Genomic DNA, 42,114 nt, shown 5'->3' on the forward strand with positions numbered 1-42,114 from the left:
CCGGTTCAAGCCGGTCAACGATCTCTACGGCCACGCAGCCGGAAACGCCGTCCTGTGCGCCGTGGCGGAGCGTCTCCAGCAACTCGTGCCGTCGGGCGGCTTGGCGGCCCGGCTAGGCGGCGACGAGTTCGCCATGCTGGTGCCGCTGCGCTACGAAAGCGAGGCGCTGACACGCCTCGCCCAGGCGGTCATCGCCCGTATCGCCGAGCCGGTGACCTGGAACCAGAACGACCTCAAGGTCGGTGCGACGGTCGGCGTCGCCGCGGTGTCGGCCGAACACGGGGATGCCGACGCGATCCTCCACGCAGCCGACCTCGCGATGTACCAGGGCAAGAAGGACGGGCGCGGCAACTTCCGGTTCTTTCGCAGCACCATGGATGCGGAGCTGCGCGCCCGCGCCCGCATGGAGACGGAACTCCGCACCGCCATCGAGACGGGAGCGATCGAACCCTTCTACCAGCCGGTCGTGTCGTTGCCCGAGAAGGAGATCGTCGGCGTCGAGGTGCTGGCACGCTGGCGCCATCCGACGCGCGGACTGGTCGGCCCCAGCGAGTTCATCCCGGTGGCCGAGGAGACGGGGATGATCGCCGATCTCAGCTACAACCTGATCCGTCGCGCCTGCCTGGATGCGCGGGCCTGGCCGCCGCACCTGATCCTCGCGGTGAACATCGCGCCGCAGCAGTTCCAGGACGCCTGGCTCGCCCAGCGGATCCTGGCGATCCTGACCGAGACCGGCTTCCCGCCGCGGCGCCTCGAGGTTGAGATCACCGAGAGCGCGCTGATCCAGGATCTGGAGGCGACACGGATGACGCTGCTGTCGCTGCGCGAACTCGGCGTGCGCATCGCGCTCGACGATTTCGGCACCGGTTATTCAAGCTTGTACCACCTGCGCGAACTCAAGTTCGACAAGCTGAAGATCGACCGCAGCTACGTCGACGCGATCACGATGAACGATGAGCGCGCCAAGCTGGTCGACGCCATCATCAAGCTCGGGGCGAGCCTCGGCCTCTCCACCACGGCCGAGGGGATCGAGACCGATGCGAGCCTCGACTGGCTGTCCGACCAGGGCTGCCATTTCGGCCAGGGCTATCTGTTCGGTCACGCCATGCCGAAGGCCGAGATGGATGACGTCCTGGCCGCCACTCAACCCGTGCCGCCGCTCCAGGATCTCGCGCGCGCCTCGTAGGCGCGGGATGGACCCGCCGCCCGGAGCCGTGACGGTCAGCGCGGCGCCTGGTAGGCGGAGCCGTCCGCCGCGCCGAGCGGGTGGTCGACGAAACGTCCCTGCTCAGGCACCGCGACCCGATCGAAATCCTCCGCCAGGGCGTCGAGGGCGCGGCGCATCTCAGGCCCCTGGAGCGGGCGTCCGTGCCCGGTGATGACCCGCTCCGGCTCCAGCGCCGCGAGGGCGCGCACCGACGTGCGGGCCGCAGGCCAGTCGATCGTCAGATACATCGGAGGCCCGTGCAATTCCGGCGCCTGCGTGGCGACCGCGTAGGCGGATTCCTGCGCCGTCGTGATGAAGGCGTCGCCCGCGATCAGCGTCCGGTCGGCCTCGCGCCAGAGCGAGACGTGGCCGGGCGCGTGGCCCGGCGTGTGGATCCAGCGCCAGCCGGGCAGGGGCGGCACGGTCCCATCCTCGGGCAGGATGTGCAGCCGCGCGGAGACGTCGACGGGCTGGGTCGGGAACAGGGGCGAGAGGCGGCCCAGGAGACCGCCGCCAACGCTCGGGTCCGGCATCGGGTAGGCGGCGCTGCCGTCGAGATAGGGCCGCTCCAGCGCGTGCGCGTAGACCGGGACGTCCCATTGCGCGGCGAGATCCTCCAGAACGCCGACGTGATCGAAGTGGCCATGCGTCAGGACGATCGCGGCCGGCCGCGCATCCGTGCCGAAACGCGCCGCGGCGGCCGCCTCGATTCCACGCTTGGAGCCCATCACGCCGGCATCGATCAGGACCCAACCCCGATCGCCCGCCCCGGGAGGGCCCACGAACACGACATTGACCAGGACGTGGCGCTGATAGGCCACGTCGTCGACGATCGCATGGGTGGCGTCGTCCCGCTCGGCGTCGCGCCGGGGATCGTCGGCCCGGGCCTGCGGGTCGACGGGGATCTGCTGGGCCATCTGGTAGACACTCCCGTATCCGGTCGCGGAGGGGACGGTCGGGCGCGTCCCGGCCGAGGCCGCGGGAAGCGGGGCCCCGTCGCAGCCGCGGGGGTCTCGGCGCCGGATGGCGAGACTGCCCGTATCCTGGCCAACCGGGCTTCCCCGGGCGTGTTCCTGCCGCCGCGCGGCGCGGCGCGGCATCGCGCCGGTCGACACGAACCCCATATTGGCGGCATCGATGCGCCGTCGCAGGTCACAGCATGGCACCGAGCCCCCTCGCACTCATCGCTTCCGCCGCCCTCGTGGCCGTCATCGCCGGCGGCACCGGGGCGATCGTCCTCCAGCAGGGCTCGCGGTTCAGCCATACCCGGAAGGTCGGCGGCCCGTTCACGATGGCGGATCTCGACGGTCACCCGGTGACCGAGGCTGACCTCCGCGGCAAGCCGGCCGTGCTGTTCTTCGGCTTCACCCACTGCCCGGATGTCTGCCCGACGACGCTCGCCACCCTGGCGACCGCCCTCGGCCGGATGGGCCGCGACGCCGACCGCCTCACCGTGGTCTTCGTCACCCTGGATCCGGAGCGCGACACGCCCGCCACCCTGCGGGACTACCTCGCCTCCTTCGACCCGCGGATCCGCGGCTTCGTCGGCACGACCGAGCAGGTCGCCCGCATGGCCGACGCCTACCACGTCGCCTTCAAGCGCGTGCCGACCAAGGATGGCGACTACACGATGGAGCATTCCGCCACCGTGGCGCTGTTCGACAAGACCGGCCGCATGGTCGGCGAGATCGGGTACGGCGAGGACGAGGCCCGCACCTTCGCCAAGCTGATCACGCTGGCGCTGCCTGGCCAGTGCCCGCCGGGGGGCAGCGCCAATCTCTGGGCCACCGACGGCAGCACGGGCAGCTGCGGCCCGCGGAGCTGAGCTGCGGCCCGGGAAATTGCGTCCTGGCGCCAGCGTGGCTAGAGGGCGGCGCGGGCCGCGAGGCCCGGCCGCATCCGGGGGATCCCAGTTGATCACGCGCCGCGTCCTGACCGCCATCGGGCTTCTCGCCCTCGCGCCGCTCCCGGGCCTCGCCCAGGCCGCCACCGGGGGCCCGCGCCTCGCGCCGCCCGAGCCCATGGATCTCGAGCGGCTGAAGGATCTCGCCCGGAGGCTGCGGGACCAGCCCTACGCGCCGCCCGAGGCTCCGGCCTCGGCCGCCCTCGAGGCCCTGACCTACGGGCCGCTCCAGGAGATCCGCTACCCGCCGGGCCACGCGTTGTACGCCGAGAGCCCGTATCCGGTGACCTTCTTCCACCTCGGCAACTTCTTCCGCCACCCCGTGAAGGTCTACGCCCTGGAAGGCGGCCAGGCCCGCGAGGTGCTCTACGCCCACGACCTGTTCACCTATCCCACCGGCAACCCGGCCAAGGACGTGCCGGACGGGGCGGGCTTCGCGGGTTTCCGGTTCCAGAAGGCACCCGCCGGCCAGCCGGGCGACGACGGCGATTGGCTGGCTTTCCTCGGCGCGTCCTACTTCCGCGCCGCCGGGGACGGCGCGCAATACGGCGCCTCGGCCCGGGGCATCGCCATCGACACTGCGCCGGGGCCGGGCAAGACCGAGGAATTCCCGGTCTTCACCCGGTTCTACGTCAGCCCGGCCGCGGATGGCGCCGTCACCGTGCTGGCGCTCCTCGAAGGTCAGAGCCTCACCGGCGCCTACCGCTTCGTCGCCCGGAAGGAGCCGCACGTCGTCATCGACGTCGCCTGCACGCTCTACATGCGCAAATCGGTGGAGCGGTTCGGCATGGCGCCCCTGACCTCGATGCTCTGGTACTCGGAGGGCATGAGCCGCTTCCTCGCGAGCGACTGGCGCCCGGAGGTGCACGATTCCGACGGTCTGCTGATGCAGACCGGGGCCGGCGAGCTGATCTGGCGCCCGCTCAACAACCCGCCCCGCCTCAGCGTCAGCGCCTTCGCGGACCGCTCGCCCAAGGGGTTCGGCCTGCTGCAGCGCGACCGCGCCTACGAGACCTACATCGACGACGGCTTCGAGGAGAACCGGCCCGATATCTGGGTCGAGCCGCAGGGCGATTGGGGCCGCGGCAGCGTCCAGCTCGTGGAGATCCCGACCCACCAGGAGACCGACGACAACATCGTCGCCCTGTGGGTGCCGGACGACGCGCCGCAGGCCGGATCCGACCGCAGCTTCGCCTACCGTCTGCGCTGGACCGTGAAGGAACCGGTCGGCACCGATCTCGCCCGCTGCGTCGCGACCCGCGCCACCAAGGCCGCGTGGCTCGCGGATGCGGAGAGGCGCCCGGGCCGCGCCAACCTCGTGCGGCAATTCGTTCTGGAATTCGCGGGTGCGGCCCTGTCAGGCCTCGATCCCGAGAAGGCCACGGTCGCGCTCACCCTGTCGCGCGGCAGCGCCGAGGAGGTCGCCGCCACCTGGGCTCCCTATGGCAAGCCAAGCCCGTGGCGAGTTTTCCTCAAGGTCTATGCCGAGGGCCCGGATCCGGTGGAGATGCGTCTCCAGTTGAAAGCGGGCGACCGGCTGCTGTCCGAGACATGGGCGTACCAATATTACCCGCAGGCGCCCGGCACGGTGCTGTGAATGGCTGGCGGACCGACGGCAGCAGCGAACCGGCCGGGCCCGCGGACGGACGGACAGCCGCACCGCTCCCGCCGCGGGCGGGTTGGACCGGTGTAAGCCCATCCTCGCATCCGAGGCCGTCATGACCGGTGAGACACCGCCCGGCCCGAGTCTTCCGGAGGCGCTGACGCGCCTCCTCAAGGCCCCGAGAGCGGCGATCTGGCCGACACCGGAGGATCGACACCGCCTGCGTCTCGGCCGGCCGCAACCGCGCCAGCCGAGCCGGGCCGTGCTGGGTGTCTGGATCTGGGCGATCCTCTACAACGTCTTCGGCTTCGCGATCCTCGCGGGCCTGTGGTGGACGATGCGCTGACCCGATGAGCCGACACGCCCTGATCACCCGCCAAGCGGCCCTCGCCGCGGCGCTGCTGCTCGGCCTTGCCGTCCGCCCCTGTGCGGCGCAGAGCCCGGGCGACGCGCTGAATGCCGATGATGGCACCGGGGCCGTCAAGGTCTGCTCGCCGGTGGCGACGCCGCGCTGGCGGTCCATGACCCCGGTTCCCAAGACCTGGACCTTCCTGGATTGTATGGGCTTCGCGGGCGAGATGGGGGCGACGCATTTCCAGCTCGGCTGCCTGTTCGCCAACGTCACGCCCCACGCCCAGAAATACGCCTGGGGCGCGATGGTGCCGATCGAGAAATCAGCGATGGCCAAGGCACAGCCGCCGGTCCCGAATTGCGGCTGGTAGAGCGAGCGCTCAGCTGTCGGTGTCCCGCCAATCCAGGTTGAGGGTGAGGCGGGCGCGAAAGACCGTGCTTCCGGCCGCGTCCCGGACTTGCGCCTCCAGGATCAGGCCGTCATCCCCGGGGAGCGGCCGGTCCGCCCGGACGCGGAGCCGGTCATGCGCGGCCTCGATCAGCGCTTCCGTCGCCGAGAGACACGCCTCGTGACGATGAGCGAAGTGCAGTCCCTCCTCGTCCCGGGACAGACCCTGATCGTCGGTGAAATCGGTGAAGTAGCGCACGGCGCAGGACCTCACGGCCAGATGAGGAACCTGGGCCGCCGCAGGAGCGATGTCGTTAACCTGTGTGTGGACGCCGGCCTCGCCTCGTGCGACAGGGTCGCCGATTTCTCCAAGCCGCGGCGTCCGCGCAGAGAACGCGATCCCCGCGCGAGTGATCCCTAGCCTGCCGCAAAAATGTATGGTTTCGCACAGAAACTTGATCGATCGCTCCCGGCCGAGGCGATGGGCCTCGGCATGGAGGGTGTGCCCGGCGTGCGGGAAGCGTCGTGACAACGCGCGATGCCGGCTTCGTCGGCGCCGAAGGCTCCTAAGCCAGCGCGCTCTGCGTCCGCCGCAGCGGGCCGATCAGCCGCTCGTACTCGGCTTCGGCCGGCCCATAGGTCTGCCCGGCGGCCTCCTCCAAACGGCTGCGGCTCAGGACCCGGATCCGGCCGCGCCGGGCGCGGATCAGGCCGGCGCCCTCCAGGGTGTGGATCGCGACCGTGACGGTCGGTCGGCGCACGCCGAGCATGATCGACAGGAATTCGTGTGTCACGGAGAGATCGTCGCCGTCCTGCCGGTCGTGGTACATCAGGAGCCACCGCGCGAGCCGCTCCTCGGCGGGTGCCCCGGCATTGGCGATGGCGGTCTGGGCGACCTGCACCAGGAAGGTCTGGACGTAGCGCAGGAGCAGGTTCCGCAGCGACGGGCTGGACGTCAAGGCGTCGCGCAGCGCCGGCACGGAGATGCGTTGCCCGCGACCTGCGACCTGCATGAAGACCTGGTACGGGATCGTATCGGTTCCCAGCAGCAGCGCCGGTGCCGCCATGCCGTCACGACCGAACAGGCCGACCTCGATGCGGCCGCCCTCGGCGAGGGTCGAGACCATGGAACACAGGCCGGTGTCGATGAAGACAGCGTGCGGAATCGCGGTGGCCGGCTCGACGAGCACCTTGCCGAGGGGAAGGTCGACCGCCTCGAGATGTGGCCCGAGCAGCGCGCCATCCGCCTCGGATAGGGCAGCCAGAAGGCGGTTCTGATGCGGCATCGTCGAACGCGTACGCAGAAGTAGACATACGCGCTCCGGCTCAAGTCCGCGAACCGGAACGCGCCTCCGTGGCATGCTCGGATCACCACGCAATAGCGAGCGGATATTGCATCCAGCGTCCGAACCGTCCGCGAACAGACAAAGCAATGTGCGGCTTCATCGGACATCTCGGCCATGACGTGCGGACGAATGCGCAAAGCTTCCTTTAAGATCTGACGTCACACTGCCGGCGGACCGGCGCTGTGGCCGCCATGCCACGCGCTCGGCACCAGGACGCACTTGCCAACATGTGCATGCACGGACGCGCTTTGACGCGCGGTTCGGATCGAGCTAGAGAAAGCCCAACGGAGCAAGCAAGAACCATGCCGTGAGCAGCGTGGCTCCGGCTGGCGAACTGCGCCGGAAGGGCATCGGGGCCTCGCATGAGTTTGGTGCAACGGCTGGAAGTGCGTCAGGGCCAGGCCCTGGTGATGACGCCGCAGCTCCTGCAAGCGATCAAGCTCCTGCAATTGTCGCAGCTCGATCTCGCGGCTTATGTCGAGGCCGAGCTGGAGCGCAATCCGCTGCTGGAACGCGCGGAGCCCGAGTTGCCGGGCGCCGGCGAATCCCCCGAAATGGGCGGCCACGCGGAGGAGGCGGGTTCGGACGGATTCGAGGGGGCGGAACCCGAATCGTGGCTGTCCGCAGACCTCAATCCGGATCGCAGCGAGATCGAGAGCGATTTCGACACCCGGCTCGACAACGTCTTCCCGGACGAGGTGCCGGTTCAGGCGCGCGAAGCGGGTGGGGGCGACATGCTCTCGCTGACGCCGCCGCCCTATGGCAGCACCGGCGGCAGCTTCGATGCCGAGGCGCCGGATTTCGAGGCGACCCTCACGGCGGAGACCTCGCTGCGCGATCACCTCGCGGGCCAGCTCGACCTCGCGACCCGGAATCCCGCGGAGCGGCTGATCGGCGGCTTCCTGATCGACGCCGTCGACGAGGCCGGCTACCTCCGCGAGACCGTGGAGGGCGTGGCCGAGCGGCTCGGCGCCGACCCGTCCCTCGTCGGCCGGATGCTGGCGCTGATTCAGACCTTCGATCCGCCGGGGATCGCAGCCCGCGATCTCGCGGAATGCCTCGCGATCCAGCTGCGCGAGCGCGACCGGTTCGACCCGGCGATGCAAGCGCTGGTCTCGCGCCTCGACCTCGTGGCCAAGCGCGATTTCGCGGCGCTGCGCCGGCTCTGCGGCGTCGACGACGAGGACCTCGTCGACATGCTGGGCGAGATCCGCCGGCTCGATCCCAAGCCGGGCCGCGCCTTCGGATCGAGCGCCGTCGAGGTTCTGATCCCGGATGTGTTCGTGCGCGCCGCGCCGGACGGCTCCTGGCTGGTCGAGCTGAACAGCGAGGCGCTGCCGCGGGTTCTGGTGAACCAGAGCTATTACGCCCGCGTGTCGCGCAACGCCGCCGCGGAGGGCGACAAGGCCTTCCTGTCGGAGGCGCTCCAGAACGCCAACTGGCTGACCCGCTCGCTGGAGCAGCGGGCCCGCACCATTCTCAAGGTCGCCACCGAGATCGTCCGCCAGCAGGACGGGTTCTTCGTCCACGGGGTCAGCCACCTGCGTCCGCTGAATCTCAAGACCGTGGCCGAGGCGATCGGCATGCACGAATCCACCGTCTCGCGGGTCACCTCCAACAAGGCCATCGGCACGAGCCGCGGCACCCTGGAGATGAAGTATTTCTTCACCGCGGCGATCCCCGGTGCAGCCGGCGCCGCCGCCCATTCCTCCGAGGCCGTGCGCCACCGCATCAAGCAGCTCGTCGACGGCGAGACCCGGGACGACGTGCTGTCCGACGACGCGCTGGTGCAGAAGCTGCGCGGGGAGGGCGTCGACATCGCCCGGCGCACGGTGGCGAAGTACCGGGAATCGCTGCGGATCCCGAGCTCGATCGAGCGCCGCCGCGAGCATTTCGCCCACGGCTCGGGCCAGCACGCCGCCCTGGCTCTGCGCTGATCACCCGGATGGGCTTGCGCCCGGCTTCCGTCCGGCCCATCCGTCCTGCCGTTTGATCGACGCCTGGACCCGCGATGACCCCGACCGGAACGCCCCCGCGCAGCCTCACCGCCATCGTGCTCGCAGCCGGGAAGGGCACGCGCATGCGCTCGGACCTGCCGAAGGTGCTGCACCGGATCGCCGGGCGCAGCATGCTCGGCCACGTCCTGGCCGCCGTGCAGGCGGCGGGCGCGGGCCGGATCGCCGTGGTGGCCGAGCCCGGCCGCGACGACGTCGCCGCCGAGATCGCGAAGGCGGCGCCCGGTGCGCAGGTCTTTCCGCAGGTCGAGCGGCTGGGCACCGCCCACGCGGTCCTGGCTGCGCGGGAGATCCTGGCCGAGCCGGACGACGACGTGGTGATCGCCTTCGGCGACACGCCTCTGGTCACGGCCGAGACGTTCCTGCGCCTGCGCGCGCCCCTCGCCGACGGCGCCGCGGTGGCTGTGCTGGCTTTCGAGACCGCGACGCCGACCGGCTATGGTCGGGTGCTGACAGAGGGCGACCGCGTCCTGGCGATCCGCGAGGAGAAGGATGCGAGCGCGGCCGAGCGGGCCGTGACCCTGTGCAATGCCGGTCTGATGGCGCTTGCCGGGCGGCACGCCCTGGCGCTGCTCGCCCGTATCGGCAACGACAACGCCGCGGGTGAGTACTACCTGCCCGACGCGGTGGCGCTGGCTGTCGCCGACGGGCTGCCCGTCACGGTCGTGCCGGTGGACGAGGCCGAGGCGCAGGGCGTCAACGACCGGGTGCAGCTCAGCGTCGCGGAAGCGGCGATCCAGGCCCAGCTGCGCCGCACCGCGATGCTGGGCGGCGCCACCCTGATCGCGCCGGAGACGGTGTTCCTCAGCCACGACACGATGCTGGGGCGCGACGTGATCGTGGAGCCCAACGTCGTGTTCGGTCCGGGCGTGCGCGTGGCGGATGGCTGTACCGTGCGGTCCTTCGCGCATCTCACCGAGACCAACCTGGAGGCGGGCGTCCGGATCGGGCCGTTCGTGCGGCTGCGCGGCCACGCCGTGCTGGAGGCCGGTGCGGAACTCGGCAATTTCGTCGAGCTGAAGAACGCCCGGATGGGCGCGGGCGCGAAAGCCGCGCACCTGACCTATCTCGGCGATGCGGAGGTCGGCGCGAAAGCCAATATCGGCGCCGGCACGATCACCTGCAATTACGACGGCGTGCTCAAGCACCGGACGACGATCGGCGCGGGTGCCTTCATCGGCTCGAACTCGGCGCTGGTCGCCCCGGTCACCGTCGGGGAGGGGGCCTACGTGGCCTCGGGCTCGGTGATCACCGACGACGTGCCGGCCGACGCCATGGCGGTCGCCCGCGGCCGGCAGGCGATGAAGCCGGGCTGGGCGAAGGAGAAGCGTGCGGCGCTGCAGGCCGAGAAGGCGCGGCGCGGGACGGGCTCCTGAGACCGCTTCGGCCGGCCGAGCACGACCGGGGCTGGCCCTGCGCCACCCCGATCCGGTAGAAGTCACGCTTGGACCCGCGCTGAGCGGGGCGGCCCGGACTCTGCGCAGCGCCTCGGCGCGGCCAGCCGGGCGTCGAAGCGAGAGACAGTTTCATGTGCGGCATCGTCGGCATCGTCGGACGCGACGCGGTGGCGGGGCAGGTGATCGAGGCCCTGCGCCGACTCGAATACCGCGGCTACGATTCCGCCGGCATCGCCACCCTGGAGCATGGCCGCCTGGCGCGGCGCCGCGCCTCCGGCAAGCTCGTCAACCTGGAGGCCAAGCTCGCGCAGGAGCCGCTCACCGGCACGATCGGCATCGGGCACACCCGCTGGGCGACCCATGGCCGGCCGAACGAGACCAACGCCCACCCGCACGCCACCAAGCGGCTGGCGGTCGTCCACAACGGCATCATCGAGAATTTCCGCGAGCTGAAGCAGGAGCTGGAGGCTGACGGCGTCGTCTTCGAGACCGAGACCGACACCGAGGTCGTCGCCCAGCTCGTCAGCCGCAACATGGACCGGCAGATGGGTCCCGTGGAGGCGGTGGCGGCGGCCCTGCCGCGGCTGCGCGGCGCCTTCGCGCTGGGCTTCCTGTTCTCCGGCGAGGAGAACCTGCTGATCGGGGCCCGTCACGGCGCGCCGCTGGCGATCGGTTTCGGCCAGGGCGAGACCTACCTGGGCTCCGATGCCCTGGCACTCGCCCCGTTCACCGACGCGATCACCTATCTCGACGAGGGCGACTGGGCGATCCTGACCCGGACCGGCGCCGAGATCCGGGACGCGTCGGGCGCCACGGTCGAGCGGGCGCGCCAGAGGATCGCCACGCAGGCCTACCGGATCGACAAGGGCGAGTACCGCCACTTCATGGCCAAGGAGATCCACGAACAGCCCGAAGTGGTGGGCCGCACGCTCGCCCATTACGTCGACATGGCGCAGGGTCGCGTGATGCTGCCGGAGGCGCTGCCCTTCGACTTCGCCAAGCTCAGCCGGGTCTACATCACCGCCTGCGGCACGGCCTTCTACGCCGGCCTCGTCGCCCGCTACTGGTTCGAGCAGGTGGCGCGCCTGCCCGTGGAGATCGATGTCGCCTCCGAGGCCCGCTACCGCGAGGCCCCGCTGGAGAAGGATGGGCTGACGCTGGTCATCTCGCAATCCGGCGAGACCGCCGACACCCTTGCCTCCCTGCGTTACGCCAAGAGCCAGGGCCAGCACACGCTGAGCGTGGTCAACGTGCCGACCTCGACCATCGCGCGGGAATCCTCCGTGGTGATGCCGACGCTGGCCGGGCCGGAGATCGGCGTGGCTTCCACCAAGGCGTTCTCGTGTCAGCTCACGGTTCTGCTGTGCCTCGCCATCGCGGCCGGCCGCGCCCGCGGGACGCTCGACGCGGCCGGCGAGCGGCGGCTGGTCGACGCGCTGATCAAGGCGCCGGGCCTGATGGCCGAGGCGCTGACGCATGAAACGGCGATCGAGGCTCTGGCGCGGGAGGTCGCGAAGGCGCGGGACGTCCTCTATCTCGGCCGCGGCACCAGCTACCCGATGGCGCTGGAGGGCGCGCTGAAGCTGAAGGAGATCAGCTACATCCACGCCGAGGGTTACGCGGCGGGCGAGCTGAAGCACGGGCCGATCGCGCTGATCGACGAGAGCGTGCCGGTGATCGTCATCGCGCCGCATGACGGGGTGTTCGAGAAGACGGTGTCGAACATGCAGGAGGTGGCCGCGCGCGGCGGGCGGATCGTGCTGATCGGCGACGCGAAGGGCGCGGCCGAGCACGGCCTCGACACGCTGGCGACCTTCACCATGCCGGCGGTCAACGCCACCGTGGCCCCGATCGTGTACGCGGTGCCGATCCAGCTGCTCGCCTACCACACGGCGGTGTTCATGGGGAAAGACGTCGACCAGCCCAGGAACCTCGCCAAGTCGGTCACTGTCGAATAGGCGGTCGCTCCCTGACGCCCGTCGTGAGCGTCGCATGAGCGTCGCGCCGATCCTGTCAGCCCAGCGGATTGCAGCGACTCTCGATCTGGCTTGAGCGCGACACGGCCCAATCCCTCGCCGGCCGCGGGCGATGGTCATTGAGCAAGCTTGTCCGAGCCTCCGGCCCCTCTCAGGCAATATCGGCAGGGTAAGCTCGGCCTGACGAATCCGCGCCTTGCGCGTGTCGGCACCGACTTTGCGTGCGCGGCGAAGCAGTCTTTGCCACGCTCCGTCGCGAGAGGTTGCGCAAACCTGGATTGCCTCGCTTTGCTCGCGCAGCCGGTTCGACGTACGGTTCATCGATCCCGGTACGAGGAACCTCATGATGGCAGGTGATGCCGTTCGCTGGCTCGAAGATCAGGAGGGTGCGATGCTATCGCTCCTCGAAGAGCTGGTGAATATCGATTCCGGCTCCTACGACAAGCCGGGCGTCGATGCTGTCGGCCTTCGCATCGCGGAGTTTCTCGCCGGCCACGGCATCCCGGTCACGACGATCCCGGTGGAGGGTTACGGCGATGCCCTGAAGGCTGAGGTGGCCGGGTCGGGCGGCGGCAACCGGCCGGTCGTCCTCATGGGCCACCGCGACACCGTCTTCCCGAAGGGGGAGCCGTCCCGGCGGCCGTTCCGGATCGCCGAGGGCCGCGCCCACGGGCCCGGCGTCGCCGACATGAAGGCGGGCCTGGTGATGAACGCCTTCGTGCTTGCGGCCTACCACCGGGCCGGCGGCGCGCCGGTGCCGCTCGTCGGCCTGTTCACCAGCGACGAGGAGATCGGCTCGCCGGCCTGCCGCCCGATCATCGAGGAGACCGCGCGCGGCGCCCGCGCGGTGCTGAATTCCGAGCCCGGCCGGCCGACCGGCAACGTGGTCACCGGCCGCAAGGGTGGCGTCTTCATGCACCTGGAGGTGCTCGGCAAGGCAGCCCATTCCGGCGGCAACTACGCCGACGGGCGCAGCGCCATCCTGGAACTCGCCCACAAGACCGTCGCATTCCACGCGATCACCGATCTCGACCGCGGCACCACGGTGAATGTCGGGCTGATCGCGGGCGGCCAGTCGGTGAACACCGTGGCGCCCCGCGCGACCTGCGAGATCGACCTGCGCTACGTGACACCGCCCGATCGCGAGGCGGCCATGGACCGGATCGCCGCGATCGTGGCGCAGTCCACGGTTCCCGGCACGACCGCGCGCCTGACCATCAAGGGCGAGTTCCTGCCGCTGGTGCAGGATGAGGCCTCGCGGACCCTGTTCGAGACCTACGCGCGGGTCAGCGCGCAACAGGGCACGCCGGTGGCGGGCGAGTTCGCCGGTGGCTGCGCCGATTCCGGTTTCACCGCCAGCGTCGGCTGCCCGACCCTCTGCGCCGTCGGCCCCGTCGGCGGAAAGGCCCATTCCCCGGAGGAATATCTGGAGGTCGGAAGCCTCGTTCCGCGGGCGCGCGCGATGGCCGAGACCATCGCGGCCTTGGCAGCGGCCTGACGGTCGGAGATCGACCATCGCCAGCGATGCGTCGCCGTTGCGCGGTGCGCGACCGGTCTCCTGCGGCATCGCGCGGTCGATGGCCTGACGATCCGCCTCAGACAGCACGAGGTCGGCCGCAGCCGCGGTCTCCTCAAGCCGCCGGATCCTGCGCGTATCGGGGATCAGGACGTTGGCGTCGCCGCGATGCGGGACCCAGGCGAAGGCGCGCCGGAACGGCAAGGGTGAAGGCCGATTGCGGCGCGCGCGATCCTCGAGCCGTCCCCCTCCGCAGCCGGACGGACCGTGATGTCTACGAGCGCGCCCCTGGCCCCGTCGCGGCTGCGAGGCGCAGCAGGAAGCCGTCGAGGGCGGCCTTGTCGATCCAGCGGAGGATTGCGACGAGGTCGCGTTCCGGATCACACCAGATCACGTTGTTGCCCGCCCCGAGCGCGCTGAAGGCGGAGGCGGGAAGCTGCGGCTTGGCGGCGGCACCCCGGTTCAGCCACCAGAGATAGCCGTAGTTGTCGAGGGTGGGGGAGGGGGACAGCATCGCGCGGATCCATCGCTCGGACAGAAGCCGACGGCCATTCCAGGTACCGCCGCGGGCGATCAGGAGACCGAAGCGTGCATGGTCGTCGGCTCCGATGAACAGGCCGCCGCCCCAATGGCCGCCGCCGGGGACCGACTGAATCCGGCGGCCGTCGATTTCGACCCAGGCCGTGTCGTAGCCGCGCCATTCCCAGTCCCGGGAGGCGCCGATCGGGTCCATGATCCGCTCGCGCAGCACCTCCGGCAGGGCGCGGCCGAAGCGGCACATCAGACAATAGGACAGCAGGTTCACCCGCACGTCGTTGTACTCGTAGTAGGAGCCCGGCGGGCGCGGGAGCCGCTTTTCCCCCTTCCGGCTGTTGTCGGCGCCCGGACCGATCTGCCGGAAATGGTCGACCTGATCGGACTTGCCGAACAGCGTGCCCTGCCACTCGCTCGATTGCTGCAGCAGGTGGCGCCACGTGATCGCGCCATTATGCGGGCCGTCGAGTAGCGGATCGGGAACGCTCTCCCGCACCGGCGCATCGACGTCGGGGATCAGCCCGTCGTCGGAAGCGAGGCCGGCCAGCACCGCGAGGTAGCTCTTCGCGATCGAGAAGGTCATGTCCGGCCGGCGCGTGTCGCCCCAGGCGGCGACGCGACGACCGCCCTTCAGGATCACGCCGGCGGGGCCGCCCCGCGGGCGGACCGGACCGGCAATGTCGCTCCATGGCCCGCGCTCGTTCCACTCGACGATCCCGACATAGCGGCCATCGGGATAGTACAGGCTGCGCGGCCATTGGCTTTCGTGGGCCGCGGCGAAGGCGACCGCCTCCGCCAGCCGCTCGGCGTCGAGTCCCGCCGAACCCGGGTCCTGTTCCGCCCAGACTTCCGTCGGCCAGTACGGCTCGGTTCCTTGGGTCACGCGCGATCTCCTGAGGGACTTCCCCCGTCGCTGCGCATGCAGGGGCTGCGCCGTGGGGCTCCGGGCAGGTAGGGCGGTGCCGCCGAGCCCGCAGGGCTCAGGCCGTACGATGTCGGGGCCGCATCGGTCGTCGCGATCGGTCTTGCGCGGCATGGGCTCCGCGGGCGCCATCCGCATGGCCTGATCAGAGCTTTCCGGTGAAGCGCACGGCGCAACCCGGATGGGCCGCGACGAGATGCGCGCCGCGCGCGCGCCCCAGGACCATGCAGGCGGTCGACAGCCCGTCGGCGAGCAATCCCGTCGGCGCCGTCACGGTCACGGACGAGAGGGCGCGCGGGGATCGGCCCGTCGTCGGATCGAAGATGTGGTGATCGGCGCGATCATCCGAGAAGCACATGTTGTAGTCGCCCGACGTCGCCGCGAAGCCGGTGAACGGAGCGATGACGGCGGCGACGGTGGCGGGGTCGCGGGGATCGGCGAGGCCCAGCCGCCAGGGCGTACCGTCGGGATGCGTGCCGGACGCACCGAATTCGCCGGTATCCACGAAGGCATCGGCGATGCCGCGCATCCGCAGCGCGGCCATCACCTGATCGGCGGCATAGCCCTGGATCAGGGCGTTCAGGGTCAGCGCCGTTCCGGGCTCCAGGACGATGCGGTCCGGCCCGATCTGCACGCGCCGCCAGCCGACCTGAGCCAGGGCCGCGCGGAGGGCCTCCGCACCCGGTCGCTCGCCTCGGGCCGCCGCACCGGCCCAGACCGGCCAGAGCGGCTGCACGGTCGGGTCGAAGGCGCCGTCGGTCTTGTCCGCGAGGGTGAGAGCGAATCGCAGGAGAGCGAGGAGGTGCGGATCGGGTGCCTCCAGAGCGCCGTCACGGTTGAGCCGCGCCAGGGCGCTGTCGACCCGGAACAGGCTGGCGGCGCTCTCCACGGCGCGCATCGCCGCGAACCCGTCCGCAAGCGCGGCCTCGACGATGGAAGCCTCCGACCCGGCGGCGGTGAGTGCCACGGTTGTGCCGAAGGCGAGCCCGGCGCGCGTGCGAAGCGTCAGCCCCCGCGTCGCCGCGGAGGCGCAAAAGGCGGCGATCCCGCCCAATCCCGCGAGCCCGGCAGCTCCGACGAGGATGCGTCGGCGCGCGGGGGCGAAGCGACCCGGCGCGCTCATCCCACGGTCACCGGCCGCGGCGCGACCCGGCGCGCCCGCTTGCGCGCCACCACCTGCGGCACGCATTGCGCCGGATCGCGGATGATCGTCACGCAATCCATGCACTGGAAGCACTCGGCGTAGTCGACTCGGCCGGAGGGGGCGATGGCCCCGTAGCGGCAGCGGACCTTGCAGAGCTGGCAGGGGGAGCCGCACTCCGCCCGGCGCGGGATCCAGTCGAGGAGCCGCACGCGGCCGGTGAGGGCGAGACCGGCGCCGAGCGGGCACAGGTAGCGGCAGAACCCCTTGTAGATGAAGAGATTGAGGACGAGCAGCCCGGCCGCGTAGGCGACGAACGGCCAGGATCGCACGAAGTAGAGCGTGATGGCGGTCTTGAACGGCTCGACCTCCGACATGGTGTCGGCGAGGGGCGACCCGGCGGCGGCCGCACCGAGGATGCCGAAGAGCAGGACGTACTTCAGCTGACGCAGCGCCCGGTCGAGTCCGGCCGGCACCACGACCTGCCGGATGTGCAGGGGCCGGGCCAGCAGCGCCACGCATTCCTGCATCGCGCCGAACGGGCAGAGCCAGCCGCAGAACGTGCCGCGTCCCCAGGCCACGAGCGCGGACAGCGCGAAGACCCAGAGCACCAGCGAGGGCGGATCGTAGAGCAGGAAGGTGAGGTCGTGGGTGACGGTGGCGGCGCGCACGAGGCCGACGAGGGTGACGATCGAGAGTTGCGCCTGCGCGTACCAGCCGACGAATCCGAGGGTCAGCGCCAGGAAGCCGAGGCGGAAGCGCGCGAAAAGCCGTCGATCCGCCACCAGCCCGCGCTGGCGGCCGAGGACCGGTACCAGCACCGCGAGCATCAGCCCGATCAGCCCGAGTTCAGGTGCCCGGGCGCGCCACGGATCGGTCCAGCCCGGCCCGTCCTCCGGGTGGATGCGGGTAAACAGATCGGCGGGAAGTTTCGTCTCCACCATGAAGGTGCGGGCGATCTTCTCCGACAGGATCTGCCCGCGCTCGCGCACGATCGTCTCGGCCAGGACCCAGGGCTCGGACGGGTCGAAGCCGGCCGCCTGATCGATCCGCAGGATGGTCCAGGGGCCGGGCGGCAAACCCTCCGCGCGGCCGGCCTCGCGGCGCTCCACCGCCATGTCGCGGGCGTTCACGATCAGGCCGCCTTGGCTGACGGCCAGCCGCTCGGGCACCGCCCCCAGCACGAACCTGTCGCCGATCGGGTTCTCGGGCGCCTCCTCCGGCCCGGCGCTGATCACCATCACCGCATGGTTGCCGGGGCCGAGTTCGCGCATCAGCGCGTCGTACCCGGCCCTGCCCAGCAGGTTGCGGCCGATCGCCGGCACGTTGAGATAGGCGACGAGCAGGTCGGTCCGTACCGCATCGGGCGGTCCCTCGGCGCGGTCTTCCGCGCCGGTTCCCTTGAAGGCCGCGGCGGCGGCGGCGTTCGTGACCGTGAGCCGTTTGACCCAGCCGCGGGCGAGCAAGTCAGGCAGGGTGAGAGGCGCGTAGAGGTCGGCCCTGGCCTCGACCTTGAGGCCGACATTGACGGCTCCGAAACCGAGCTTCACGCGCGCCACCGCGAGCGCCGAGGCCAGGATCGACTGGTTGATGACCCGGGTCGAGGCGGTGGCCATGGAGATGCCGTCGACGGTGGTCTGCGGCGCGGCGCCGGCGGCCCGGGCGTTCGGCCGTCCGACCCGGATCGCCTGACGGGCCGAGAGGCCGGCATATTGCTCGACGAAGGCGAAGAGCGGCTCGGAGCCGAGGCCATCGAGGAAGACCGGCTCGTGATGCGCGATTACCTTCACGTCGCGGAAGGTGCCGTCAGGCGCCAGCGCGATCAGCAGGTCAGGGGGCGTGCCGCCGAAGCCGGGAATCGGCGCGAGATCGACGGATTCGAAGGCGTAGGCGAAGACTTCGTAGGCGCCGGCCTGCTGCTTCAGGATCGGCCAGACCGGGAGCCTGTCGTCCATCTCGCCGACGACCAGCGGAGCCGGGAAGTAACGTTCCAGGGCTGCGCGATCGAGCTGGCCGGCCCAGACCGGAAGGGTCGGCAGGAGCAGGACGAGAAGAAGGAGCGCGGCGCGCAGGAGCATACCCGCGCCCCGGCCGCCCCCCACCGCGGTTCGGAGCGCGGGCGGGCTCGGAGACGGTCCGCTCCGCATCGGCCGGGCATCCTTTCTGCCTCCGCCGCCGGCTCCGCTGGTCATACATCCGGGTCGAACACGGACGCCGGCTGCAGCGGGCGCTGGCGTCCCTCTCCCGCACGGGAGAGGGACGCCGCGCTCCGTCCCGAAGCCGCGCCGGCAAGGCCGATGAGTGGACCCGGTCGCCGGTGCGGGGGAGGGGAATGCAGCCGCGCGGGACTGCGGAAAACTCACGGCGCCGCACCGGCGGCGCGCGCCTCCGCTGCAGCGGCGCCGGGCATCGGCCGCGCCGCTACGCCCCAGGGGAAGCGGCCGACCTTCACGGTCTTGATCGGCTTGAACGTCTCGGCATCGATCACCGTCACGTCGCCCGAGACGCCGTTGGTGGTGAAGAGCCGCGTGCCGGCAGCGTTCAGGGCGAGCTGCCAGACCCGGCGGCCGACCAGGATGTAGCTCTCGACCTTGAAGGTCGCGGTATCCACCACCGCGACCCGGTCGGACGGACCCAGCGCCACGAAGGCGTGGCGCCCGTCCTTCGACATCTGGATACCCACCGGCTGAATCCGGTCGGCCGCGATCCCCTTCACGGCGAACGCGATCGTCTCGGCGACCCTGCGGGTGGCGACGTCGATCACCGAGACGGTGCCGCCGATCTCCGAGGAGGCCCAGAGCCGCGTCCCGTCCGCCGAGAACGCCGCGAAGCGCGGCCGCTGCCCGACCGGCGTCGCGTCCACCGCCTCCAGGCTCCTCGTGTCGATCCAGTGGACCATGTTGGTGGTCTCCGAGGTCGTCACGGCGGTGCGGCCGTCCGGGCTCACCGCGACGCCCTCCGGCTCGATCCCGACATCGATCTGCGCCAGCACCTTGCGGGTCTGCGCGTCGACCACCGTGGTGGTGGCGTTCTCCTCGTTGGCGATGAACAGCGTGCGCCCGTCCGGCGCCAGGGCGAATTGCTCCGGATCCTCGCCGGAGGGCAGGTTGTGCCGGACCTCGCCGGTCTCCGGGTCGATCACCTGCACGGCGTCGGAATCGCTGGCGCAGAGGTAGAGCGACCGCCCGTCCTGCGAGAAGGTCAGCCCGCGGGGCCGCCGGCCGACCGGGAAGGTGCGCATCACCGCGAAGCTGTCGCCGTCGAGCACCGAAACGGTGTTGTCACGCTCGTTGGAGACGAAGATCTCCTCGGCCCGCGCCGGCACCGCGAGGCAGAGCAGGAGGGCGAGGGCGGCGCGCCGGCTCATCCTGGCGTCCCGGCGAACGCGCGGCAGGCACTCTCGGGCTCGTCGAGTCCGAGCGTGTCGAGTTCCGTGCGGTGATGGAGGTAGCCTTCGATCGGCGCCGTCGCGGTGACGGCCCCGGGCCAGAGCAGGAAGATCGGCTGGCGCAGCTGTCCGTCCCAGGCGCGAAAGCTCAGGGGCCGGCCCTTGAAGCCGCCGACCTCGAAGCCGGGGGCCGTCAGGGCGGCGCGGACTTTCGCGGGATCGGTGCTGCGCGCCTTCACGGCCGCCTCGCCCACGGCGTGTACCGCCATCCAGCCGGCCCAATCGACGGGCCGCATGGGCCGCCCGGCGAGCTTCCGGAACCGGCCCTGGAGCTGCACCGCCGCCCAGGCCTCCACGGGCCGCCCCCAGGCGGCCGGCGCGAGGCCCTGCGTGCCGACGAGGGGCCGGGGAGAGGCGGTGTTGTAGTTGAGGCTCGCGCCGAACGCGCCGGCCTCGTCGGCCACCGCCACCACGTCGTGCTCGGGCCCGCGGGTCGGCAGGGCGAACTCGCGCAAAGCCGTGTCGCGGACGTCGCCGCCCTGCGGGTCGTAGCGCGACTCGGCGACGATCCGCGCGCCGAACTTCCTGGCGCTGCGCCTCAGCGCCTCGGCGTAGAGCGCGTCCCCCGGCGCCGGCCCGGACACCAGCAGGATCCGCGACCAGCGCCTGAAGGCCAGGAACTGCACCAGCGCGTCGGCCAGCATGGCGCGGGAGGGCAGGACGTGGAGCAGGTTCTTCCGGCAATCGGCATCGCGCAGCCGCGTGTCCGGCGCAGCGATGTTGAGGAGCACGCTGCCCTGCGCTTCCGGCAGGTCGGCGAGGGCGATGACATCCGCGGCCGGCGCGTTGACGACCACGAGGCGGGGATCGGCGAGATCGCGGAACGCCTGGCGGATGTCGTCGCCCGGCGCGACGACCTTCGCGTCGAGGGCGAAGCTCAAGCCGAGGAAGCGGCCGGTGGCATTCGAATCCTTCAGGCCGAGATCCGCGCCCTTGGCCCCCTCATCGTCGGGGATCGGATCCTCGTTGTTCAGCGGTACCGGCCGTTCGACCCGCCGCTCGAGGTAGTGGATCGTGAGGGGCGGCCCCGCCATCGGGGTCGCAGCCTCCGCCGGGGAGACCGGCGCGAGGCTCGCGAGGATGCACGGCAGCAGGACGGCCAAAGGCCGTCCGCACGTCGAGACCCGTCGCGCACCGGGGGATACCATCCTCGCCCGCCTCCCTCCGTCCCCGCGGTTCTGATCGTTGCGCGAACTCTAGAAGCGAGATGCTGGCCGCGGATATTGGACCAAGGTGCACCCATCAATCTTGATGCAGTGCAACACAAGTCGTGCGCCGAGATAAACTGGTCGATCCGTACCAAAGCATAATGGGTCGGGAGCGTGGAGCTTGATAACCGTCGGTCAAAGACGACGGGAGGCGGCGCATGGGCAGGATGAAGACGGCGGCGGGCGGCGTGCTCGTGGCGCTCGGGCTGGCTGTCGGCGCCGGCGGCGCTCTCGGGCACGGCGACGTCCAGCCCCAGCCGGTCAAGACCGACGGCCTCAAGCCGCTGGGCACCGAATGGGTCGCCGAGAACCCCTACAAGGGCGATGCGCACGCGATTTCGATCGGCGCCTCGGGCTTCAACCAGAACTGCGCCCGCTGCCACGGCCTGGAGATGATCTCCGGCGGCCTCGCTCCGGACCTGCGCTACCTGCCGCAGGGCAAGGAAGGCGATGAATACTTCGTCGAGCGCATGAAGCACGGCGCCGTGATCAACGGCGTGACCAAGATGCCGGCCTTCGAAGGGATCATCTCGCAGGAAGGCCTCTGGGCGATCCGCAGCTACATCGAGTCGAAGCATGAGGAGTAGTGCGCGGTTCCTCCTTGCCGGCGGGCTTCTGCTGGCACTCCGGTTTCCGCCGGAGGCCGCCGCGCGTCCGCTCGATCAGGTCGTCGCCGACGGAACGCTGCGGGTGGCGGTCTACGGCGACAACGCGCCGTTCTCCGACCCGGTGAACGGCAAGGCACACGGCATCGATTCCGATCTCGCCCAGGCCATCGCCGACGCGCTCAAGGTGAAGCTCGACCTGCGGGTGGTCGATGCCGGCGAGAATGTCGACGGCGACCTGCGCCTGAACCTGTGGCGCGGCGACCTCGCCGGCACGCCGCTCGCCGACCTGATGCTGCACGTGCCCACCGACCGCCAGCTCGCCCTGCGCAACGAGCAGGTGTTCTTCACCGCGCCGTATTTCGAGCAGGAGATCGCTTTCGCGTACCGGAAGGACGCGCTGGAGGGATTCGACAGGCTCGACGATATCGGCGACCGGAGCGTCGCCCTGGAGGGCACGGGCGCGGCCGACCTGATGCTGCTCACCGCGCAGGGCGGCCGGTTCCGTCCGAATCTGAAGCACTACAGGAGCTTCAAGGAGGCCGCGAAGGCCTATCTCGCCGGCGAGGCGCCGATCCTGGCCGGCACGCGGGCGGCGATCGAGGCGGCGCTGTTCGCCGCGAAGGCGCCCCAGGATGACAACCCGATCGCGACTTTTCCCTCGACGGGGCTGGTCAAGACCCGCTGGGAGATCGGCGGTGCGGTGCGCACGGATTCCCGCGACCTCGCCTACGCGGTCGGGGACGCGCTCACGGCGCTCAACGCGGACGGGCGCCTCAAGACGATCTGCGCAACCTATGGCGTCAGCTACACGCCGCCGAAGGGTTACTGAAGGCCGGCGCACCCGACGCGACGGACGACGAGAACGGAGAACGGCTCGACCACGGGCGTCCCGACCGCGCCCTCAACCTGAGGTGCGGCGCAGGCGCCGCGAAGAAGCCCTCGGGAAGTCAGTGCGATCCCTGGAGCCCTCCTTCGAGGCCTCCGCCGCGCTCCGGCACCTCCGAAGGAGGGGATCGGGCTGGACAGTCGCCGCATGGCCAAAGGCCGCCGTTCCGGGTCGAAGACCGGACCGGCGGCGATAAACGCATTGCTGAATACAGTCTTTTCTCCAGTCCACGCACTGACTCATTGGACCAATGGCCAATAAGACTTCTCTGAGAACATCGATAGCTTCGCCCTCCAAGGGAGCGTCCCGCGACTCGTGCGGTCCACGCTGAAACCCGGATGCTCCGGCCACATGGACCGGAGTCGAAGACGGAGGAGACGTCATGACAATGCGGACCCGGTTCCTCGCCGCGGTGGGCGTCGCCGCCCTCGTGGCGGGCGGCGCCCTGCCGGCCATGGCCGAAGGCGTGAGCGAGCAGGACATCATCAACGACGCCAAGACGCCCGGCGACGTCGTCACCTACGGCCTCGGTCCGCAGGCCCAGCGCTTCAGCCCGCTGAAGACCCTCAACCGCGACAACATCAAGGGCCTCGTGCCCGCGTGGTCGTTCTCGTTCGGCGGCGAGAAGCAGCGCGGCCAGGAGAGCCAGGCGCTGGTCAAGGACGGGATCATCTACGTCACGGGCTCGTATTCGCGCATGTACGCGATCGATTCCCGCAGCGGCGAGAAGAAGTGGGAGTACGACGCCCGCCTGCCGGAGGGCATCCTGCCCTGCTGCGACGTGGTGAACCGCGGCGCCGCCCTCTACAAGGACAACGTCTATTTCGGCACGCTCGACGCCAAGCTCGTCGCGCTGAATACCAAGACCGGCAAGGTGGTCTGGCGCAAGGACATCGACGACTTCAAGGCTGGCTACAGCTACACGGCCGCCCCGATCATCGTGAAGGGCAAGATCATCACCGGCGTGTCCGGCGGCGAGTTCGGCGTGATCGGGCGCATCGAGGCCCGCGACGCCGAGACCGGCGAGGTCGTCTGGAAGCGGCCCGTGATCGAGGGCCACATGGGCGAGCTCAACGGCAAGCCCTCGACCATGACCGGCAAGGTGAACGAGTCCTGGCCCGGCGACATGTGGAAGTTCGGCGGCGGCGCCACCTGGCTCGGCGGCACCTACGACCCCGAGACCAACCTGATCTATTTCGGCACCGGCAATCCCGGCCCGTGGAACTCCTGGCTGCGGCCGGGCGACAACAAGTGGACGTCCTCGCGCCTCGCCCTCAACCCTGACAACGGCGAGATCGTCTGGGGCTTCCAGACCACCCCGCATGACGGCTGGGATTTCGACGGCGTCAACGAGTTCGTGCCGTTCGACCTCAACAAGGGCGGCAAGACCATCAAGGCCGGCGCCACCGCCGACCGGAACGGCTTCTTCTACGTGCTCGACCGGACCAACGGGAAGTTCATCTCGGCGACGCCGTTCGTCGAGAAGATCAACTGGGCCAAGGGCATCGATGAGAACGGCCGCCCGATCTACAACGAGGAGAACCGGCCCGGCGACCCGAGCAAGGCGACCGGCGACGACAAGAAGGGCAAGCCGGTCTTCGCGGTGCCGAGCTTCCTCGGCGGCAAGAACTGGATGCCGATCGGCTACAGCCCCGACACCAAGCTGTTCTACGTGCCCTCCAACGAATGGGGCATGGATATCTGGAACGAGCCGGTGAACTACAAGAAGGGCGCGGCCTATCTCGGCGCCGGCTTCACCATCAAGCCGGTCTTCGACGACCATATCGGTTCGCTCAAGGCGATCGACCCGGCCTCCGGCAAGGTCGTGTGGGAGTACAAGAACAAGGCCCCGCTCTGGGCCGGCGTGCTCACCACCGCGGGCAACCTCGTCTTCACCGGCACGCCGGAGGGCTTCCTGAAGGCCTTCGACGCCAAGACCGGCGAGGAAGTCTGGAAGTTCCAGGTCGGCACCGGCGTGGTCTCATCGCCGATCACCTGGGAGCAGGACGGCGAGCAGTGGGTCGGCGTCGCGGCCGGCTGGGGCGGCGCGGTGCCGCTCTGGGGCGGCGAGGTCGCCAAGTCAACGGCCGGCATCAACCAGGGCGGCAGCTTCTGGGCGTTCAAGCTGCCGAAGACGGTGGCGTCGCGCTGACGGCGCTCATCAGAAAGCGTGCCGGCCTCCACCGGCCGGCACGCCGCGGCCCCGGGGCGACGGCGATCGTCTCAACACCCGCTTGCGCGCCGGGGCCGCATCGATCACCTTCGGACCTCCCGCCCGCGTATTCGGCGGATCCTGTGAGGATCTCGAGCGAAGGACCGAGGTCTCCGTGCATCTCCTGATCGTCGATGACCACCCTCTGTTCCGGGACGCCCTGGCGGCCACGATCCGCCTCGCGCATCCGGACGCGGTTCTGCACGAAGCCGACGGGATCGAGGCGGCCTGCGCGGTGCTGGCAGCGAACCGCAGCATCGACCTGACGCTCCTCGACCTGTCGATGCGGGGCGTGACCGGCTTCGACGGGCTGATCACCATCCGGGCGAGCTTCCCGCGCATCCCGATCCTGATCGTGTCCGGCCACGAGGATCCGCGCATCGTCCGAGAGGCCCTGCAGCACGGGGCGGCGGGCTTCGTCCCGAAGGCCATGGACAAGGCGACGCTCACCCGGGCGATCACCGAGGTGATGAGCGGCGCGCTGTTCCTTCCCCCTGGTCTCGCCGAGGCCAGCGCGCCCGCGCCGCGGAGCAAGAAGGCGCCCTTGCCCGAACGCCTCGCCCGGCTCACGCCGCAGCAGCTGCGGGTCCTGATGATGATCCGGCAGGGCAAGCTCAACAAGCAGATCGCCCACGAGCTTCAGGTCGGCGATTCGACCGTCAAGGCGCATGTGTCCGAGATCCTGCGCAAGCTCGAGGTCATCAGCCGCACGCAGATCGTGATCGACACGGCGTCGCTGGACTTCGACCAGATCCACAACAGCCACTCGGCCTGACGGGCGCGATCATCCTGAGCGCGCGCTGCTCGATCGCGTCTTCCGGAACCTCTGACTGAGGCCTCTCACGCCGTCGTCCCGGGACCAGGCAGCGGCGCCGGGGATCCGGATTGGCCACGCACCAGGCCCCTGCCGCCACAGCGATTCTGGCTTCCGGGCTCGCCAGCGTCGCACCGGAAGGACGGCGAGGGCTGTCGTCCACGCGCCTCGCAGGCACGGCAGGGGAAGCATCGCACGCGTGCAACGCCTCGATCCAGCGCAGAGCGCGCTGCGGCAGAGGTACGGCTGGACCGTGGACGCGGCCGCGCTGCTTCGTGATGGATCCGAGGCCGCGTTCCGCCGGCGCCGCATGTGCCTGAAGAGGCGCGAAGGCCATTCTCCCCTCGCAACCCTGATCCTTCAGGACAGACCCCAAGCCCAATCGATATGATGCTATCTATCAGCATGCGAGCTGATTGACCCGGGATCTTCCCTGGATCCGCGCCGCACTGGTGCTGGTTGTGCCCGATATCGACGATCCGAAGACGCGCGAGCGATTGCAGCAGGCCGTCACCCATGCCCTCCTGACGACCGGACGTCATTGGCGCCGGGCCGCCAACACGGTTGGGGAGACACATGGCCTGTCCGACGCGACCGCGCACCCGCTCATCATCATCGGCCGGATGGCCGAGGAGCCGCGCCAGAACGTCCTGGCTGAAGCCGTCGGCATCGAGGGGCCGTCCCTGGTGCGCCTCCTCGACCAGCTCGCTGCCGCCGGGCTGGTGGTCCGCCGCGCGGATCCCTCCGACCGCCGTGCCAAGGTGCTCGGCCTGACCCCGCGCGGCCGTCAGATCTTCGAGCGGATCGAGGCCGAACTCACGACCCTGCGGGCCTGCGTCTTCGCGGAGATCGGTGATGGCGACCTGGAGGCGAGCCTCCGGGTCTTCGCGGCGCTTCAGCGCTACGGCCGCGCATCCACCGCGCCCGAGCAGGAGCCCGAATCGTGACCGTTCCCGGGTGGCGCGACTGGGCCTTCGCGCTGAAGACCTACGCGGCGGCGATGCTCGCCCTGTACCTCGCGCTCTGGATCGACCTGCCGCGGCCCTACTGGGCCCTCGGCACCGTCTACATCACCAGCCAGGTGCTGTCCGGCGCGACGCGCTCGAAGGCCGTCTACCGGGTCTGCGGCACGGTGCTCGGCGCCGCGATGAGCGTCGTGCTGGTGCCGAACCTCGTCAACGAGCCGATCCTGCTGAGCCTCGCGATAGCGCTCTGGGTCGCCCTCTGCCTCTACGTCGCGCTCCTCGACCGCACGCCCGCGAGCTACCTGCCGATGCTCGCCGGCTACACGGCGGCGCTGATCGGCTTCCCGGCCGTCGACGATCCCGGCGCGATCTTCGACACCGCCGTGGCGCGCGCCGAGGAGATCTCCCTGGGAATCCTCTGCGCCAGCCTCGCCGCCACGCTGGTGCTGCCGCAATCGGCCGCGCCGGTCATCGTCGCCCGGCTGAACCTCTGGCTGGACGAGGCCCGGACGTGGACGCAGACCGCCCTCGCGGCGGCCGGCGCGCCGAATGCCGGCGACGCGGATGAGGACCGGAACCTGCGCCTGCGGCTCGCCTCGGACGCGATCGGGCTCGATGCCCTCGGGCTGGCCCTGCGCAACGAGGCCACAGGCGCGGAGCGCGCCGCGGCGGCCTTCGCGCCGCTCCGCCAGCACATGCTGATGGTCCTGCCGATCGTCGCGGCGGTGGCCGATCGCGTCGCGATCCTGGAGCGGGAGGGTGCCCTCCCGGCACGGGTCCGGGTCTTCCTGTCGGACCTCGCCGGCTGGCTCGCCGACGACGGCGACGATCCGGAGGGCGCCGCGCAGCTGCGCAGCCGGATCGACGGGTTCGAGCCGACTCTCGGCCGTAACCCCGACTGGACCACGTTGCTGCTGGCGAGCCTCTCGGTTCGCCTGCGCGACGTGATCGACCTGCGCCAGGACCTGCGGGCGCTCCGCCTCCACCTCGCGGCCGGCACGGCGCCGCGGGCGCCCCTCGCCTTCGCGTACACGGCGCGGGTCAGGACCGTCCGTCACCGCGACCACGGGCTCGCGGCCTTCTCGGCATTCGGGGTATTCGTGGGCCTGCTGGTCTGCTGCGCCGTGTGGATCGCGACGGGCTGGCCCGACGGCTCGGCGGCTCCGATGATGGGGGCGGTCGCCTGCTGCCTGTTCGCCGCGCAGGACGACCCCGCGCCGCAGATCCTCAGCTTCACCAATTCGGCGATCGTCGGCGCCATCGGCGCCGGTCTGTACCTGTTCGCGGTGCTGCCGCTCGCCACCACCTTCGAGATGCTGGCCCTGGCGCTGGCGCCCGCCCTGATCCTCTGCGGCCTGATGATGACCCAGCCCCGCTTCGCCCCGATGGGCATGGGCGCGGCCCTCAACGGGGCGACCCTGCTGGCGCTCCAGAACGGCTACAGCGGCGACTTCGCGCCCTTCGCCAACAGCGTGGTCGCCTCGGTGGTCGGGATGTGGATCGGCGCGGTCGTGACCCGGCTGATCCGCTCGGTCGGCGCGGGCTGGAGCGCACGCCGGCTGGTGCGGATCAACCGCCGCAGCCTCGCGGCCGCCGCGGACGGGCGCGGCACCGGGCACGGGCTCGAACTCGCGGCCCTGATGCTCGACCGCGCCGGCCTGATTGCCCCGCGCCTGGCGACGCTGCCCGCCGAGGCGTCGGTCGCGATGGGCGACCTCCTGGCCGACGTGCGGGTGGGCATCAACCTCGTGGAGGTCCGGCGGGTGCGGCGGCAACTCACGGGCGCAGCCCGCACCGCCGTCGATCACGTCCTGGCGCTGGCGGCGCATCAGCTGCGTCGCCGGACGGGCCGCGGCGAGGCCGATCTCCTGGCCGCTCTGGACGATGCCCTCGATGCCGTTGCGGGGGTGACGGCGTCGCCGGAGCGTCGGGCCAGTCTGATCGGTCTCACCGGCCTGCGCCGGGGCGTGTTCCCCGATGCGCCGGCCTACCGGGCCGCGCCGATGCCGGATCAGCGGGAGATGGCGGCATGATGGGCGAAATCGACCTCTACGGCGTGTTCCTGCCGGGGCTGGCCCTCTGGATGGCCATCGCCTTCGCGCTCAGCGTGCCGCTCCGCCGCCTCCTCGCGGCGAGCGGGTTCTACCGCCTCGTCTGGCACCGGCCGCTCTTCGACCTCGCCCTTTACGTCGTCCTGCTCGGCGGCGTCGTGACCCTCGCCCACCGGACCCTGCAATGACTGCCCTTCTCTCCGTCCTCGGCCGCGTCCTGGTCACCCTCGGCATGGTGGCCGCGGCGCTGATCGTCGGCGTCGGCCTCTGGGACTACTACATGGACGCCCCCTGGACCCGTGACGGGCGCGTCCGTGCCGACGTGGTGGCGGTGGCGCCCGACGTGTCCGGCCTCGTCACCGAGGTGCTGGTGGAGGACAATCAGGTCGTGCGGAAGGGCGACGTCCTGTTCCGGATCGATCCGGACCGGTTCCGCCTCGGGCTGCGGCAGGCGGAGGCGATGGTGGAGGGCCGCAGGGCCACCGCCGAGCAGACCGCGGCCGACTACGCCCGCTACAGCAAGCTCTCCGACGCGGCGGTGTCGCAGCAGAAGGTCGAGGCCGCCAAGGCGGCCGACCTGTCCGCCGGGGCCGCCTACGAGCAGGCCCTGGCGGATCGCGACCTCGCCAAGCTCAACCTGGAGCGTTCGGCTGTGCGGGCCTCGGTCAACGGCCGCATCACCAACATGGAGCTGCGGCCGGGGGCTTACGTCACCACGGGTCGCGGGGTCATGGCGCTGATCGACAGCGACACCGTCCGGATCGAGGGCTATTTCGAGGAGACCAAGCTGCCGCGGATCCGGGTCGGTGCGCCCGTCACCGTCCAGCTGATGGGCGAGGACGGTGTGCTCCGGGGCCGGGTGGCGAGCATTGCCGGCGGCATCGGCGAAACCGGCCGCAGCGACGCGACCAACCTCCTGGCGAACGTGAATCCGACTTTCTCGTGGGTGCGCCTCGCCCAGCGGATCCCGGTGCGGATCACCCTCGACGGCGGCACGGCGGATCCGCGGCTGGTGAGCGGCCGGACCGCGACGGTGTCGATCACCCCGGCGGGCGGGGAAACCCTGCGCTGGCCCTGGACCGCGTGGCGCGAGGCGCTCGCCCGCTGAGGCGGCTGCCGAACCATCCCGGGGCAGCCGGGTTGGCCTGACACCACGATTCAGGAGGTACCATGTCGAAGACGATCCTCGCGCTGGCCACGTCCCTCGTTCTCGCCACATCCGGCGCGGCGCTGGCGCAGGCGCCCCATACGGGCGGGGCCGACCAGGGCAACGTGAACAAGTCCGGCGCGGTGGGCGGCACCGGAACCGGGACCATGGAGCGCACCGGCTCCACCGGCGCCGGCATGGCGCCCGGCACCAGCGGCGGCCCGCGCGTCAGCACCCCGGGCGCGCCCGCCGGCAGCAGCTCGGGCAACGGCACCACCGGGAGCGGCGCCGCGCCGAGCGGCCGGTAAGGCGCGCCGGCTCTCCCTCCCCCCTTCGCGGTGGTAGGGAGAGCCCGTCCGATCGCGATGCGTATCCAGTCGAGGCCGTGGCCTCAGGCGCCGAGCCCGCCCACGCACAGGTACTTGGTGTTCAGGTAATCCTCGATGCCCTGGTACGAGCCCTCGCGGCCGAGGCCGGATTCCTTCACGCCGCCGAAGGGCGCCACCTCGGTGGTGATGATCCCCTCGTTGATCCCGACCATGCCGTATTCCAGCGCCTCCGCGACCCGGAAGGTGCGGCCGAGATCGCGGGTGTAGAAGTAGCAGGCGAGCCCGTACTCGGTGTCGTTGGCCATGCGGATCGCCTCCGCCTCGTCGCGGAAGCGGAACAGCGGCGCCAGCGGCCCGAAGGTCTCCTCCCGGGCCACCGCCATGGCGGGCGTGGCGCCAGTGATCACCGTCGGCTCGAAGAACTGGCCGCCCAGCGCGTGGCGGTGTCCGCCCGCCACCACCCGGCCGCCCTTCTCGACGGCGTCGCGGATATGCGCCTCGGTCTTCTCCACGGCCGCCATGTCGATCAGCGGCCCCTGGGCGACGCCGTCCTCGACGCCGTTGCCGACCTTCAGGCGGTTGGCCGCCTCGGCCATCTTCTCCGCGAAGGCGTCGTAGATCCCGTCCTGCACCAGGAATCGATTGGTGCAGATGCAGGTCTGGCCGGAGTTGCGGTACTTGGCGAGCATCGCGCCGGCGACCGCCCGGTCGAGATCGGCGTCGTCGAACACGATGAACGGCGCGTTGCCGCCGAGCTCCATCGACACCTTCTTCACCGTGTGGGCGGCCTGCTCCAGCAGCACCTTGCCGACCTCGGTGGAGCCCGTGAACGTGATCTTCTTGACGAGCGGGTTGCCGGTCATCTCGGCGCCGATCGCCCGCGCCGAGCCGGTGAGGATCGAGACCGTGCCGGCCGGGAAGCCGGCACGCTCGCACAGCACGCCCCAGGCGAGGCCCGAGAGCGGGGTCTGCGAGGCGGGCTTGATCACGATCGGGCAGCCGGCGGCGAGCGCCGGGGCGATCTTGCGGGCGATCATCGAGGACGGGAAGTTCCACGGCGTGATCGCCGCCACGACGCCCACCGGCTCCTTGGTGACGAGGATCTTGCGGTCACCCCAGGGGGAGGGGACCACGTCGCCGTAGACGCGGCGCGCTTCTTCCGCGAACCACAGCACGTAGGCTGCCGACATGGCGACCTCGCCGCGGGACTCGGTCAGCGACTTGCCCTGCTCGGCGGTGAGGATCTGCGCGAGATCCTCCTGATGCTCGGTCACGAGCGCCGCGAGCTTGCGCAGCAGCACGGCACGCTCGTTGGCGGTCTTGGCGCGCCAGGCCGGGTAGGCCTCGTGCGCCGCGCGGATCGCCTGGCGGGTCTCCTCGGCGCCGGCATTCGGCACCTTGGCGATCAGCGCGCCCGTCGCCGGGTTGGTGACGTCGATGCTGCCGGACCCGGCCTTCGACCATGCGCCGCCGATCAGGCAGGCATCGACCAGCAGGGCGCGGTCCTTCAGGGAGGGGGTCTCGAACTCAGGCATCCAACGGTTCCTTCGGCGGCCGCGGCATGTCGGGCTGGGACATGCCGGGCCGCGGCTTGAGAGGCACGCTCTGGGCCGTATTCCTCGCCTGCGCCTCGGCTTTTGTCTCGAAGACATGGGGAGCCAGGTCGCGGCTCGCCAACGAGGCGCCGAGTTTCAATCGCAAGAACGCGCTCGTGGTATACCGGGACGCGGTCTCGTAATAGCGGTTTTCGAGATAGGCGATCGCCGAGAAGTAGGCGTCGCTCACCGTCGGGTCGATCTCGAACCCGTCGTAGTTGGCGATCAGGTGGACCTTGCGGCCGATCTCCTGGCAGGCGCGCTCGTATTCGCGGCGCACCAGCTCGACGTCGTCGATGGTCCGGACCTGGAAACCTTCGAGGTTCGAGAACAGGATGTTGCGCTCCGGGTCGTAGCTGATCCGCTCCGACAGCGAGAGGCCCAGCAGCCAGGGCTCCAGCGCCATCACCGACTCGCGGAACAGGCGCGGATCCATCGGCTGCGGGTCTTGCACGATCGGCGTGAAGCCCATCTGGCCCAGGATGTCGCGCGCGATGTCGATCCCCGGCGCGACCTCGACCAGCTCCATGCCGGCCCGGGTCCGGCGGAACACGCAGCGCTCGGTCACGTAGAGCACCGGCTGGCCGCGCTCGGCCGCGTAGGACCCGGAGAAGGTCACCTGCTCCACGGCGGCGATGAATTTTCGCGAGCGGCCCTCGCTGAGGATCCGGATGCCGCCGTCTTCCACCGCCACCTTGAGGCCGTCGGCCGTGAAGGTGCCGGCGAAGACGAGGCTCTTGGCGTTCTGCGAGATGTTGATGAACCCGCCCGCACCCGCGAGCTTCTTGCCGAAGCGGCTGACGTTGACGTTGCCCTCGGCGTCGCACTGGGCGAGGCCCAGGCAGGCGAGGTCGAGGCCGCCGCCGTCGTAGAAGTCGAACTGCTGGTTCTGGTGCAGCACCGCGGCCGGGTTGAGGGCGGCGCCGAAATCGAGCCCGCCCTGCGGCAGGCCGCCGATCACGCCCGGCTCGGCAGTCAGCGTCAGGTATTTCAGCACCCGCTCCTCGGCGGCGACCGCCGCGACGCCCTCGGGCATGCCGATACCGAGATTGACCACGCCGCCCGGCGGCAACTCGAAGGCGCAGCGCCGGGCGATGACCTTGCGGGTATCGAGCGCCATCGGGGCGATCCGGTCCAGCGGCACGCGCTGGCGGCCCGTGAAGGCGTGGTTGTAGGGCGTGCCGTAGGTCTGGCGGTGGTTCTCGGGCTGGCTGAGCACCACGCAATCGACCAGCACGCCCGGCACCTGCACCTCGCGCGGGTTGAGCGAACCGGCCTCGGCCAGCCGCTCGACCTGGGCGATGACGAAGCCGCCGGAATTCTTCGCCGCCATGGCGGCGGCGAGGTTGTCGAGGGTGAGCGCCTCGCGCTCCATGGTGATGTTGCCGGCGGGATCGGCCGTGGTGCCGCGGATCAGCGCGACGTTGACCGGGAAGGCATTGTAGTGGAGCCAGGATTCGCCGCCGAGCTCGACCACGCTGACGAGGTCTTCCTGCGTGACGGCGTTGAGCTTGCCGCCCTCCAGCCGCGGGTCGACGAAGGTGCGCAGGCCCACCTTGGTGATGTGGCCGGGGGTATGGGCGGCGATCTCCCGGTAGAGGTGCGAGACCACGCCGAGCGGCAGGTTGTAGGCCTCGATCTCGCCCGCCACCGCCATGGCGCCGAGCTTCGGCACGAGCGCCCAGTGGCCGCCGACGACGCGGCGGACGAGGCCCGGGATCGCGAGGCGGTTGAGGCCGCGCTCCTTGCCGTCGCCGGGGGCGGCGGCGAACATCAGGCCGATCCCGTGCGGGCCGTTGCCGGCCTCGAAGCGACGGGCGAGTGCCAGGATCAGCTCGTCGGGCGTGCCGATCCCGACGAAGCCCGACACCGCGACCATGTCGCCGTCCTGCAGGATGGCGACCGCCTCGTCGGCGCTGACGATCTTGTTCTTCAGGCTGCCCATGGATTGGTCCTCGGCGGCCGGACCGCGCGCCTTTCCCTCCCCCGTCTCCGGGCTACGACATTCACACATCGCTGGCCGAGACGCGCTCTCCTCCCCCCTGCGGGGAGGAGTTGGAGGTGGGGGTGGTGCAGGATCGAGCGGTGCGGTGCCTCCTGCACCACCCCCACCCCTGACCCCTCCCCGCAAGGGGGAGGGGAAACGCGCTTATTCCTCAAACGCGTGGGGTCCGGCAGAGATGCGGGAATCCGGTAGCCCTCCTCTGCAGAGGAGGGGAGGGACGTCGCGCTTCGTGAGGACCGATCAGCGAGCATTCGACCCCCGCTTGCCCAGCCAGTCGGCAATGCCGGAGCCCAGCAGCTTCTGTGCCTTGCCGCCGACGAACACGCCGACATGGCCGCCGGGCAGCCCCATCTCGGTGTAGTCGGTGGTGCCGATCTTATCTTTCAGCGCCTGCGAGGTGGCCGGCGGGATGATGTGGTCGTCCTGGGCGAAGACGTTCAGCACCGGGCAGGTGATGGCCTTCAGCTCCACCCGCCGGCCGCCGAGCTCGAAGGAACTCTGAACCAGCTTGTTGTCCTGATAGAGGTCCTTCAGCCACTGCTTGGCGGCCTCTCCGGGATGGTCCGGCCGGTCGGCGATCCACTTCTCCATGCGGAGGAAGTTCAGGAACTTCTTCTTGTCGTCGAGGGCGTCGAGCAGGTCGAGGTTGTACTTCGTCATGGTGCGCATCGGCGTCATCATCGAGAACACCGAGCCCATGAAGGCCCCGGGCAGAGACCCCTGCGCCTCGATCAGCCGGTCGACATCCTCGGGCGTGAGCGAGCGCGTCCAGACGTTGATGAAGCCGTGGCCGGCCCGGTTCTCCCGCGTGTCGGCGTGGAAGTCGATCGGCGTGATGGTCAGCACCATCGCGTTGACGGTCTCGGGGTAGAGCGCCGCGTAGCAGGTGGTGAAGACACCGCCCTCGCAGATGCCGAGCAGGCTGATCTTTTCCCGACCGGCCGCCTCCTGGATGAAGGCGACGCACTCGGCCAGATAGCCGTCCACGTAATCGTCGATGGTGACGTAGCGGTCGGCCCGGCCCGGATTGCCCCAATCGACCACGTAGAGGTCGAGGCCGAGATTCAGGAGGTTGCGGACGAGCGAGCGGTCCTCCTGCAGGTCGGCCATCGTGTAGCGGCCGATCAGGCCGTACACGATCAGCACCGGCGGCAGACCCCTGCTCTCGGCGAGCGGCCGGTAGCGGTAGAGGCTGACCTTGTCCTGGCTCCAGACCAGATCCTTCGGCGTGGTGGCGATCTCGACATCCGCGTCGCGGACCTCCGCGAACAGCTTGGCGCCGGCGCTGATGCGCTGGCCGAGCGTGCCGACCTCGGCCAGCATCTCGGCCGGGGTGAGGGCGAGCGGCGCGGCCGGCGCCTTCAGGCTCTCCTGATCAGCCATGAGCGTCCTCCCCGGCCTGTGAACCGCCCGCCTTCGAGATCTTGCCGGCCTGCCGTCGCTCGCGGCGCAGCGCCCGGACCTCGCGGCGCAGCTCGGTCAGGCTCTTGTGGACGTCGTCGAGCTCGGCCCGGGTCGGCTGGCCGTAGAACTCGGACAGGAAGGCCGCGACGTCCTGCTGGGCGAGCCGGAGGTCGGTGGAGGCCCGCAGCACCGCCCGCTGCGAGGCCAGGAATTTCTCCGAGCGCTGGACCTCCAGAAGGACCGTGTTGGCGGTCTCGATCCAGCGGGTCATCATGTCCCGGGCGGAGGTGAAGCTCTCGCCCCGCTCGGCGCGGGCATTGGCCTCCTGGGCGAAGGTTCCGGCAGCCCGCGTCCAGGCTTCGAGCATCACGGCCTGATGCTCGCTCTGCGCCCGCCGCAGCGTCGTCCAGGCGGTGAACAGGGCCGCGTAGCGCCGCTCGGTCTGCCACAGGTCGGCGAGCTGTGGGCCCTCGGACATGCGGGTCAGCGCGGCGTCGAACTCGCCCGAGCCGCCGAGCCAGGCCTGCGGATCGAAGATCCGGGCGAGCACCGCGCCCGCGGTCGGGTCAGGCGCACCGGGGCCGCCCTGGAGCGATCGCGTCAATGTCTGCGAGAGGGCGCTGGCGGCGGTCCAGGCCTCGGTCAGCTTGGCTTGGGCGGCGGCGAGAGCCGCGAGGTCGCCCCCCGGGAAACTCGGCCAGCCGAAGCCGGGCGCGGCCTGCCCGGCGCCCGGGGTGAAGAAGCCCGCGCCGGCCCGGGTCCAGAACTCGCCCATGGCCCGGAACGCGTCGAACTGGTCCATGCTGGCGTTTCTCCTCACAGCCCCGAGGCTGAAAACGTCGCCTCCGTCTTTGCGAGCGGAGCGAAGCAATCCAGCAGCGCCACGTTCGACAACCTCGCGCGACCCTGGGTCACTTCGCTGCGCTCGTGATGACGGAGCCGGCGACCCGTGTTCACGCCGCTGGCCGTGCCTCCCCGAGGGCCTCGGCGTAGATCTTGAAGGCGTCGTCGTAGGTGACCTCGCGCGGATTGTTCACGAGGAGCCGCGTCTGCTTCATCGCGTCGGCGGCCATGCGCTCCAGATCCTGCCGGGCGACCCCGACCTCGGCGAGCGAGGCCGGCACCTTGCAGTCGCGGCAGATCGCGTCGAGGCTGTCCACGAAGTGCTTGGCGGCCTCGGCCGGCGGCAGATCCGCCGCGGCGGGATCGAGGATCGGCGCCAGCTCGGCGTAGAGTGCCTCCGCGTGGGAGAGGTTGAAGCGCATCACCCCCATCAGCACGAGGGCGTTCGAGAGCCCGTGCGGCACGTGGAAGATCGCGCCGACCGGGTAGGCGAGCGCATGCACCGCCGCCACGGGGGCGTTGGCGAAGGCCATGCCGGCGAGCATCGAGCCGAGCAGCATGCCGGAGCGCGCCTCGAGGTTCTTGCCGTCCGTGCAGGCCGTGCGGATGTTGGCCGACAGCAGCGCCAGCGCCTGCTTGGCGAGCTGGTCGGAGATCGGGTTCTTCTTGTTCTTGCTGGTGAAGGCCTCGATGGCGTGGACCATGGCGTCGATGCCGGTGGCGGCCGTCACGTGCGACGGCAGGCCGAGCGTCAGCTCCGGGTCGAGCACCGCCCAGTCGGGCAGGAGCTTCGGCGCGACGACGCCCTTCTTCTCGGTGGTCGGCGTGGTGACGATCGAGATCGGCGTCACCTCGGAGCCGGTGCCGGCGGTGGTCGGCACGAGGATCAGCGGCAGGCGGTCGCCCTTGGCGAGGCCGACGCCGTAGATCGAATCCAGCGGCTCGTCCGACTTGGCGAGGTAGGCCACGAGCTTGGCGGTATCGAGCGCCGAGCCGCCGCCGATCGACAGGACGAGGTCGGTCCCGAGCTCCCGGGCGCGCTTCGCCGCCGCCTCGATCACCGTGGAGGGCGGGTCGGCGACGACATCCTCGTAGACGTCGAGGGTGACGCCGGCGTCCGCCAAAGCCGCCTCGGCGGCCTTGGTGAGGCCGGCGCTGCGCACGCCCTTGTCGGTGACCAGCAGGACGCGCTTCGCCCCGAAACTGCCGACGATCTCGGGCAGCTTCTTGGCGGCGCCGGCCTCGAACAGCACGTTCGGCGTGGTCTGAAAGGTGAACGGGTTCATCGCGCTTCCCTGTCTTGCAAGCCGAGTCTCTGCGAGGCCGGGGTCACTCGGCGGGCTCGAAATCCTTCACCTTGGCGCGCAGCTCGTCGACCAGCACGCGGGTGTTCTCGGAATAGTCGATCGGCACCGCCACGAGGTGGACGCCGCCCGCCGCGAAGGCCCGGTCCAGCGTCGGCACGAGGTCGTTGACCGACTCGACGCGGTGGCCGGTGGCCCCGTAGGACTTGGCGTAGAGCACGAAGTCCGGGTTGTTGAAGGTCATGCCGTAATCGGCAAACTTGTCGACCGCCTGCTTCCAGCGGATCATCCCGTAGGCGGAATCGTCGAGCACCAGCACCACGAGGTTGAGCTTGAGCCGGACGGCGGTCTCCATCTCCTGGCTGTTCATCATGAAGCCGCCGTCGCCGCACACGGCCATCACGCGCCGCTTCGGGTAGAGCATCGCCGCCATCATGGCCGAGGGCAGGCCCGCGCCCATGGTGGCCAGCGCGTTGTCGAGGAGCAGCGTGTTGGCGACGTAGGTGCGGTAGTTCCGGGCGAACCAGATCTTGTACATCCCGTTGTCGAGGCAGACGATTCCGTCCTCGGGGATGACCCGGCGCACGTCGCGCACGAGGCGCTGCGGCGTCACCGGGAAGCGGTCCTCGCCGGCCCGGTCGCCGATATGGCTGAGGATGTGCTCGCGCAGGTGCAGCAGCGCGCCGGCGTTCGGCAGCTTGCCGTCGAGCTTGTCGGCCAGGAGCTTCAGCGTCGGCCCGAGGTCGCCGACCACCTCGGCGTCGGGGTAGTAGACCTGCTCGACATTGGCCGGCATGTAGCTGATGTGCAGGACCTTCTGGTCGGCCTGGCCCATGAAGAAGGGCGGCTTCTCGATCGTGTCGTGTCCGATGGCGATGATCAGGTCGGCCTTGTCGATCGCCTCGTGGACGTAGTCGCGCTCGGACAGAGCGGCGGTGCCCATGTAGAGGTCGGTCCCGCCCGCGACCGTGCCCTTGCCCATCTGGGTGGTGAAGAACGGGATGCCGGTGCGCTGCACGAAGCCGCCGAGCTCGCCGGTGGCGCGGGGGCGGCTCGCGGCGGCGCCCAGCATGACCAGCGGGCGCTTGGCCCCGAGGATCATGGCGGCGGCGCGCTCGATCGCGGCCGGATGGGCGACCGGAATGTCGATCGGGTGGGAGGGGACGAGGTCGGCCTCGGCCTCCTCGGCGGCGATGTCCTCGGGAAGCTCCAGCAGCACCGGGCCGGGCCGCTCCTCGGTGGCGACCCGGAAGGCGTCGCGCACGATGGTGGGGATCGAGGAGGCGGAGACGATCTGCCGGGCCATCTTGGTGATCGGCTTCATCGACGAGATCACGTCGACGATCTGGAACTTCGCCTGGCGCGAGGTCAGGATGCCCTTCTGGCCGGTGATGATGATCATCGGCATGGCGCCGAGATGCGCGTAGGCGGCCCCGGTGGAGAAGTTCAGCGCGCCCGGGCCGAGCGTCGAGAGGCAGACGCCCGGGCGGCCGGTGAGGCGGCCGTGGGTGGCGGCCATGAAGCTCGCCGCCTGCTCGTGACGGGTGAGGACCAGCTCGATCTTGGAGTTGCGCAGGGATTCGACGACGTCGAGGTTCTCCTCCCCGGGAATGCCGAAGATGCGGTCGACGCCCTCGTTCTCGAGCGCCGCGACGAGGAGATCTGAACCCTTGGGCATGCGAAGTCTCGCTGATGCAACGGCGTCCCGGAAGCGCCCCGAGCAGTTCCGGCCCTTCGATCGCGAGGCCGTGAACGGCACAGGACGAGGGATCACCCCCCGAATATTCGGTTCGTTAGAGGGCTCGCCTGTAGAGTGGTCAAGGGCCGTCCGGGCCCGAGAAGTCACAGAGCCGGCCGGATGCTAACGCGTGGAACTCTGCCCCGGCTCGGGGCGGATGACAGTGCGGTCGAGCCCGTCTTGCATGCCACGTTGGGATATCGATGGACCGCATCGGAAGCGACAAGACTGCGCCGGAGGACCGGGACACTGATGCTCCGGGCGTGGAAGCGGTGCTCGCGCCGGTCGCAGACTTTCCGCGGATCGACCTCCGCATGGGCGTCGAGGCCTGGGACAAGCGCCGCAGGGCCGGCAAGCGGCTGCGCGCCGAGGTGCCCCATGCGAGCCAGGCCACGCTGGCCTCCGATCCGGACCGGCCCGACCCGATCGCCCTGATCGAGGCCGCCCATAAGGGTCGCCAGCCGCACCTGATCCCGCTGCGGGTCGCCCGGATGGCGAGCTCGCCCTTCGCGTTCCTGCGCGGGGCCGCCCACGTCATGGCCTGGGACCTGTCGCGCGGCCCGCGCAGCGGCATCAACGTCGTGATGAACGGCGACGCGCACACCGACAATTTCGGCCTGTTCGGCACGCCCCAGCGCGACATCGTCCTCGACCTCAACGATTTCGACGAGGTCACGATCGGCCCGTGGGAATGGGATCTGAAGCGGCTCGCCGCCGGGCTCGCGGTCGCCACCGCGGATGCGGGCGCACCGGCGAGCGAGCGGCGCGCCGCCGTCATGGAGGCGGTCTCCGCCTACCAGCACACGATGCGCCGCCTCGCGCCGCAGGGCTCCCTCGACGTCTGGTACCAGACCACGCGCGCCGACGCCCCGGACATGGCCGGGCTTCAGATGGACGCGGAGGCCCGGGCCGTGGTCCGGCGTGCTGTCGACAAGGCACGGCGGCGGAACAACCGCAGCCTCCTCGCCCAGGTGGCCGAGCGGCGCACCGACGGCAGCTGGCAATTGCAGACCGATCCGCCGATCCTGACGCCCGTGGACGAGGCGACCCGCGAGGGCGTCGTCACCGGCCTGGAGCGCTACGCCGAGACCCTGCCGCGCGAGCGGCGCTTCATGCTCGACCGCTACCATGTCGTCGATGTCGCCCACCGCGTCGTCGGTGTCGGCAGCGTCGGGACCCGGGCCTACCTGGCGCTGCTGTTCGGCAATTCCGACGCGGACGCGCTCTTCCTCCAGGTCAAGGAGGCGGTCCGCCCGGCGCACGCGCCGTACCTGCCGGGCGTGCCGGCCCCGTTCTCCGGGCACGAGGGCGAGCGGGTGATCTACGGCCAGCGCCTGCTCCAGGCGGTGGGCGACCCGCTGCTGGGCTGGACCAGCATCGCGGGCCGGCCGTTCTACGTGCGTCAGATGAAGAACCTGAAGGGCGCGATTCCGCTGGCGCGGATGTCCGGCGCGCCGCTTCTGACCTTCTCGTATGCCTATGGGACGCTGCTGGCCCGTGCCCATGCCCGAACCGGGGATGCGGCGGCGATCGCCGGCTATTGCGGCAGCGGCAAGCACCACGACCTGAGCGGGGCGATCGCCGACTGGGCCGCCGCCTACGCGGAGCGCAATGCGGCCGACTTTGCCCTGTTCCGCGCGGCGATCGCGAGCGGCCGCCTGGAGGCCGCGGACGATCCCTGCCTGTGAGCGCGGGGCTCAGATGATGCCGGGGGCCGGCGGCTCGTGGGCCAGCCGGACCAGGAGATCCCTCAGCCAGCGGTGAGCCGGGTCGTGGTCGTAGGAGGCGTGCCAGAGCATCGATACGGCCACGTCGTCGAGGGGCACCGGCACGGGGCTGACGCTGAGCGCCAGGGCACTGGCGAAGGAGGTGGCGAGCCGGGCGTGCATCGTGGCGATAACCGGCGCCGCCCGGACCATGAACGGCACGACGAGGAAGCGCGGGGTCGTCACCGCCAGGGTGCGCGAGCGCCCGATCAGCGCGAGGGCGTCGTCGACCACCCCGTGGGCGGTCTCGCGCAGGGACGTCAGCACGTGCGGGAAGCGCAGGTAATCGTCGAGCGCGATCGGCGGCTGGAGGCCGATCAGCGCGGCGTTGAACAGCACCACGTAGCTGTCCCGGTAGAGGAGGCGCTGCTTATGGTGGAGCTGCCCCTCCGAGAACAGGCCGATGGCGAGATCGACCCGGTCGGCATCGAGTTCGTCGAGGATCCGGGTCCGGTCGATCGAGCGCAGCAGCAGCCGGATGCCGGGCGCGTCCCGCCGGAGCTGCGCGATCAGGCGCGGGCCGAGCAGCGCCTCGACGCTGTCCGGCAGGCTCACCGTGAAGGTGCGCTCGACGGTGGTGGGATCGAACTGCTCCTCCCGGTGCACCAGCGCCTGCACCTGCCGGAGGGTGGCGCGCAGCGGCTCGGCGATCTTGAGGGCCCGGGGCGTCGGCCGCATTCCGTCCGGTGCCCGGGTCAGGAGCTCGTCGTCGAACAGCCGCCGCAGGCGGGCCAGGCTCGAACTCATCGCCGATTGGCCGATCCCGACCCGCGCGGCGGCCCGCGTGACGCTGCGCTCGTCGAGAAGCGCGTCGAGGGCGACCAGCAGATTCAGGTCGATCCGGCTGAGATCGATATGGTCGATGGCCACGGGCGACGCGATCGGTGAGGGCTCGGATGCCCGACATAGCAGACGTAGCCGCTTCCCCGTCATTTCCGGGATCAGGGTGCGCCGACATGCCAGGATTCCGCTCCGACGGCGGCTCCTGGGCCGTTGCCGCTCGTGCTGCAACGGTCTGAAAGGCGGGGCCCTCCGGTCGGGACATCCGCGCCCTACCCCCTCTCCCGTGCGGGAGAGGGGGCCCGCGCCGCGCGCTCACGCGTCGCGACGTCCCATCGCTCCCCGATCTTGACAATGTTCCTATTTTGTGCTTCCTAGCCGCACCTGCCCACGGCGCTTCGGGAGCGATCCCGCGGCGTCCTTCGGGGGCTCGTCCGGTGGCTGACCGGGCGGGTCCGTGGGTGAGGGCGGTGCCTGCGTCGGTGGCTCTCAGCCGCCATCGCCCCGGGCGGCGAACCGGTACGGGGCGTGTCTCGGTGGCGGGCGTGAGACCGGGCGGTGCTTTGCCCGGCGGGTGCGGAAATGCCCCCGCGCCGACCCGCTTCTGGGCTGACCCTGAGCGACCTGCGGACCCGCCCACGACGAGGCGGGACGGCTGGAAGGCCACGGCGCTGATAGCGGGTTCCGGAGGTGCGTGCGCCTCGCAGAGACC

The 42,114-nt window shown here is 70.6% G+C and carries 34 protein-coding genes (1 of these 34 cut by a window edge); 19 read left to right on the top strand and 15 right to left on the bottom strand.

The genetic code is table 11. The features are described 5' to 3' along the window. Positions 1-1,186: the 3' portion of a putative bifunctional diguanylate cyclase/phosphodiesterase gene (locus BLT59_RS22995; RefSeq protein WP_091786032.1), read on the top strand. 386 nt of this gene lie to the left of the window's left edge; the window shows 1,186 of its 1,572 coding nt (coding positions 387-1,572); the start codon falls outside the window, past its left edge; its stop codon occupies positions 1,184-1,186. Positions 1,187-1,221: 35 nt separating this feature from the next. Here BLT59_RS22995 and BLT59_RS23000 read toward each other — a convergent pair whose 3' ends face one another. After that, positions 1,222-2,124: an MBL fold metallo-hydrolase gene (locus BLT59_RS23000; protein WP_091786133.1), complete on the bottom strand. Its 903-nt coding sequence runs from the start codon at positions 2,122-2,124 to the stop codon at positions 1,222-1,224. A gap of 242 nt (positions 2,125-2,366) precedes the next feature. Between BLT59_RS23000 and BLT59_RS23005 the strand changes: the two genes are divergently transcribed. From BLT59_RS23005 to BLT59_RS23020, 4 genes are all read left to right on the top strand, one after another. After that, positions 2,367-3,032 carry an SCO family protein gene (locus BLT59_RS23005; protein WP_091786035.1) on the top strand — a complete coding sequence of 222 codons (666 nt, stop codon included), beginning with the start codon at positions 2,367-2,369 and terminating at the stop codon, positions 3,030-3,032. Positions 3,033-3,120: 88 nt separating this feature from the next. Beyond that, complete coding sequence (locus BLT59_RS23010; protein WP_091786037.1) at positions 3,121-4,707, top strand: OpgD/OpgG family glucan biosynthesis protein; 1,587 nt, start codon at positions 3,121-3,123, stop codon at positions 4,705-4,707. A 121-nt stretch (positions 4,708-4,828) separates the two neighbouring features. After that, positions 4,829-5,059 carry a hypothetical protein gene (locus BLT59_RS23015; RefSeq protein WP_091786040.1) on the top strand — a complete coding sequence of 77 codons (231 nt, stop codon included), beginning with the start codon at positions 4,829-4,831 and terminating at the stop codon, positions 5,057-5,059. Between the two features lie 4 nt (positions 5,060-5,063). After that, a complete protein-coding gene (locus BLT59_RS23020) occupies positions 5,064-5,435 on the top strand; it encodes a hypothetical protein (RefSeq protein WP_091786043.1) in 372 nt (123 codons plus the stop codon). Positions 5,436-5,444: 9 nt separating this feature from the next. On the opposite strand, the gene BLT59_RS23025 is transcribed toward BLT59_RS23020, so the two are convergent. Next, on the bottom strand, positions 5,445-5,711 hold the full coding sequence (locus tag BLT59_RS23025) for a DUF6894 family protein (protein ID WP_091786046.1): 267 nt from the start codon (positions 5,709-5,711) through the stop codon (positions 5,445-5,447). A 307-nt stretch (positions 5,712-6,018) separates the two neighbouring features. Continuing rightward, the gene (locus BLT59_RS23030; protein WP_091786050.1) at positions 6,019-6,738 is read right to left on the bottom strand and encodes a Crp/Fnr family transcriptional regulator; all 720 of its coding nucleotides are present in this window, start codon (positions 6,736-6,738) and stop codon (positions 6,019-6,021) included. 422 nt (positions 6,739-7,160) lie between these two features. On the opposite strand from BLT59_RS23030, the gene rpoN reads away from it, so the two are divergent. The 4 genes from rpoN (at position 7,161) to BLT59_RS23050 (ending at position 13,684) form a co-directional block, all read left to right on the top strand. Continuing rightward, positions 7,161-8,735 carry an RNA polymerase factor sigma-54 gene (rpoN, locus tag BLT59_RS23035; RefSeq protein ID WP_091786053.1) on the top strand — a complete coding sequence of 525 codons (1,575 nt, stop codon included), beginning with the start codon at positions 7,161-7,163 and terminating at the stop codon, positions 8,733-8,735. A 74-nt stretch (positions 8,736-8,809) separates the two neighbouring features. Then, positions 8,810-10,189, top strand: a complete 1,380-nt coding sequence (gene glmU / locus BLT59_RS23040; RefSeq protein ID WP_091786057.1) for a bifunctional UDP-N-acetylglucosamine diphosphorylase/glucosamine-1-phosphate N-acetyltransferase GlmU — start codon at positions 8,810-8,812, stop codon at positions 10,187-10,189. Positions 10,190-10,341: 152 nt separating this feature from the next. Beyond that, positions 10,342-12,168, top strand: coding sequence for a glutamine--fructose-6-phosphate transaminase (isomerizing) (gene glmS, locus BLT59_RS23045; protein WP_091786060.1), 1,827 nt, complete (start codon positions 10,342-10,344; stop codon positions 12,166-12,168). Positions 12,169-12,529: 361 nt separating this feature from the next. Then, the gene (locus tag BLT59_RS23050) at positions 12,530-13,684 is read left to right on the top strand and encodes a M20 family metallopeptidase (RefSeq protein WP_091786064.1); all 1,155 of its coding nucleotides are present in this window, start codon (positions 12,530-12,532) and stop codon (positions 13,682-13,684) included. Positions 13,685-13,976: 292 nt separating this feature from the next. On the opposite strand, the gene BLT59_RS23055 is transcribed toward BLT59_RS23050, so the two are convergent. From BLT59_RS23055 to BLT59_RS23075, 5 genes are all read right to left on the bottom strand, one after another. After that, positions 13,977-15,119 (bottom strand): serine hydrolase domain-containing protein, encoded by a 1,143-nt coding sequence (locus BLT59_RS23055; protein WP_091786067.1) that lies wholly within the window; start codon positions 15,117-15,119, stop codon positions 13,977-13,979. A gap of 184 nt (positions 15,120-15,303) precedes the next feature. After that, the gene (locus BLT59_RS23060) at positions 15,304-16,281 is read right to left on the bottom strand and encodes an FAD:protein FMN transferase (RefSeq protein ID WP_091786136.1); all 978 of its coding nucleotides are present in this window, start codon (positions 16,279-16,281) and stop codon (positions 15,304-15,306) included. Continuing rightward, positions 16,278-18,377: a 4Fe-4S binding protein gene (locus BLT59_RS23065; RefSeq protein WP_091786070.1), complete on the bottom strand. Its 2,100-nt coding sequence runs from the start codon at positions 18,375-18,377 to the stop codon at positions 16,278-16,280. Before BLT59_RS23065 ends, BLT59_RS23060 begins: the two co-directional genes overlap by 4 nt. 281 nt (positions 18,378-18,658) lie before the next feature. Then, positions 18,659-19,666 (bottom strand): YVTN family beta-propeller repeat protein, encoded by a 1,008-nt coding sequence (locus tag BLT59_RS23070; RefSeq protein WP_091786073.1) that lies wholly within the window; start codon positions 19,664-19,666, stop codon positions 18,659-18,661. Then, positions 19,663-20,895: an ABC transporter substrate-binding protein gene (locus tag BLT59_RS23075; RefSeq protein ID WP_091786076.1), complete on the bottom strand. Its 1,233-nt coding sequence runs from the start codon at positions 20,893-20,895 to the stop codon at positions 19,663-19,665. The genes BLT59_RS23070 and BLT59_RS23075 overlap by 4 nt, the downstream gene beginning before the upstream one ends. 227 nt (positions 20,896-21,122) lie before the next feature. Between BLT59_RS23075 and pedF the strand changes: the two genes are divergently transcribed. The 9 genes from pedF (at position 21,123) to BLT59_RS23120 (ending at position 29,946) form a co-directional block, all read left to right on the top strand. After that, entirely contained in the window at positions 21,123-21,542 is a 420-nt protein-coding gene (pedF, locus tag BLT59_RS23080; protein ID WP_091786139.1) for a cytochrome c-550 PedF, read from the top strand. Continuing rightward, complete coding sequence (locus tag BLT59_RS23085; RefSeq protein WP_091786078.1) at positions 21,532-22,392, top strand: substrate-binding periplasmic protein; 861 nt, start codon at positions 21,532-21,534, stop codon at positions 22,390-22,392. Before pedF ends, BLT59_RS23085 begins: the two co-directional genes overlap by 11 nt. A gap of 439 nt (positions 22,393-22,831) precedes the next feature. After that, positions 22,832-24,601, top strand: coding sequence for a PQQ-dependent methanol/ethanol family dehydrogenase (locus BLT59_RS23090; protein WP_091786080.1), 1,770 nt, complete (start codon positions 22,832-22,834; stop codon positions 24,599-24,601). Positions 24,602-24,776: 175 nt separating this feature from the next. Then, positions 24,777-25,436: a response regulator gene (locus BLT59_RS23095; protein ID WP_091786147.1), complete on the top strand. Its 660-nt coding sequence runs from the start codon at positions 24,777-24,779 to the stop codon at positions 25,434-25,436. A gap of 500 nt (positions 25,437-25,936) precedes the next feature. Beyond that, a complete protein-coding gene (locus BLT59_RS23100; RefSeq protein ID WP_091786154.1) occupies positions 25,937-26,422 on the top strand; it encodes a MarR family winged helix-turn-helix transcriptional regulator in 486 nt (161 codons plus the stop codon). Next, positions 26,419-28,473: an FUSC family protein gene (locus BLT59_RS23105; RefSeq protein ID WP_091786082.1), complete on the top strand. Its 2,055-nt coding sequence runs from the start codon at positions 26,419-26,421 to the stop codon at positions 28,471-28,473. The genes BLT59_RS23100 and BLT59_RS23105 overlap by 4 nt, the downstream gene beginning before the upstream one ends. After that, positions 28,470-28,679: a DUF1656 domain-containing protein gene (locus tag BLT59_RS23110; protein ID WP_091786085.1), complete on the top strand. Its 210-nt coding sequence runs from the start codon at positions 28,470-28,472 to the stop codon at positions 28,677-28,679. Before BLT59_RS23105 ends, BLT59_RS23110 begins: the two co-directional genes overlap by 4 nt. Next, complete coding sequence (locus tag BLT59_RS23115; RefSeq protein ID WP_091786088.1) at positions 28,676-29,599, top strand: efflux RND transporter periplasmic adaptor subunit; 924 nt, start codon at positions 28,676-28,678, stop codon at positions 29,597-29,599. The genes BLT59_RS23110 and BLT59_RS23115 overlap by 4 nt, the downstream gene beginning before the upstream one ends. 62 nt (positions 29,600-29,661) lie before the next feature. Further along, positions 29,662-29,946, top strand: coding sequence for a hypothetical protein (locus BLT59_RS23120; RefSeq protein ID WP_091786091.1), 285 nt, complete (start codon positions 29,662-29,664; stop codon positions 29,944-29,946). An 83-nt stretch (positions 29,947-30,029) separates the two neighbouring features. Here the strand turns inward: BLT59_RS23120 and BLT59_RS23125 are convergent, their stop codons facing one another. The 6 genes from BLT59_RS23125 to BLT59_RS23150 form a co-directional block, all read right to left on the bottom strand. Next, entirely contained in the window at positions 30,030-31,502 is a 1,473-nt protein-coding gene (locus BLT59_RS23125) for an NAD-dependent succinate-semialdehyde dehydrogenase (protein WP_091786096.1), read from the bottom strand. Further along, positions 31,495-33,507, bottom strand: a complete 2,013-nt coding sequence (locus BLT59_RS23130; RefSeq protein WP_091786099.1) for an acyl CoA:acetate/3-ketoacid CoA transferase — start codon at positions 33,505-33,507, stop codon at positions 31,495-31,497. The genes BLT59_RS23125 and BLT59_RS23130 overlap by 8 nt, the downstream gene beginning before the upstream one ends. A gap of 300 nt (positions 33,508-33,807) precedes the next feature. Then, positions 33,808-34,950 carry a class III poly(R)-hydroxyalkanoic acid synthase subunit PhaC gene (gene phaC / locus BLT59_RS23135; RefSeq protein WP_175544106.1) on the bottom strand — a complete coding sequence of 381 codons (1,143 nt, stop codon included), beginning with the start codon at positions 34,948-34,950 and terminating at the stop codon, positions 33,808-33,810. Beyond that, a complete protein-coding gene (locus BLT59_RS23140; RefSeq protein WP_091786102.1) occupies positions 34,943-35,773 on the bottom strand; it encodes a poly(R)-hydroxyalkanoic acid synthase subunit PhaE in 831 nt (276 codons plus the stop codon). Before BLT59_RS23140 ends, phaC begins: the two co-directional genes overlap by 8 nt. A 151-nt stretch (positions 35,774-35,924) precedes the next feature. Beyond that, the gene (locus tag BLT59_RS23145) at positions 35,925-37,100 is read right to left on the bottom strand and encodes an iron-containing alcohol dehydrogenase (RefSeq protein WP_091786106.1); all 1,176 of its coding nucleotides are present in this window, start codon (positions 37,098-37,100) and stop codon (positions 35,925-35,927) included. A gap of 43 nt (positions 37,101-37,143) precedes the next feature. Then, entirely contained in the window at positions 37,144-38,796 is a 1,653-nt protein-coding gene (locus BLT59_RS23150; RefSeq protein WP_091786109.1) for an acetolactate synthase large subunit, read from the bottom strand. 263 nt (positions 38,797-39,059) lie between these two features. Here BLT59_RS23150 and BLT59_RS23155 point away from each other — a divergent pair, with 263 nt between their 5' ends. Further along, positions 39,060-40,544, top strand: coding sequence for a DUF2252 domain-containing protein (locus BLT59_RS23155; protein WP_091786112.1), 1,485 nt, complete (start codon positions 39,060-39,062; stop codon positions 40,542-40,544). A gap of 9 nt (positions 40,545-40,553) precedes the next feature. Here the strand turns inward: BLT59_RS23155 and BLT59_RS23160 are convergent, their stop codons facing one another. Then, entirely contained in the window at positions 40,554-41,492 is a 939-nt protein-coding gene (locus tag BLT59_RS23160; protein ID WP_091786115.1) for a LysR family transcriptional regulator, read from the bottom strand. Positions 41,493-42,114 lie beyond the last annotated feature (622 nt).

This window comes from Methylobacterium sp. UNC378MF, assembly GCF_900103195.1.
Classification (GTDB): Bacteria; Pseudomonadota; Alphaproteobacteria; order Rhizobiales; family Beijerinckiaceae; genus Methylobacterium.

What these genes read in the sequence shown, in the direction of transcription:
- BLT59_RS23120 (WP_091786091.1), top strand. Translation starts at nt 29,662, where the DNA reads ATGTCGAAGACGATCCTCGCGCTGGCCACGTCCCTCGTTCTCGCCACA.
- BLT59_RS23150 (WP_091786109.1), bottom strand. Translation starts at nt 38,796, where the DNA reads ATGCCCAAGGGTTCAGATCTCCTCGTCGCGGCGCTCGAGAACGAGGGC.
- BLT59_RS23075 (WP_091786076.1), bottom strand. Translation starts at nt 20,895, where the DNA reads ATGGTATCCCCCGGTGCGCGACGGGTCTCGACGTGCGGACGGCCTTTG.
- glmU (WP_091786057.1), top strand. Translation starts at nt 8,810, where the DNA reads ATGACCCCGACCGGAACGCCCCCGCGCAGCCTCACCGCCATCGTGCTC.
- glmS (WP_091786060.1), top strand. Translation starts at nt 10,342, where the DNA reads ATGTGCGGCATCGTCGGCATCGTCGGACGCGACGCGGTGGCGGGGCAG.
- BLT59_RS23060 (WP_091786136.1), bottom strand. Translation starts at nt 16,281, where the DNA reads ATGAGCGCGCCGGGTCGCTTCGCCCCCGCGCGCCGACGCATCCTCGTC.
- BLT59_RS23090 (WP_091786080.1), top strand. Translation starts at nt 22,832, where the DNA reads ATGACAATGCGGACCCGGTTCCTCGCCGCGGTGGGCGTCGCCGCCCTC.
- BLT59_RS23125 (WP_091786096.1), bottom strand. Translation starts at nt 31,502, where the DNA reads ATGCCTGAGTTCGAGACCCCCTCCCTGAAGGACCGCGCCCTGCTGGTC.
- BLT59_RS23005 (WP_091786035.1), top strand. Translation starts at nt 2,367, where the DNA reads ATGGCACCGAGCCCCCTCGCACTCATCGCTTCCGCCGCCCTCGTGGCC.
- BLT59_RS23065 (WP_091786070.1), bottom strand. Translation starts at nt 18,377, where the DNA reads ATGCTCCTGCGCGCCGCGCTCCTTCTTCTCGTCCTGCTCCTGCCGACC.
- BLT59_RS23130 (WP_091786099.1), bottom strand. Translation starts at nt 33,507, where the DNA reads ATGGGCAGCCTGAAGAACAAGATCGTCAGCGCCGACGAGGCGGTCGCC.
- phaC (WP_175544106.1), bottom strand. Translation starts at nt 34,950, where the DNA reads ATGGCTGATCAGGAGAGCCTGAAGGCGCCGGCCGCGCCGCTCGCCCTC.
- rpoN (WP_091786053.1), top strand. Translation starts at nt 7,161, where the DNA reads ATGAGTTTGGTGCAACGGCTGGAAGTGCGTCAGGGCCAGGCCCTGGTG.
- BLT59_RS23000 (WP_091786133.1), bottom strand. Translation starts at nt 2,124, where the DNA reads ATGGCCCAGCAGATCCCCGTCGACCCGCAGGCCCGGGCCGACGATCCC.
- BLT59_RS23085 (WP_091786078.1), top strand. Translation starts at nt 21,532, where the DNA reads ATGAGGAGTAGTGCGCGGTTCCTCCTTGCCGGCGGGCTTCTGCTGGCA.
- BLT59_RS23115 (WP_091786088.1), top strand. Translation starts at nt 28,676, where the DNA reads ATGACTGCCCTTCTCTCCGTCCTCGGCCGCGTCCTGGTCACCCTCGGC.
- BLT59_RS23050 (WP_091786064.1), top strand. Translation starts at nt 12,530, where the DNA reads ATGATGGCAGGTGATGCCGTTCGCTGGCTCGAAGATCAGGAGGGTGCG.
- BLT59_RS23015 (WP_091786040.1), top strand. Translation starts at nt 4,829, where the DNA reads ATGACCGGTGAGACACCGCCCGGCCCGAGTCTTCCGGAGGCGCTGACG.
- BLT59_RS23110 (WP_091786085.1), top strand. Translation starts at nt 28,470, where the DNA reads ATGATGGGCGAAATCGACCTCTACGGCGTGTTCCTGCCGGGGCTGGCC.
- BLT59_RS23145 (WP_091786106.1), bottom strand. Translation starts at nt 37,100, where the DNA reads ATGAACCCGTTCACCTTTCAGACCACGCCGAACGTGCTGTTCGAGGCC.
- BLT59_RS23140 (WP_091786102.1), bottom strand. Translation starts at nt 35,773, where the DNA reads ATGGACCAGTTCGACGCGTTCCGGGCCATGGGCGAGTTCTGGACCCGG.
- BLT59_RS23020 (WP_091786043.1), top strand. Translation starts at nt 5,064, where the DNA reads ATGAGCCGACACGCCCTGATCACCCGCCAAGCGGCCCTCGCCGCGGCG.
- BLT59_RS23155 (WP_091786112.1), top strand. Translation starts at nt 39,060, where the DNA reads ATGGACCGCATCGGAAGCGACAAGACTGCGCCGGAGGACCGGGACACT.
- pedF (WP_091786139.1), top strand. Translation starts at nt 21,123, where the DNA reads ATGAAGACGGCGGCGGGCGGCGTGCTCGTGGCGCTCGGGCTGGCTGTC.
- BLT59_RS23030 (WP_091786050.1), bottom strand. Translation starts at nt 6,738, where the DNA reads ATGCCGCATCAGAACCGCCTTCTGGCTGCCCTATCCGAGGCGGATGGC.
- BLT59_RS23070 (WP_091786073.1), bottom strand. Translation starts at nt 19,666, where the DNA reads ATGAGCCGGCGCGCCGCCCTCGCCCTCCTGCTCTGCCTCGCGGTGCCG.